This window comes from Stenotrophomonas sp. Steno-Z10-BAI (assembly GCF_056393115.1).
Window position 1 is genome coordinate 1 of sequence record NZ_JBWJOZ010000011.1, and the last position, 55,962, is coordinate 55,962.

General features: G+C 65.3%; 50 protein-coding genes, 2 tRNA genes and 3 pseudogenes (1 of these 55 only partly in view). 39 read left to right on the forward strand and 16 right to left on the reverse strand.

The features are described from left to right. The coding region (locus AC06E9_RS18795) for a hypothetical protein (protein ID WP_478056602.1) at positions 1 to 566 on the forward strand (566 nt) is incomplete at its 5' end. 208 nt (positions 567 to 774) lie between these two features. On the opposite strand, the gene AC06E9_RS18800 is transcribed toward AC06E9_RS18795, so the two are convergent. Next, positions 775 to 1,725 (reverse strand): hypothetical protein, encoded by a 951-nt coding sequence (locus AC06E9_RS18800; RefSeq protein WP_478056603.1) that lies wholly within the window; start codon positions 1,723 to 1,725, stop codon positions 775 to 777. 621 nt (positions 1,726 to 2,346) lie between these two features. Between AC06E9_RS18800 and AC06E9_RS18805 the strand changes: the two genes are divergently transcribed. From AC06E9_RS18805 to AC06E9_RS18820, 4 genes are all read left to right on the forward strand, one after another. Further along, positions 2,347 to 3,858: a site-specific DNA-methyltransferase gene (locus AC06E9_RS18805; RefSeq protein ID WP_478056604.1), complete on the forward strand. Its 1,512-nt coding sequence runs from the start codon at positions 2,347 to 2,349 to the stop codon at positions 3,856 to 3,858. Positions 3,859 to 3,860: 2 nt separating this feature from the next. Beyond that, positions 3,861 to 6,509 (forward strand): DEAD/DEAH box helicase, encoded by a 2,649-nt coding sequence (locus AC06E9_RS18810; protein WP_478056605.1) that lies wholly within the window; start codon positions 3,861 to 3,863, stop codon positions 6,507 to 6,509. Between the two features lie 127 nt (positions 6,510 to 6,636). Beyond that, complete coding sequence (locus AC06E9_RS18815; protein ID WP_478056606.1) at positions 6,637 to 7,722, forward strand: YcjF family protein; 1,086 nt, start codon at positions 6,637 to 6,639, stop codon at positions 7,720 to 7,722. 278 nt (positions 7,723 to 8,000) lie between these two features. After that, positions 8,001 to 8,912, forward strand: a complete 912-nt coding sequence (locus AC06E9_RS18820) for an SHOCT domain-containing protein (protein ID WP_478056608.1) — start codon at positions 8,001 to 8,003, stop codon at positions 8,910 to 8,912. Positions 8,913 to 9,268: 356 nt separating this feature from the next. Here AC06E9_RS18820 and AC06E9_RS18825 read toward each other — a convergent pair whose 3' ends face one another. The 3 genes from AC06E9_RS18825 to AC06E9_RS18835 all read right to left on the reverse strand — a co-directional run bounded on the left by AC06E9_RS18825 (position 9,269) and on the right by AC06E9_RS18835 (position 11,791). Further along, positions 9,269 to 10,069 (reverse strand): NYN domain-containing protein, encoded by an 801-nt coding sequence (locus tag AC06E9_RS18825; RefSeq protein ID WP_478056609.1) that lies wholly within the window; start codon positions 10,067 to 10,069, stop codon positions 9,269 to 9,271. Continuing rightward, positions 10,066 to 11,613, reverse strand: a complete 1,548-nt coding sequence (locus AC06E9_RS18830; protein WP_478056610.1) for a DUF6538 domain-containing protein — start codon at positions 11,611 to 11,613, stop codon at positions 10,066 to 10,068. Before AC06E9_RS18830 ends, AC06E9_RS18825 begins: the two co-directional genes overlap by 4 nt. 85 nt (positions 11,614 to 11,698) lie before the next feature. Then, positions 11,699 to 11,791, reverse strand: a tRNA-Ser gene (locus AC06E9_RS18835). 136 nt (positions 11,792 to 11,927) lie between these two features. Between AC06E9_RS18835 and dnaX the strand changes: the two genes are divergently transcribed. From dnaX to AC06E9_RS18855, 4 genes are all read left to right on the forward strand, one after another. Beyond that, positions 11,928 to 13,949, forward strand: a complete 2,022-nt coding sequence (gene dnaX / locus AC06E9_RS18840) for a DNA polymerase III subunit gamma/tau (RefSeq protein WP_478056611.1) — start codon at positions 11,928 to 11,930, stop codon at positions 13,947 to 13,949. Positions 13,950 to 13,955: 6 nt separating this feature from the next. Next, positions 13,956 to 14,276, forward strand: a complete 321-nt coding sequence (locus AC06E9_RS18845) for a YbaB/EbfC family nucleoid-associated protein (RefSeq protein ID WP_019185335.1) — start codon at positions 13,956 to 13,958, stop codon at positions 14,274 to 14,276. 98 nt (positions 14,277 to 14,374) lie between these two features. Then, positions 14,375 to 14,974, forward strand: coding sequence for a recombination mediator RecR (gene recR / locus AC06E9_RS18850; RefSeq protein ID WP_121043040.1), 600 nt, complete (start codon positions 14,375 to 14,377; stop codon positions 14,972 to 14,974). Positions 14,975 to 15,055: 81 nt separating this feature from the next. Beyond that, the gene (locus AC06E9_RS18855) at positions 15,056 to 15,415 is read left to right on the forward strand and encodes a histidine triad nucleotide-binding protein (RefSeq protein ID WP_152154349.1); all 360 of its coding nucleotides are present in this window, start codon (positions 15,056 to 15,058) and stop codon (positions 15,413 to 15,415) included. A gap of 56 nt (positions 15,416 to 15,471) precedes the next feature. Here AC06E9_RS18855 and AC06E9_RS18860 read toward each other — a convergent pair whose 3' ends face one another. From AC06E9_RS18860 to AC06E9_RS18875, 4 genes are read right to left on the reverse strand one after another with little or no spacing between them, the layout of a single operon-like run. After that, positions 15,472 to 15,996, reverse strand: a complete 525-nt coding sequence (locus tag AC06E9_RS18860; RefSeq protein WP_019185338.1) for a Slp family lipoprotein — start codon at positions 15,994 to 15,996, stop codon at positions 15,472 to 15,474. Further along, a complete protein-coding gene (locus tag AC06E9_RS18865; protein ID WP_478056612.1) occupies positions 15,993 to 17,945 on the reverse strand; it encodes a transglutaminase TgpA family protein in 1,953 nt (650 codons plus the stop codon). Before AC06E9_RS18865 ends, AC06E9_RS18860 begins: the two co-directional genes overlap by 4 nt. After that, complete coding sequence (locus tag AC06E9_RS18870; RefSeq protein WP_478056613.1) at positions 17,938 to 18,894, reverse strand: DUF58 domain-containing protein; 957 nt, start codon at positions 18,892 to 18,894, stop codon at positions 17,938 to 17,940. Before AC06E9_RS18870 ends, AC06E9_RS18865 begins: the two co-directional genes overlap by 8 nt. Before the next feature lies 1 nt (position 18,895). Further along, positions 18,896 to 19,849 (reverse strand): AAA family ATPase, encoded by a 954-nt coding sequence (locus tag AC06E9_RS18875; protein ID WP_121043048.1) that lies wholly within the window; start codon positions 19,847 to 19,849, stop codon positions 18,896 to 18,898. A 40-nt stretch (positions 19,850 to 19,889) separates the two neighbouring features. On the opposite strand from AC06E9_RS18875, the gene AC06E9_RS18880 reads away from it, so the two are divergent. Together AC06E9_RS18880 and AC06E9_RS18885 are read left to right on the forward strand one after the other, a co-directional pair. Then, complete coding sequence (locus AC06E9_RS18880) at positions 19,890 to 21,731, forward strand: glycosyltransferase family 39 protein (RefSeq protein ID WP_152154356.1); 1,842 nt, start codon at positions 19,890 to 19,892, stop codon at positions 21,729 to 21,731. A gap of 61 nt (positions 21,732 to 21,792) precedes the next feature. Next, positions 21,793 to 23,457, forward strand: a complete 1,665-nt coding sequence (locus AC06E9_RS18885; protein WP_461770560.1) for a hypothetical protein — start codon at positions 21,793 to 21,795, stop codon at positions 23,455 to 23,457. Positions 23,458 to 23,460: 3 nt separating this feature from the next. On the opposite strand, the gene AC06E9_RS18890 is transcribed toward AC06E9_RS18885, so the two are convergent. Then, positions 23,461 to 24,033 (reverse strand): Maf family protein, encoded by a 573-nt coding sequence (locus AC06E9_RS18890; RefSeq protein WP_478056614.1) that lies wholly within the window; start codon positions 24,031 to 24,033, stop codon positions 23,461 to 23,463. 114 nt (positions 24,034 to 24,147) lie between these two features. Between AC06E9_RS18890 and AC06E9_RS18895 the strand changes: the two genes are divergently transcribed. The 15 genes from AC06E9_RS18895 (at position 24,148) to AC06E9_RS18965 (ending at position 36,442) form a co-directional block, all read left to right on the forward strand. Continuing rightward, positions 24,148 to 24,657 (forward strand): YceD family protein, encoded by a 510-nt coding sequence (locus AC06E9_RS18895; protein WP_121043054.1) that lies wholly within the window; start codon positions 24,148 to 24,150, stop codon positions 24,655 to 24,657. Positions 24,658 to 24,765: 108 nt separating this feature from the next. After that, the gene (gene rpmF / locus AC06E9_RS18900) at positions 24,766 to 24,963 is read left to right on the forward strand and encodes a 50S ribosomal protein L32 (protein ID WP_017357626.1); all 198 of its coding nucleotides are present in this window, start codon (positions 24,766 to 24,768) and stop codon (positions 24,961 to 24,963) included. Between the two features lie 88 nt (positions 24,964 to 25,051). After that, positions 25,052 to 26,029 (forward strand): beta-ketoacyl-ACP synthase III, encoded by a 978-nt coding sequence (locus AC06E9_RS18905; RefSeq protein ID WP_152154360.1) that lies wholly within the window; start codon positions 25,052 to 25,054, stop codon positions 26,027 to 26,029. 75 nt (positions 26,030 to 26,104) lie between these two features. Next, complete coding sequence (locus AC06E9_RS18910; protein WP_282259819.1) at positions 26,105 to 26,887, forward strand: BUD32 family EKC/KEOPS complex subunit; 783 nt, start codon at positions 26,105 to 26,107, stop codon at positions 26,885 to 26,887. A gap of 88 nt (positions 26,888 to 26,975) precedes the next feature. Further along, a complete protein-coding gene (gene fabD / locus AC06E9_RS18915) occupies positions 26,976 to 27,920 on the forward strand; it encodes an ACP S-malonyltransferase (protein WP_121043059.1) in 945 nt (314 codons plus the stop codon). A gap of 74 nt (positions 27,921 to 27,994) precedes the next feature. Next, positions 27,995 to 28,738, forward strand: a complete 744-nt coding sequence (gene fabG, locus AC06E9_RS18920) for a 3-oxoacyl-ACP reductase FabG (protein WP_121043061.1) — start codon at positions 27,995 to 27,997, stop codon at positions 28,736 to 28,738. 153 nt (positions 28,739 to 28,891) lie between these two features. Then, on the forward strand, positions 28,892 to 29,131 hold the full coding sequence (acpP, locus tag AC06E9_RS18925) for an acyl carrier protein (RefSeq protein WP_017357544.1): 240 nt from the start codon (positions 28,892 to 28,894) through the stop codon (positions 29,129 to 29,131). Positions 29,132 to 29,267: 136 nt separating this feature from the next. After that, positions 29,268 to 30,530 (forward strand): beta-ketoacyl-ACP synthase II, encoded by a 1,263-nt coding sequence (fabF, locus tag AC06E9_RS18930; RefSeq protein WP_152154363.1) that lies wholly within the window; start codon positions 29,268 to 29,270, stop codon positions 30,528 to 30,530. Positions 30,531 to 30,625: 95 nt separating this feature from the next. Beyond that, positions 30,626 to 31,981: an aminodeoxychorismate synthase component I gene (locus AC06E9_RS18935; protein ID WP_478056615.1), complete on the forward strand. Its 1,356-nt coding sequence runs from the start codon at positions 30,626 to 30,628 to the stop codon at positions 31,979 to 31,981. A gap of 66 nt (positions 31,982 to 32,047) precedes the next feature. Continuing rightward, a complete protein-coding gene (gene mltG / locus AC06E9_RS18940; RefSeq protein ID WP_478056616.1) occupies positions 32,048 to 33,109 on the forward strand; it encodes an endolytic transglycosylase MltG in 1,062 nt (353 codons plus the stop codon). Then, on the forward strand, positions 33,106 to 33,774 hold the full coding sequence (tmk, locus tag AC06E9_RS18945; protein WP_461770555.1) for a dTMP kinase: 669 nt from the start codon (positions 33,106 to 33,108) through the stop codon (positions 33,772 to 33,774). The genes mltG and tmk overlap by 4 nt, the downstream gene beginning before the upstream one ends. Then, the gene (locus tag AC06E9_RS18950; protein WP_152154368.1) at positions 33,767 to 34,726 is read left to right on the forward strand and encodes a DNA polymerase III subunit delta'; all 960 of its coding nucleotides are present in this window, start codon (positions 33,767 to 33,769) and stop codon (positions 34,724 to 34,726) included. Before tmk ends, AC06E9_RS18950 begins: the two co-directional genes overlap by 8 nt. After that, a complete protein-coding gene (locus AC06E9_RS18955) occupies positions 34,723 to 35,076 on the forward strand; it encodes a PilZ domain-containing protein (RefSeq protein WP_152154369.1) in 354 nt (117 codons plus the stop codon). Before AC06E9_RS18950 ends, AC06E9_RS18955 begins: the two co-directional genes overlap by 4 nt. 65 nt (positions 35,077 to 35,141) lie before the next feature. Continuing rightward, a tRNA-Val gene (locus tag AC06E9_RS18960) sits at positions 35,142 to 35,216 on the forward strand. Between the two features lie 215 nt (positions 35,217 to 35,431). Next, complete coding sequence (locus tag AC06E9_RS18965; RefSeq protein ID WP_183073809.1) at positions 35,432 to 36,442, forward strand: tetratricopeptide repeat protein; 1,011 nt, start codon at positions 35,432 to 35,434, stop codon at positions 36,440 to 36,442. A 398-nt stretch (positions 36,443 to 36,840) separates the two neighbouring features. Here AC06E9_RS18965 and AC06E9_RS18970 read toward each other — a convergent pair. Beyond that, a pseudogene (locus AC06E9_RS18970) lies at positions 36,841 to 37,231 on the reverse strand (transposase); the annotation flags it as partial. Positions 37,232 to 37,413: 182 nt separating this feature from the next. On the opposite strand from AC06E9_RS18970, the gene AC06E9_RS18975 reads away from it, so the two are divergent. The 6 genes and pseudogenes from AC06E9_RS18975 to AC06E9_RS19000 all read left to right on the forward strand — a co-directional run bounded on the left by AC06E9_RS18975 (position 37,414) and on the right by AC06E9_RS19000 (position 43,505). Next, positions 37,414 to 38,325 (forward strand): CPBP family intramembrane glutamic endopeptidase, encoded by a 912-nt coding sequence (locus AC06E9_RS18975; protein WP_478056617.1) that lies wholly within the window; start codon positions 37,414 to 37,416, stop codon positions 38,323 to 38,325. Between the two features lie 495 nt (positions 38,326 to 38,820). Further along, positions 38,821 to 39,915: an alpha/beta hydrolase gene (locus tag AC06E9_RS18980; RefSeq protein ID WP_478056618.1), complete on the forward strand. Its 1,095-nt coding sequence runs from the start codon at positions 38,821 to 38,823 to the stop codon at positions 39,913 to 39,915. Positions 39,916 to 40,129: 214 nt separating this feature from the next. Beyond that, complete coding sequence (locus AC06E9_RS18985) at positions 40,130 to 41,188, forward strand: alpha/beta hydrolase (protein ID WP_346494115.1); 1,059 nt, start codon at positions 40,130 to 40,132, stop codon at positions 41,186 to 41,188. Continuing rightward, positions 41,185 to 41,880 (forward strand): annotated as a pseudogene (locus tag AC06E9_RS18990) ((R)-mandelonitrile lyase); the annotation flags it as partial. The gene AC06E9_RS18985 and the pseudogene AC06E9_RS18990, both read left to right, overlap by 4 nt. Positions 41,881 to 42,084: 204 nt before the next feature. Then, a pseudogene (locus AC06E9_RS18995) lies at positions 42,085 to 42,339 on the forward strand (carboxymuconolactone decarboxylase family protein); the annotation flags it as partial. 155 nt (positions 42,340 to 42,494) lie between these two features. Further along, positions 42,495 to 43,505, forward strand: coding sequence for an aldo/keto reductase (locus AC06E9_RS19000; protein ID WP_478056634.1), 1,011 nt, complete (start codon positions 42,495 to 42,497; stop codon positions 43,503 to 43,505). Between the two features lie 3 nt (positions 43,506 to 43,508). On the opposite strand, the gene AC06E9_RS19005 is transcribed toward AC06E9_RS19000, so the two are convergent. Further along, positions 43,509 to 44,402: a LysR family transcriptional regulator gene (locus AC06E9_RS19005; protein WP_462091072.1), complete on the reverse strand. Its 894-nt coding sequence runs from the start codon at positions 44,400 to 44,402 to the stop codon at positions 43,509 to 43,511. A 74-nt stretch (positions 44,403 to 44,476) separates the two neighbouring features. Here AC06E9_RS19005 and AC06E9_RS19010 point away from each other — a divergent pair, with 74 nt between their 5' ends. Together AC06E9_RS19010 and AC06E9_RS19015 are read left to right on the forward strand one after the other, a co-directional pair. Beyond that, positions 44,477 to 45,073 carry a flavodoxin gene (locus AC06E9_RS19010; protein ID WP_478056619.1) on the forward strand — a complete coding sequence of 199 codons (597 nt, stop codon included), beginning with the start codon at positions 44,477 to 44,479 and terminating at the stop codon, positions 45,071 to 45,073. A gap of 10 nt (positions 45,074 to 45,083) precedes the next feature. Continuing rightward, positions 45,084 to 46,076, forward strand: a complete 993-nt coding sequence (locus tag AC06E9_RS19015) for an aldo/keto reductase (protein WP_478056620.1) — start codon at positions 45,084 to 45,086, stop codon at positions 46,074 to 46,076. 20 nt (positions 46,077 to 46,096) lie between these two features. Here the strand turns inward: AC06E9_RS19015 and AC06E9_RS19020 are convergent, their stop codons facing one another. Then, on the reverse strand, positions 46,097 to 46,798 hold the full coding sequence (locus AC06E9_RS19020; RefSeq protein ID WP_478056621.1) for a LytR/AlgR family response regulator transcription factor: 702 nt from the start codon (positions 46,796 to 46,798) through the stop codon (positions 46,097 to 46,099). Next, the gene (locus tag AC06E9_RS19025; protein ID WP_478050441.1) at positions 46,786 to 48,495 is read right to left on the reverse strand and encodes a histidine kinase; all 1,710 of its coding nucleotides are present in this window, start codon (positions 48,493 to 48,495) and stop codon (positions 46,786 to 46,788) included. Before AC06E9_RS19025 ends, AC06E9_RS19020 begins: the two co-directional genes overlap by 13 nt. 159 nt (positions 48,496 to 48,654) lie before the next feature. Here AC06E9_RS19025 and AC06E9_RS19030 point away from each other — a divergent pair, with 159 nt between their 5' ends. From AC06E9_RS19030 to AC06E9_RS19050, 5 genes are all read left to right on the forward strand, one after another. Next, a complete protein-coding gene (locus tag AC06E9_RS19030) occupies positions 48,655 to 50,169 on the forward strand; it encodes an alpha/beta fold hydrolase (protein WP_478056622.1) in 1,515 nt (504 codons plus the stop codon). Positions 50,170 to 50,265: 96 nt separating this feature from the next. Further along, on the forward strand, positions 50,266 to 50,562 hold the full coding sequence (locus tag AC06E9_RS19035; RefSeq protein WP_226956720.1) for a hypothetical protein: 297 nt from the start codon (positions 50,266 to 50,268) through the stop codon (positions 50,560 to 50,562). Between the two features lie 122 nt (positions 50,563 to 50,684). Beyond that, a complete protein-coding gene (locus AC06E9_RS19040; protein WP_121043079.1) occupies positions 50,685 to 51,068 on the forward strand; it encodes a YbjQ family protein in 384 nt (127 codons plus the stop codon). A gap of 86 nt (positions 51,069 to 51,154) precedes the next feature. Continuing rightward, positions 51,155 to 52,033, forward strand: a complete 879-nt coding sequence (locus AC06E9_RS19045; protein ID WP_461770549.1) for an SDR family NAD(P)-dependent oxidoreductase — start codon at positions 51,155 to 51,157, stop codon at positions 52,031 to 52,033. A gap of 13 nt (positions 52,034 to 52,046) precedes the next feature. Continuing rightward, positions 52,047 to 53,429, forward strand: coding sequence for a TonB family protein (locus AC06E9_RS19050; protein ID WP_121043083.1), 1,383 nt, complete (start codon positions 52,047 to 52,049; stop codon positions 53,427 to 53,429). A gap of 36 nt (positions 53,430 to 53,465) precedes the next feature. On the opposite strand, the gene AC06E9_RS19055 is transcribed toward AC06E9_RS19050, so the two are convergent. The 3 genes from AC06E9_RS19055 to AC06E9_RS19065 form a co-directional block, all read right to left on the reverse strand. Next, positions 53,466 to 54,278, reverse strand: coding sequence for a sugar phosphate isomerase/epimerase family protein (locus tag AC06E9_RS19055; RefSeq protein ID WP_478056623.1), 813 nt, complete (start codon positions 54,276 to 54,278; stop codon positions 53,466 to 53,468). Positions 54,279 to 54,362: 84 nt separating this feature from the next. Beyond that, positions 54,363 to 55,733: a sensor histidine kinase gene (locus AC06E9_RS19060; RefSeq protein WP_478056624.1), complete on the reverse strand. Its 1,371-nt coding sequence runs from the start codon at positions 55,731 to 55,733 to the stop codon at positions 54,363 to 54,365. Then, positions 55,726 to 55,962, reverse strand: partial view of a response regulator transcription factor gene (locus AC06E9_RS19065; RefSeq protein WP_282259772.1) — the 3' end only. The gene runs 447 nt beyond the window's last position; only the last 237 of its 684 coding nucleotides appear in the window; its start codon lies beyond the right edge, outside the window; it ends in the stop codon at positions 55,726 to 55,728. Before AC06E9_RS19065 ends, AC06E9_RS19060 begins: the two co-directional genes overlap by 8 nt.

A 55,962-nucleotide genomic window follows, 5' to 3' on the forward strand; every position in this document is an offset into this window, starting at 1 on the left:
AATGCCTCCGTTGGATCCGCCACTACCAAGGCAAGTCTGAAGAGAAGAGAGTCCTGGATGAAGAAGGTGACAAGGCACTCGGTGGGCTACTCGGTGATCGCATTGCGCTTTTGAGCGCAGAGCAGCCGTTGTTCTTAACGGAACCCAAAGATGCACCCACCCTCTACTGGCTCTGGTGCGAACAGACGTCAGACGCGCACGTGCAAGAAGCACTACGCGCCCAGCTGATCACATCGCCCGACTTGGTTGACTCATTCTTGGCATGCTTCGTAGGAGAGGCTTGGGGTGTCGAGAGTGGGATTCCGAGGCCTGGAGACTTCGAACGACGGCAGTACGATTCCGTTTCCAACCTTGTGGGTGCGGAATACATCGCTGCCAACTTGAAGGAGCGATACGGTGCCGAGCTTGATGTGCCGCAGGAATACCCACCTGAAGGTATGGACCAAGCGCGCCGCATCGCTCATCAGTTCATGAATGTGCACATCCACGTCCTGCAGGAGGGCAACTCCTCAACCAGCAGTTCTTCCGCTCATGAGAGCGGTCAGCCCGACGAGGAGGAGTCTTAGGAACCGCTGCGATTGAGCGCTGGTCGGTCGGTCGACCCCGAACCTCTGCTCTGCCGGCCATTGCTGGGGAGGCTGCCTACGGCAGGAAATTGGAGCTTGCGCCGTGCCTAAGAGCGGAAGATGGCTCCAAGGGATGGCGTGATCGCGCTTGAGGGGTAGATCGAACCCCAGGCCGCCGGTCGCGCTCGCTCGATGCACGGATGGCTGCTTATCGAGCCTTTTCAATGAGCCATTCCACAAGGCCGAGTTTGACGATCAGCTCGGACAGACGCTCTCTGCCAATTACGTAGACGTTGGAGTCCTCACACACGAGTTCGTGGGGGGAGTTGTGAATGTAGAACATCTTGGCGTCTTCGCGATCTGCGGCTTGCGACACGTAACTATCGAGCTCGGCTTGGTTCGACTTAGCCTTGATCTGCGCAAACGCTACCTCCCCGGTAAGAGGAAGCTCCAAGTCTAGATCGATTGTCTTTTCAGTGCCGCCCCTTTGATTGTTCCGGCGCCAGCCGCTGGCTGTTGCAATCAAGTCGGCAAGGATCTCAAAGTCCTGCCACGTCAACTCGCCTATCAGCGGCTTCATTGAGTCAATCAATGCACGATGCGCGGCTTCAGCTACTTCCACAGACTTCGGGCGCTGACCATTGATTCGTTGCAAAAGTCTAACGTGGGCCGTAAGCAAGTGAGTTGTGTTTCGGGTGTGCGAAGCTGCATTGACGGCGCCAGGAAGTGTTCGCCGACTCAATACGGATCCGGTGCAGTCAACGTTGGACCATCGGCCACGCACTTTTCGATAGCTGTATGAGCCATCGCCTTCAGCCAATTGCTGTGGCTCGCCAGGTTCTAAGAAGCACCAGTAAAGGTCGCCGGCAAAGAAGGTGACCCATAGAGTCGTGCCATCGTCTTCAAAATAGGCTTTGAGCGAATTTGCCGCGTATGTCGCGAAACGGGAATCGCGCCCTGGCTTCATCCAGCCTTCGCGAACAGCTTGCCAATCCTTCTTTGCGATCAGCTGATGCTGTTCGGGGTCTGTGGAATCAAATCCGAAGCAGAGGATTTGTCGCTCCTTGATGCAGAGCCTCTCCCATCGCCCTCCATTGCCCAACTTGATGAAGCGAACGCTTGTGGGGGTGATTGGGAACTCTGAGGTAGGCATGGACACTGTTGACGGTCATCGACTGGACCCAGATTAGGTCCTATGCCTGACCTCCAACAAGAGCGACTGCCCCGGGGAGGCAAGAAATCTGTATCGCGGGCGCTGCTGGCGGGGGAGACCAAGTCCCACACGGCTTCGTGCGCCGACACGGCCTCCTTTCTGGGGGCCTGCGGGCCTACCGATCACGGCAAGCCGAGCAGGTGGCTCAACGCCGCTGGCAGGTGCGACAACTGCTGAAGGACGGGAGGTCCTCGGTGGAGGTGGCGAGGCGGTTGGGGGTTTCCATCGCCGCAGTCAGTCTCGATCGTCAGGCTTTGGGCTTGGGCAGCACCCCAGTCCGGTCCAGGCACCGCACCTTGCGTGGTCTGAATCTGGCGCAGGTTCAGGCCCGTTTAAAGGCCGTCAGTAGAGCCCAGTTGGCCCGGGAGCTCAGGGTCAGCAGCTCGGCGGTCTACCGCTTTTGCAAGAAGACGGGCCTCATCGCCTCCTAGTAGGGGGAGGGCCTCCTCGCCGTCCAATCCTCCGGTAGCCATGACGATCAGGCACTTACGGGCGGAGATGGTCGGAAGCGTTGGCCCAGACGCGCGGCTGAACGATAATTGGGGCCTGTTCGAGGGGATGTATTAGATGCCGCTGCTCAACTGGTCTGACCGTGATGAAGACCTGACCCGTTCCGCCCTGACGCCCTACCGCCTTCTGGAGCCGGTGGCCAGCTTGTCCTATGGGGAGGTGGACTCCCCCAACATGCTGATCGAGGGCGACAACTTGGATGCGTTGAAGGCCTTGTTGCCTTACTACGCGGGCCAAGTGAAATGCATTTTCATCGATCCACCCTACAACACGCGCAGCGCCTTTGATCACTACGACGACAACCTTGAGCACGCCAAATGGTTGTCGATGATGTATCCGCGTCTTGAGCTCCTCAAGGAACTCTTGAGTGAGGACGGATCCATTTGGATCACGCTGGACGATGCTGAGGCGCACTATCTGAAGGTCATCATGGACGAAATCTTCCTCCGGAAGAACTTCGTCTCGACCCTGATTTGGGAAAAAGCGGATTCGCCCCGCAACTCTGCTCGTCAGTTCTCCAGCGATCATGACTTCATTTTCGTCTACTCGAAAAACGAAGCGTGGCGCCCTCGCAAGCTGCCACGTGACGAAAAGTCCAACGCCATCTACACCAACCCCGACAACGATCCTCGGGGTCCGTGGCTACCCGGTGACCCCTATGCGAACAAGCCCTATTCGAAGGGCACCTACACATTGACCGGACCAACTGGGCGGACGTTCTCGCCGCCCCCGGGTCGCTTCTGGCGCATATCTGAAGAAAAGCTATGGGATTTGGATGAGGACGGCCGCATTTGGTGGGGCACCAAAAAAGACGCGCGTCCGAGCATCAAAAAGTTCCTGTCCGAAGTCGGAGACTTAGTGCCGCGCACGCTCTGGCGCAAAGAGGACGTGGGCAGCAATCGAACCTCAAAGAATGAACTCCGCAAGCTGTTCCCGGGAGATGTTGCGTTTGATACGCCCAAGCCGGAAGCGTTGCTGGAGCGCGTTATCCGTATCGCGACGGAAGAAGGCGACATTGTCCTCGACAGCTTCTTGGGATCAGGCACAACCGCAGCAGTGGCGCACAAGATGGGCCGTCGCTGGATTGGGGTTGAAGCGGGCGAGCATGCTCGGACCATGTGTCAGCCTCGACTCGCGAAGGTAATAGACGGCGAGCAGGGAGGCGTTTCGGAAGTGGTGGACTGGAAGGGCGGAGGCGGCTTCCGCTTCTATAAGCTAGGCGTGCCCGTGTTCGATGACGAGGGCCACATCCGCGGGGGCATCAAGTTCGAGCACTTGGCCGCCCACGTTTGGTTCGCCGAAACAGGCACCGCTCGCTCCACCCGTGCCCCCAAGCAGCCTTTCCTGGGCGAACACCACGGGATCGGCTACTACCTGCTGTTCAACGGCATCCTGGGCGATGAGAGCAAGACCGGTGGCAACGTGCTGACCAAGCGGGTGTTAAAAGGCCTGCAGTCCTTCGAGGTGCCCAAGGTGATCTACGGCGAATCCTGCGATTTGCCTAAGGAGAGGCTGGAGGAGCTCCAGATCACCTTCAAGCAGACCCCCTACGACATCAAGGCACGCTAAGCATGGCTCTTTCCCTCAAGGTGTATCAGCAGCGGGCCTTGTCCAGCCTGACCCAGTTCCTCGAAGATGCCCGGCTGACCGGCCCCGCATCCGCGTTTGAGAAGAACGTGGATCTTGGCCTGATGACCCACTACAAACCCATGCCGGGCATGGAAGCCTCGCCCTACGCCTGCTTGCGCATCCCCACGGGCGGCGGTAAGACCGTGATGGGCGCGCACATCATTCAGGCTGCAGGCGATGCTTACCTGGAGCGCGAGTTCCCCTTGGTCATGTGGATGGTGCCCACCACCCAAATCAAGAGCCAGACCCTGCAAGCGTTCAAGAACCCACGCCACCCCTACCGCCAGGAACTGGACGAGGCGTTTGGCGGAAAGGTGGCGGTGTTTGACGTCGAGGACTTCACCCATATCCGTCCCGCGGACCTGGGCACCAAGGTATGCGTGGTCATCTCGACCATGGCAGCACTGCGAGTGGAGAACCAGGAAGGCCGCAAGGTTTACGAGCACCACGAAGATCTCGAAGCCCATTTCGCCGGCAGCGTTTCGGACCTGCCCTACTTGGAGCAAAACAAGGCCGGTAAGGCGATTGCCTCGTTTGCCAACCTGCTCAAACTCCACGGACCGTTGGTCATCACCGACGAAGCCCACAACGCCAATACCCCATTGTCGTATCAAGTCTACGAGCGCTTGGGCGCCAAAGTGGTGGTGGAACTGACCGCCACCCCCGACGCCAGCAAGAGTAACGTGCTGGTCAGCGTCAGCGCGTTTGAGCTGAAAGTCGCCAACATGATCAAGTTCCCGGTCGTGCTGAAGGAGCACGTCGGGCAATGGGAGGTGGCTGTGGGCAGCGCCGTCGCCCGCCGAAACGAGCTGGGCAAGACCGCGCTTGGGGAGCCGGACTACATCCGTCCCATCCTGCTGATCCAGGCCGAGAATGCGAAGGGCACGGCCACGGTGGAAGAGGTCAAGAAGCACCTCATCGACAATGAAAAGGTGCCCGAGAAGGCCATCGCCATTGCGACCGGCGATCAGCGCGAAATCGACGGGGTGGACCTGTTCGCCAAGGACTGCCCCATCGAGGTCATCATCACCAAGCAAGCGCTCAAGGAAGGGTGGGATTGTTCTTTCGCCTACGTCTTCTGCTCGGTGGCCCAAGTCAAAAGCGACAAAGACATCCAGCAGTTGCTGGGCCGCGTGTTGCGCATGCCCTATGCCACCCGCCGCAAGCAGGAGGCCATGAACAAGGCTTACGCGCACGTTACTACCACGGCTTTCAACCTGGCGGCGGCAGAGCTGACCAAGTCGCTCATCGATATCGGGTTTAACCCGTTGGAGGCCGTCGGCGCAGTGCTGCCGGACCTCACCCCTGGGCCTGGTTTGCCGCTGCAAGGCGGCAACGTCAATCCGGCCCCCGTCACGCCGAAGACTACGATCGCGGTGAGCAAGCAGCCAGACCTCACCGGTATCCCTGCTCGGGACCAGGCCAACGTGGTGTTTACCCCAAGCGAAGAGGGGAAGGGCGGATCGGTCGAGATCACGGGCGAGGTTGACGATTCCACGGTGGAAGCGATCACCAAGGCTGTGCCAACCAAGGAGCGCGAGGAAGCGACGGCTACGATCCAGCGGCACCAGATCACGGCCAAGGCGGTCAAAGCGCCCAGCCAGAACGGCGTGGTGTTCAGTGTCCCCCGGCTCGGTGTCATGGAGCAGGGCGAGCTGGAGTTCCTGGAGAGCGGTGCCACGCCCCCGGGCTTCGCCTGGGATTTGCTGGCCTACCCGCCGGACCTCTCTAGCCTCAAGTTCAACGCCGACAGCCAGACATTCGAGGTGGATTTGGTTGATGCAAAGGTCAGCTACACGAAGATCGATGACGACGTAAACACCTATCTGCCGGGCTTTGCTAAGGATAGAACCCAAGCAGATTTGGTGGGTTGGCTGGATCAGAAGATCCGAGACCCTGGCGTGAAGCAGCCAGTTCTTCGCGAGTGGCTGCGCCGGTCCATCAGCGGGCTGTCCGAAGACCGTGGGTTCTCGCTGTCCCAGTTGCTCAACGGCCAGTTCGTGCTCCGGCGGAAGTTGGGCGAGCAGCTCCAGATCGCCAAGGCCGATGCCCTCAAGGATGGCTTCCAGCAGGCCTTGTTCGGTGCGAACGCCGAGATCGTGGTCAGCGACGAGCCGGATGCTATGTTCACCTACCCGGCGGACTTCAGTAGGTATCCGGGGCACTCGTATTACGAACAGCAAGGCGGAACTTATAGGTTTCGCAAGCATTACTACCCTTTCGTCGGCGATCTTCAGTGGAAGACCGCCAGCGGCAAGGTCGGTGAAGAGTTCTTGTGTGCCCAAGCCATCGACCAGCTGGATGAGGTGGAGTTCTGGGTCCGCAACCTGGTGGACAAGAGCCAGTTCTGGATGCCGACGTCCAAGCAGCGGACCTACCCGGACTTCGTTGCCAGGCTCAAGGACGGTCGCCTGCTGGTCGTTGAATACAAGGGCGGCGACCGATACACGGCGGACTCCGAAAAGGAGAAGCGCATGATCGGCGAGCTTTGGGCCACTAAGAGCGATGGCCGAGGGGTCTACCTCATGGCTCAGTTGAAGGATGAGAAGGGCAACAGCGTGACTGAGCAGCTCCGGGCCGCTATCGCGTAGCGTCTTATTCTTAGGAAATGAGACGACACCAGCTTATTGTTGTCGTCGAAGTGAAATCGCCATCGATAGTTATGTGGCGACGTCGTTGGATGTGTGGCCTAGTTCTTAAAATGGAAACAGGGGAAGTATGGACGGAAACTTCGCTTCAACAATCGCAGACGCGGTCGCAGATGCGGCCAAGCAGATGGGACATGTCAACATCCTGATCGCCGGCCGGTCTGGAGTCGGGAAGAGCACGCTGGTCAACGCCATCTTCCATGAAGATTTGGCTGAAACGGGGCAGGGGCGCCCTGTCACCAAAGAAACCAAAGAGATCACCAAGGAAGGCATGCCTGTATCGATTTTCGATACGCGCGGGCTGGAGATGGCAGACTACAAGAGCACCATTGGCGCGCTGACCGACTTCATCCAGGCACGAAAGAACGAGGTTGATCCGACCAAGCACATTCATGTCGCTTGGATTTGCGTGATCGAAGACGGTCGACGAGTGGAGCCAGCTGAAGTAGAGCTTCATGCTGCTCTCGCGAAGGTGGTTCCGGTCATTGGCGTCATCACCAAGCATCGGTCCGACCAAGGCTTTAAGAAGGACGTTGAAGGGCTGTTGCCGGAGTGCCGCAACATCGTGCAAGTGCGAGCGATCAGGGAAGAGCTCGATGACGACGTCGTTCTTTCGCCAAAGGGGCTTTCCACTTTGGTGGAGGTCACTATCGGCGCCATCCCTGAGGGTGCGAAGCGCGCTTTTGCTTCGGCTCAGAAGGCTGACTTGAATACAAAAAAGTCTGAAGCCCGCAAGATCATCATGGCGGCAGCCACTGCGTCTGGTGCCGCAGGGGTGAGCCCGATTCCTTTCTCGGACGCGATGATCATTGCCCCCGTGCAAATCGGCATGATCGCCAAGATCACATCGATCTTTGGCGTCAATCTGACTAACTCGATGCTCACATCGCTTGTCAGCTCGGCGGTGGGTGTGGCCGGTGCTAGCTTTCTTGGTCGCACCTTGGTGAGCAACCTGCTCAAGTTCGCTCCGGGCATAGGGACCGCTGCGGGAGCGGCTATCTCTGGAACGACGGCCGTCGCGCTGACGTCGGCGCTGGGCGAAGCTTACCTTGCCGCTATGGTCGCTATCTTCACGGACGACCCGGATGCGTCACCAACTGGCGAAGAGATTGGCGCCCGCTTTAAGAGCGCGATGAGAGACATGCTTAAGAAGTGATGCACATGCCCGGCCCATCATTTGATGAGCCGGGCTGCTTAACGAGGTCTGTCGGAAACCAATGGCTAGCCAGTGTTTCCAGATCGGACGCCATTTTTCTTTATATGCAGGCGCTGCAAGCGCGAGTTCACGCGCAGCAGTCCTTTGGGCCTCTAGCGTCCGCAGTGCAGATCGCTGGAGACCCTGCTTCAATCTGTCCTGAAGCAGATAGCTGCCAAGTGCTTAATGCAATAGCATTGGCTGGAAGTCCAACGTCAGATGCTCTAGGGGGAGCGCACATGGCGATTCGAACGTTTATATTTCTTCTCGGTGTCATCGTCCTGCCGTTCACCGCAACTGGCTCTCAGCTGTTCGCTGTGACTCCCAGTGGCACACCCGAGGCAGTGTTTTCAGGCAAGGCATCGGTGGCGGTGTCCCGCTTGTCCAGCAAATGCATAGATGTCCATTGGACGGTCGTGAGCAGCAGCGATACAGAAGTCGTTTGCGAGTCGCCGTTGAGCACGGGTCAGTCCATCATGGGTCAGATGCTGCTCGGGAACAGTTACTCCACGCCGCCTCGGCGCTTCTTCCGCTTCAACGTGAGTGAGCTGTCCGGGATCTCGCGTGTGCAGGTGTCGGGCTGGATGGAAACCCAGATGGCCTTCGGCCAAATGCAGCGCGCTCCTTTTTCAGGGGCGGACTTCCACAATAACATCATGAACTTCCTGATCAGTGCGGGAGGTGCGTTCCCCGCAGGGACGACCTTCCCTAACCACGCCGTGCTCGGAGTTCTTGGGAAAGTCGCTCCGCGCGGCAGGGCTGCTGTCTACGAGGTGGCTGAGGTGACGCCTGGTGGAGCTGCTGACCGAGCGGGCCTCAAGGCGGGAGACGTCATCACCTCCGTGGCCGGAAAGAAGTTCAAGACCGATGTGGACTTCCTAGATGGCTTGGCAAAGGCAGCCAAGGCGCCGACCTACCAACTCGATGTCACGCGCAACGACGCTGCAATGTCGCTCACCGTCGACCGGGAATACCGACCCACGGCCACTCAGGTTGCCAGCGTCGCGGAGGAGCCCGCCCCGGTGCCCGCTCCCGTAGCGCCAGCCCTTTCGGTTGCCGATGAGTTGGCCAAGCTTCTCAAGCTCAAGGAGCAGGGTATCCTGACGCAGGCCGAGTTCGATTCGCAAAAGAGCAAGCTGTTGAACCAATGAGCATTCCGTCCGCCCATTCCGTAGCCCGGCCGGACGGTCGTTTCGATTAGAAGAGCCATGACACGAAGCGATGGACCATTTTGACGGCGTAGTGTCGGACTACTTACGGGCTGATCGGGCGCTGTTCTTCAACGGCCAATGCTGTATCCAGCTCAACGAGGGAAAGAACCCAGACACCAGCGGGCCGCATTGGTATTGCGACGCCCTTGCAGTGAGCTTCAAAGAGCAAGCGGCCTAGCTCTGCGAGATCACGTATGCCGCCCGTGCGCCATCCCTGCTAGCGCGCCTGAGAGCCTGGAACGGACACTAAGGCACCTGAATTCAAGTTGCTGGCCATATTCGCGCTGGCGATGAGATCAGATCACCGCGGTTTCTGCCTCGCTTCCGGGCTTGCTGGCAAGGTGTACCGACCAGCGTCCCGTCGCCTCTTGTTCTGCGCTCAGCATGTCGTAGGTTCGGATCATGCTTAGAAGGCCCGAGTGCCCGTAGAGGTTGGGAGTAAACGACGGGTTGGTGCGTTTGAGGTACTGGCCCAGGGCCGGCAGATCGACCTTCCCATCTGCGGTCCCATCCGCCAACAGCTCGACCGCTTCGATAAGAAAGCGAGGGCGCCGCTTGGGCAGGGGCTTGGTGGGTTCCGCTTTGACGACAGGTTCTGACAACGCTTGGGGTTTGTTGACCGCGGTGGGCGCAGCCGTTTCTTCCTGGGCTTGGGCCGGCTCGCTGGGGACCCACTCGAAGAACTGGTCACATGCATTGCGCAAGGCGTCGGGCGTCTTGGGCTCTCCGACGATGCAAACCGTGGCGCCGCGCTCCCGCAACTTGCGGCAAAGGTGGGCGAAGTCCGAATCGCTCGTCACCAAGCAGAAGGTGTCGGCCCGTTGATCGAACATCGCCTCTAAGGCATCCAGGGCCAGCGCGATGTCTGAGGTGTTCTTTCCAGCCGCATATTGGTATTGCAGGCACGGCGTAAAGGCTTGCCGAACCAACACTTCTTGCCAGCGGCGGGCGAGGGTCTGATGGTTCCCATAACCCCGCCGAAGAACCACGCGACCAAACTGGGCCACCATGAGCAGGGCGTGGTCCACGATTTCTGGCGGGACGTTGTCGCAATCCACCAGGACGGCGACGCGGGATTCCAAAGGCACGATGCTCATGCGTTGCTCCTTGCTCGGCGGCTGTTCTTGGGGAGGCTGCCTTCGGGCAGCAGAGCCGGATCCACCAAGGGCCGCAGGGCCTCCAGGTTGAGTCCGTAGTTGAGAGACAGGAGGCCCGGCGAGTGGACGCCCAGTCCCTCCAGCTTTTCTTTAACGGTGAAGTCGCGGCTGTAAGTGGCGTGGTGCTCGTCGTCCAACTCATGGCCCACGATTTGCGCGCGCAGTTCGGAGACCACGCCTGCGCCTTGGAGTTCTTGGATCAGGGTCTTGCGGAGGGAGTGGAAGCCACGCCGGGCGTTTGGCCAGTTCTTGCCCACCTCGGCCAGATACCGGCTGAACGCTTTGGACACCCAATTGCCTTGGCCATTCTTGGCCTCGGCCTTGGCGCCGGGGAACAATCGGGCGTGGCCCTCGGCACGCAGGCCCTCGATCCATTTCAGCAGGCCGAGCGCCACCAGGTCGGGGTGGACCGGCACGGTGCGCAGGCTGACATCGGTCTTGACCCGCTGGTGCTCGCCCTCGTCGGAGATCTGGATGCAGGGCACTCCGCCGTCCTCAAGCACGTCGCCAATCAACAGTTGACCCACTTCGGATGCCCGAGCACCGGTGTAAAGGCCAATCAAGGATGCCCAGCGGGCCGGCAGAGGGAGGCTCTCAAAGGCCGCGGGGGCAAAGAGCACCTGGACTTGATGGCTGTCGTAGGCCTTGAAGCCAAATTTTCGCCGGGCCCGCTTTTCCCGAGTGGAGTAGCTCACATGGCCGTTGGCGGGATTGTCCCCTTTCGGGTAGTAGCCCGACGCCAATGCCCAGTCGAAGAACCCGCCTTTTCCGCCGATGTAGCTTTGCTTGTTGGTCAGCGTGGGGGTGGACGCCCCTCCGTCCCGCATGTGCTGATACCAGCGCGCCAGGTCGGAGCGGGTGATGGCATGAATCTTCGTTCTTTCGCCCAGGAAGCTCGTCAGCATTTCGACGGCCGTCTTCTTGATCGTCCAAGTCTTGGGCAGGGTGCTGCCCTTGATGCTGGCCAACCAGGCGTCCCTAGCCTTGCCCAAGGTGATCGTTTCGATCGCCGGCTTTGGCGCGGGGGACGGGGCGGGGGACGCTGCCGCCATTGGGCCGTAGAGCAGGCTGGGGCGCGGCAGTGCCCGGCGGTCCATGGCCGCGGTCAGTTCCATCATCTGTTGATAGAGCTGCACGTCCTCGGGGCTGTCGATCTGCCAGAGCTCGTTGATCGTGCCGTCCGGGGCCTGGGTCCGGTGAAGGGTCAGGTCACGGAGGTTGGTGCTCTCGGTGAGCCGCGCAATCAGCTCATCGGCCTCCTTCTTGCTCAACTTCTCCACGCGTCGTTCCCTCAACACGGCGAAGGCTTGAGCATAGCTGGCCGCGAGCATCAGGGCGCGCAGCCGGGCTTCTTTCATGTCGCATGTGCGCAGCGTGCGCTTGAACGTCAGGCGGCCAAGAGCCGGCTGAAGATCGACGGGAACCCGTTGCCGGAACGACCAGAGCCCAGAGCGGGCTCGAACCAAGTGATGGGGGATGCGCATGGGAGATGTGTCTCGCCTTGCATCGCCACAGACAGCCAAACCAGAGAAAGCAAAAACCCCTGCGTAAACAGGGGTTTGCTTAATCTGGCGGAGAGAGGGGGATTCGAACCCCCGAAGCGCGGTTTAGACGCTTACACACTTTCCAGGCGTGCTCCTTCAACCGCTCGGACACCTCTCCGGACCTGCTGCGATAACCCGCTGCAGGGGCGCAGATTCTAGCGGGGGAATTGGATTCGCACAAGCGGTTCGTCACGAAGGGCAGGGGGGCTGGACAGGCGTGGCACAATGGTCGTCCCGATGAAGACGGTGGCCTGATGTCCTATCTCGTCCTTGCCCGCAAGTGGCGTCCGAAGCGTTTTGCCGAGCTGGTGGGCCAGGAACACGTGGTCCGTGCGCTCAGCAATGCGCTGGACAGCGGCCGGGTGCACCATGCGTTCCTGTTTACCGGCACCCGCGGGGTCGGCAAGACCACCATTGCCCGTATTTTCGCCAAGTCGCTGAACTGCGAGCAGGGCACCAGCGCTGATCCATGCGGTCAGTGCCCGGCCTGCCTGGATATCGACTCCGGCCGCTACATCGATCTGCTCGAGATTGATGCCGCGTCCAATACCGGTGTGGATGATGTCCGCGAGGTGATCGAGAACGCCCAGTACATGCCCTCCCGCGGCAAGTACAAGGTCTACCTGATCGACGAAGTGCACATGCTGTCCAAGGCGGCGTTCAATGCGCTGCTCAAGACGCTGGAAGAGCCACCGGAGCATGTGAAGTTCCTGCTGGCCACCACCGATCCGCAGAAGCTGCCGGTAACGGTGCTCTCGCGCTGCCTGCAGTTCAACCTGAAGCGGTTGGACGAGGATCAGATCCAGGGCCAGATGACCAAGATCCTGGCGGCCGAGGAAATCGAGTCCGACCCGACCGCGATCGTGCAGTTGGCCAAGGCCGCCGATGGCAGCCTGCGTGACGGCCTGTCGCTGCTGGATCAGGCGATCGCCTATGCCGGCGGTGCGCTGCGCGAGGATGTGGTGCGCGCGATGCTGGGCACGGTCGACCGCACCCAGGTCGCCGCGATGCTGGATGCGCTCGCCGATGGCGATGGTCCGCGCCTGCTGCAGACCGTGGCGCTGCTGGCCGAGTTCTCGCCGGACTGGAGCGGGGTGCTCGACGCCCTGGCCGAGGCCCTGCACCGGATCCAGGTGCAGCAGCTGGTGCCGGGCGCCGCGACGGCGGGCGAGGGGATCGATGCCGAGGCCTTCGCCCAGCGCCTGCGCCCGGAAGTGGTGCAGCTCTGGTACCAGATGGCCCTGGGCGGCCGCCGTGACCTGCACCTGGCCCCGAGCCCGCGTGCCGGGTTCGAGATGGCCGTGCTGCGCATGCTGGCGTTCCGCCCGGCCGCCGCCGTACCGCCGGTGCCCCGCGATCCGGGCACCGGGACCGACGTGAACAGTGGTGGCCAGGCCAGCGGCCAAGGCACCGGCATGGCCGCTGCGGCAGCGAACGCGGCTGCTGCTTCGGCCGTTGCGTCGGCCAAGGCCAGCGCCCCCGTCGCTCAGCCGGCCCCCGTGGCGCCCGTGGTTGCTACGGTCTCCGCAGCGCCTGAGCCCGCACCGCCGGCACCGAAAAAATCCGCCCCGGCCTCGGCCCCGGCCCCGGCCGCCGCCGCCGAACCGGTGAAACCGGCCAAGCCCGCCGTCGTCGCTCCCGCGGCCGACGACGATCTGCCGCCGTGGCACCGTGAAAGCGACGCGGCTGATCGCGACGAAGCGCTGGCCGCTGAAATGGCCACCCCGGATGCGGCCATGGTCGCCCCGTGGGAAGCGCCGTCCGAGCGGACCGTGGCACCTCCTGCTCCCGCGCCTGTACGGGAAGCCGCCGCCCCGGTGGCCCGCCCGGAGGGCATCGCCATCGCACCCTCGGCGCCGGATACCGCCCCCTCGGAGGCACAGGGCGACCTGACCGCCGATGCTTGGCTCGAACTGGTGGCCGGCAGCCAGCTCAATGGCCCGTCCAAGCAGCTGGCCGCGCACTCGGCGTTCATCAGCTACCAGCACGGCGTCTTGAAACTGGCGATTTCGCCCGGATTTGAGTACTTGAGTTCGGACCGCTCGCAGGCGGCGCTGATCGCGGCGTTGACCGGCCCCTTGGGGCAGGCCCCGCGCCTGGTGATCGATACCGGTGCAGCCGGTGCCGAGACCCTGCATCAGCGCGCTGACCGCCAGCGTGGCGAACGCCAGACGGCGGCGGAAGCCGCTTTCATGGCCGACCCCTCGGTGCAGTTGCTGGTCCAGCAACACGGTGCCCGGGTCGTCGCCGATTCCATTCGTCCTTTTGAAGAGTAAAGACCCATGCGCGGCAATATCGCCCAACTGATGCAGCAGGCCCAGAAGATGCAGGAAAACCTGCAGAAGGCCCAGGAAGACCTCGCCAAGCTGGAAGTCACCGGCAGCGCCGGCGGCGGCATGGTCAGCGTGACCCTGACCGGCACCAAGGAATGCCGCAAGGTGCGCATCGATCCGTCGGTGCTGTCCGATGCGGAAATGACCGAAGATCTGGTGGCCGCCGCGTTCAACGATGCCTCCAACAAGATCGACGCCGAGTCGAAGAACCGCATGGGTTCGGCGACCGCCGGCATGCAGCTGCCCCCGGGCATGAAGCTGCCGTTCTGACCACCGCCTGCGCCGGGTGTCTGCCTGGCGCGACCGTGCTGACCGCGTCGCGAAGCCTCCGGGCTTCGCGCGCTTGTTTCTGAGATGAGCGATCCGCCATGAGCCTGCCCCTGCTCGAACAATTGATCGAGGCCTTCCGCGTGTTGCCGGGCGTGGGCCAGAAGACCGCCCAGCGCATGGCGTACCACGTGCTGGAGCGCGAGCGCGAGGGCGGTCAGAAGCTGGCCGAGGTGCTGGCCAAGGCGATCGAGCGGATCGGGCATTGCGAACAGTGCCGGGATTTCAGCGAGACCGATATCTGCGCGGTCTGCGCCAATGGCAGCCGCGAGCGCCAGCAGCTGTGTGCGGTGGAATCACCGGCTGATCGCCTGGCGATCGAAACGGCCACCGGCTACCGCGGGGTGTACTTCGTGCTGCAGGGGCGGCTGTCGCCGCTGGATGGCATCGGCCCGCGCGAGCTGGGCCTGGATCAGCTGGAGGCGCGCCTGAAGCAGGGTGAGGTCAACGAGTTGATCATCGCTACCAGTGCCACCGTGGAAGGCGAAGCGACCGCACATTACCTGGCGCAGATGGCGCGCAGCTGCAAGGTGCGGCCCAGCCGCCTCGCGCAGGGGCTGCCGCTGGGTGGCGAACTGGAATACGTGGATCGCGGCACGCTGTCGCACGCCTTCGGCACGCGTACCGAAGTGCAGGAATGACGCGGCGCACCGCGCGGCAATGATCGAAACCGGGGGCGCATCCACGCTACTCTCCAAGGCCCTGTTCCACGAGGTGCCCTCATGAGTCACGACACCCTGTTCGGCAAGATCATCCGCCGCGAAATTCCGGCCACCATCGTCTACGAAGACGAGGAGGTGCTCGGCTTCAAGGACATCGCCCCACAGGCGCCGGTGCACGTGTTGTTCATTCCCAAGCACGAGGCGATCCCGACCCTGGATGACGTGCGCCCGGAGCAGGCACACCTGATCGGCAAGCTGGCCATGGCCGCCGCGGAGTACGCGCGCCGCGAAGGTTTCGCGCAGGATGGCTACCGGATCGTCATGAACTGCCGTGAGCACGCCGGGCAGACGGTGTTCCATATCCACCTGCACCTGCTGGCCGGCGCGCAGTTGGGTCACTTCGGTACGCCCAACGGCTGAGCCGGCCAGGCACAGACAAAAACGCCGCCCGAGGGCGGCGTTTCTGCGTCAGCGTGTTACCACCAGCCCCAGCCGCGGTAGCCCCAACCCGGACCCCAGCCCGGGCCCCACGGGCCGTACGGGTAGGCGGGCACCACATCCACCTGGCGCTGTTCCGGCCACAGGTAGATGACGTCGGCATCCAGCTTCGGCAGGCGATAGTCGTACTCGCCGATCCGGGTGTTCTCGTAGCCGCCGATCTTGCCGATGAAGGTCACATCGCGGCCCGGCTCGAACACCGCTGGATCATAGAAGCCGGCGCGGCAGGCGATGAAGCGGCCGTCACTGGCGTCGGCCGAGGTGGTGCTCGGGCGGCCACTGCCGTTGAGCGGGCGCGAAATCATCTGGAAGCAGGTCTGGCCCTGGCCCGGATTGGTTTCGATGATGCGGCCACCCCAGCGCACCGGGGTGCCCACCTGCTGGGTGGGAACCGCGTCGCGCGGGCTGACCATACTGAACTGCCCCTGCAACGGCTTGGGCGCGGTGGCGCAGGCAGCCAATGCCAGAGAGGCAGCAAGGGGAAGCAGGATTTGAATCTTCATGGGGATGCTCCGGAGGTCGGGCGATGCCTGCGCAGGTCGCGCAATAATGAAGTGAGGTCGACGTCAGCGCCAGCGTAGCGCGCCTGGACGAAACGCGCGCTGAGCGACAGCAGCGCAGGATCGGGTCGCTGCCGGTCTACCCGGCGTGCCCACTCGCCAGCCGGTTCGGCGCTGGCGCGGGACAGTCCATAGCGCGCGTACCGGCGTCCCAGCACGTGCCACGCGCGCAGCAGCGGGTCGCGCTCGCGTTCGCCCCGGGCCAGCAGCCATGCCATCCAGCCTAGCGCGGCCAGTGCGAAGACGATGAAAATTCCCACCAGCTGGCTCGGATCCAGCCGCTCGAAACCAAACGGTTCAAGAAGCTGCTGCTGACGGTTGGCATCGAAGGACAGGACCAGGTCGTTCCAGCCCCGGCGCAGCCAGTCGCCCATCTGCCCGATCTGCAGCCATCGGCTGTCCAGCGTGGCGCCGGCGGCGCCGGCCCCCAGCCGGTCCTCAAGCGTGTCGTAAACGCGCTCCGGCGCAACGGCGGCGGTCGGATCGACCCGCACCCAGCCACGCCCCGGCAGCCACACTTCGGCCCAGGCATGTGCATCCATCCGGCGCAGCACCCAGTAGTCGCCATACGGGTTGCGGATGCCGCCCGCGAAGCCGGTCACCACCCGCGCCGGGATGCCTGCATTGCGCATCAATACGACGAACGAGGAGCTGAAGTGCTGGCAGAAGCCGGCCTGCTGATCGAACAGGAATTCGTCCGCGCCATCGCGACCGGGCTCGGGCGTATCCAGGGTGTAGACGAAACGCGCCCGCACCCAGTCGAGCGCGCGCTGCACGATCACCGCATCATTGCTGCCCGCGTCCTGTCGCCACTGCCGGGCCAGGGCTGCCGTGCGCGGATTCAAGCCGTCGGGCAACTGCAGCGCAAGGCGCCGCTCGTAAGGCGTCAGCGCGTCGGTATAGGCCACCGCCGGTGCCGAGGTCAGCCGCCAACGGGTCAGCGCGTTCAACGCCGCGTGGCTGCGCAGGCTGTGGTTGGCATCCAGGTCGCTGCCGGGCGGTGCCTGCAGCGGCAGATCCAGCGCGACCAGCTGGCGGCGATCGGTCGGCTCGTAATCGATCTGGTAGTCCCACTGCGTGCTGGCGTGGGTCACCGCGGCCGGCGCACGCGTGATCTGCCGCCGGTCCTGCTCCCAGCGCTTGCCATCGAAATGGGTCAGTACCGGCCCGCGCCAATAACGTTGCTGCGGCGCCGGGATCGCGCCGAAGAACTGCACGCGAAGCGCCGGGGTGTCATCGGCCATCAGGTCCAGCCACTCCCCGGGCTCCATCGTGTCGGACAGGCCGGGCTTGCCCACCGCGCGGTCCGGGATGCCCCAGAGCGGTTCGCTCAAGCGCGGGAACAGCCAGAAACCGGCCAAGGCCAGTGGCAGGCCGAGCAGGACCAGCCGGCCGATGCCGCGCAACTGGCGTTTGAGGGGCGCTGGCGGTGCCTGTCCCTCCAGGTGTGCCAGGCGTTGCAGGGCGAGCAGTGCGACCAGGCCGGCCAGCACGGCCAGCGTCATCGTCAACGGGCCTTGGTCGAGCAGGAACGCGGCGAACGGGCCGAACAGCCCGAAGCCGACAAGGCTGCGGCCATCGCGCAGGCTGCGCAGCTCGCTGGATTTCAGCGCGAGCATTGCGGCCAGCAGCGCGCAGCCGGTGTCGCGGCCAGGCCGTGGACCCATCTGCCAATAAATGGCGGCCAGCATGGCCAGCACCAGCAACAGGCGCAGGGCGCCCGGCAGCAGCCGCTGCCGCGAGGCCAGCGCGGTCAGCAGTGCGACACCGGCGATGACGGTGGCCAGCACGGTGGGCAGCTGCAGCAGCAGCGGCAACAGGCCCAGCGCCGCGCTGGCCAGCGTCCAGTAGCGCGCGCCGGGACTGAGCAGGGACACGGGCCGGTCAGTCATGGGGCAACAGCGCCAGCGCGCGCTGGCACAGGTGGTGATGGGCACTGCCGTTGCCGGGCCCGAGCACCGGTTGGCCGGGCAGCTTGAGCGTATAGCGGCGGCCTTCGCGCTCGGCCAGGTCGATCCAGCGCGCCATGCGTGCGATCCGTGCTTCGGTGCCCAGCGGTGCCAGGTGCCACCAGTCCAGCACGATCTCCACCCCGACCGGCTTTTCGTACTCGCGCACCAACAGGGTGTCGCGTCGCGCGGAGTGTTTCCACGCGATGCTGCGGATCGGGTCGCCAGCGCGATACGGGCGCAGCTGATGCAGCTCGTCGCCACTGGCATGCACGCGGGTATGCAGGGGGTCACCGCCGCTTTCCGGCAGGGCGGGTGCGTGCGTTTCCGGTGCGGCATAGACCAGCAACGGCGTTTCCGGCCAGACCCACGACCACGCGCGCACCAGACCGAGCGGTTGCGTGGTGGCGATGCGGATGCGGGCCAGGTCGAACCAGCCGCGCCGGTGGGTGGGCAGCTCGAGATCCACTTCGATCTGGTCGCTGTCGATCAGGTGCCCGAATGCGGCCACGCCCTCGTGCTCCACCTGCAGGCCGCGCCGGGCACGGGTATCGGCGCGCGACAGGCTGATGCGCAGCCGCAACGGCGCGCCCGCGGTGACCGGCTCGGCGGAGACCGCATCCACCTGCAACCCGGACAGCTGCAGGTGCGCGCTGATCGCACTGGCGATGCTGACCGTCGCCAGCAACAGGGCCAGCAGCAGCGCAGGATTGTTGTTGTAGTTCAGCGCGCCGAGCAGCATCGCCGACAGCAGCGCGGCGACGAACAGCCCGAACCGCGTCGGCAGCACATAGATGCGGCGCCGGTCGAACCGGCACGGCAGGTACTCTGGGCGGCGCGGTCGCGCCAGATGTTGCAGTTGCTGCCAGCGGGCTCCCCAGCCGCGGCGCATCTCAGTCGACCTGCACGGTCTGGAGGATGGCGCGGGCCAGTGCCGGCCCGTTGCCGGCTTCTGCCTCGGGCACCAGGCGATGCCCGGCCACTGCCACGAACAGGGTCTGCACGTCTTCGGGCACCACATGCGCGCGGCCGAGCAGCAGCGCATGCGCCCTGGCGGCGCGCAGCAATGCCAGGCCGGCACGCGGCGACAGGCCCACGCGCACCCCGGCGTGCTGGCGGCTGCGGGCGAGCAGGGCCTGCACATACGTGATCAACGCCTCGCTGGCATGCACCTGGCCCACCGCCTCGCGCAGCGTGCGTACGTCCACCTCGCTCAGGCGCGCGGTGGCCTGCGCGATCAGATGGCGGCGATCGGTGCCGCGCAGCAGCTCGCGTTCCGATTCCGGATTGGGGTAGCCCAGGGCCAACCGGAGCAGGAAGCGATCCAGCTGCGAGTCCGGCAACGGGAACGTACCGGAGAGGTCGACCGGGTTCTGGGTGGCGATGACGAAGAAGGGATCCGGCAGCGGATGGGTCACGCCATCCAGGGTGACCTGCTGCTCGGCCATCGCTTCCAGAAGCGCACTCTGGGTACGCGGCGGCGCGCGGTTGATCTCGTCGGCCAGCAACACATGCGTGAAGACCGGGCCGGGGTGGAACTGGAACTGGCGGCTGCCGGCGTCATACACCGAGACGCCAAGCACATCGGCCGGCAGCAGATCGGAGGTGAACTGCACCCGCTGGAAGCCCAGCCCGAGGCTGCACGCCATGGCGTGTGCGAGGGTGGTCTTGCCCAGCCCGGGCAGGTCCTCGATCAGCAGATGGCCGCCGGAGAGCAGCGCCACGAACGCCAGCCGCACCTCCTGTGCCTTGCCCAGCACCAGCCCGTTGACCTGATCCTGGGCGGCGCGAAGGGACTGACGCAGTACATCGGTTAGCATGGCTGGCACGGGGGGCGAATGATCCATGTCCGTCTCGATTCGATGATTCCACTGATTCTATAGAGCAATGCAGGGCGAACAACGCGCACGCACCATATTCCTGTTGTTGTGGACGCTGGTCACCGCCGTCAAGCTGGTGGTGGCCGCACGTCTGCCCTTGTTCGTGGACGAAGCTTTTTACTGGCAGGAAGGCCAGCACCTGGCGGCGGCCTATTCGGACCTGCCGGGCCTGACCGCCTGGCTGGCACGCCTGGGCGTGGAAGTGGGCGGCAATCATGTGCTCGCGCTGCGCCTGCCGTTCCTGGCGATCGGTGCGTGGCTGCCATGGCTGGTGTCACGCATCGCCACGCGCTGGTTCGGTGCGGTGGCCGGTTGGCAGGCCGGCAGTCTCACGTTGCTGATGCCGCTGTCGGCCACGCTGGGCATGCTGGCCGTGCCCGATGTGCCGATGGCGCTGGCTGCGGTGCTGTGCCTGGATGCCGGCGCGCGCCTGCTGCGCAGTGTCGATGCCGCGGCGGCAGTAAAACTGGCCGCCGGCCTGGCGATCGGCGCACTCAGCCATTACCGCTTCATCGGCGTGATCGTGGTCGGCTTCATCGCGCTGCTGGTGCTGCCGCAGGGCCGGCGCATGCTGCGCGATCCGCGCGTCTGGGTGGCCCTGGCGGTGGGTGTGCTGGCGTGGCTGCCGCTGCTGTCGTGGAATGCCGACAACCATGATGCGGGCCTGAAATTCCAGGTGATCGAGCGCCACCCGTGGGCGTTCGAATGGAGCGGGCTGTGGTTCCTGGTGATCCAGCCGATGCTGGTCACCCCGATCCTGTGCATCGCGATGTGGAAGGTGGCCCTGGCGGGCACCCGCTCCGGTGGCGGCGCACGCGCGCAATGGCGTTACTTCGGCCTGATCGGCGCGGTGTCGACGCTGTCCATCTTCGGCCTGGGCTTCTTCACCGATGTGGAGCGCATCAGTTTCCACTGGCCGCTGCCGGGTTATCTGGCGCTGCTGATCGCCGTGCCGGTGGTGCTCAACGGCTGGCCGCGCTGGTTGCGCCGTACCGGCTGGTGGTTGGCCGGCGCCGGGCTCGCGCTGGCCTTCGGCTATTACCTGACGGCGTCCATCCCGAGCGTGCGCGAGCAGTTGGCCGGCTACAAGTATTACCCGCGCAACTTTGCCGGCTGGGAACCGTTGGCAGGCGCCGTGCGCGACGAGCTGAAAAGCATGCCGCCCGGCACGCGCGTGCTGGCCGGCAACTTCAAGGTGGGGGCGGAGCTGGGTTTCCAGTTGCGCGATCCCTCGATCGAGGTGCTGCGCCACCCGCTGAACGACAAGCACGGCCGCAGTGCGCAGCTGGGGCTGTGGGGGCTGCTGCACGATGGCCAGCGCGACGCGCCGATGCTGCTGGTGCTGTCGCCCAGCGATCAGCGCTATCGCGATCTGCTGGCGCGCTACCACGCGGTCTGCGAACAGGTCGGCCCGCTGCCGCCACCGCGTGTGGTGAGCAACGATCATGGCTTCCAGCGCTTCCTGCTGTTCAAGCTGCCGGCCGAACGCGTGGAGGGGCCGTGCGTCACGCCGGCGATGGCCTGGCTGGATGCGCCACAGCCCGGTGCCGCGGTGGGGAGCCCCCTCGAGGTGCGTGGCTGGGCCTTCAAGGATGGCGTGGGCATCGCGCGTGTCGAGCTGCTGGTCGATGGCAGGCCGGTGGGCGATGCGGTCTACGGGCGGCCCTACGACATCACCGGCGCGTGGAAGATCTCCACCGATCCGCAGCACCCGAATGTGGCCTTCGATGCCACGCTGAAGACCGACCACCTCGCGCCCGGCCGTCATTGGCTCGGCATGACGCTGCACGGCAAGGACGGCAGCGTGGAGCAGTGGCAGGAACAGGCCTTTACCGTCCCCGCGCGCTGAACGTGCGTGCTCTTCCATGGATGACACCGTCATGCGCGATGCGCCGCAGGAATCTACCCCCTTGTCTGCTTCCCATCCGTACCCCGCGCCGGTGGCGCCTGCGCTGATCCGGACGTTGTGGTGCGCGGTGGCGGGCATCGTTTCGGTGGGTGTGGCCGCCATGCTGTGGCTGTCGCCACGCGTGCTGTACGCCGATCCGTGGCGCTTCACCCAGAAGCTGCTGGAGATGCCGTGGCCGGGCAACGTACTGGTGTCGGACAATGGCCACCGTGAAATCCTGCCGAACCTGGTGCGCTATGCCGAGCTGGAGTGGCTGCACGGCAATCAATGGCTGCAGATCGGTACCGGCGTTGCGTTGGCACTGGCGACAGCAGGGCTGCTGGCCCGGATCATCAGGGCCGATGCCTTGGCACCACCGGTGCGCGCCGCCGCCACCCTGGTCGCGGCGCTGTCGATCTTCTGGCTGGGCAGCCAGCGCGCGCTCACCCATGCCAACGAATCGGTCCACGCGTACCTGATCACCGCAGCGCTGATGGCCGGCGTCGCCCTGCTGCTGCGTGGCGATCGTCGCGGCGCGGTAGTGGCCGCCGTGTGTGGCGTCGCGGCGACGTTCTCCTTCGGCAGCGGCGTGGCCGTGTTCGTGGGGTTGGCGGCGGTGATGATGGTGCGGCGTGCGCCGTGGTCGCACTGGGTGCCATGGACCGCCGCCCTGCTCGTGGCGGTCGGGCTGCACCTGGGCATGGGGCGGACGGGAATGCCGACGCAGATGGCGCTTGCCCCGCTGCCGCAGCTGGACGTGCTGCTGCGCTGGCTGGCCTCGCCCTTCATCTATCTGGCCTGGCCGGCACTGGATCCGGCGGCGGCGCAGCAGTTGCCGTTCGCGCCCGTGCGCGGTGCGGTCCAGTCCGTGGCGAGCGCGTATGAGGCGCTGTTCGGACCGGTGCTGACCTCGCGCTGGCCGCATCTGCTGATCGGTGCGTCGGGGCTGACCGCGTTGTTCGGCATGACCTGGCGCACCTGGCAGCGCGGCCGCAGCGCCGGGGCCGGGGAATCGTTGGGGCTGGCGATGGCATGGTTCGGCCTGGCCGTGGGCGCGCTGGTCGCACTGAGCCGCTGGAGTTACTTCGCTGACTACCCCACGCAGGTGGCCGCAACGCGCTATGTGCCCTGGTCGTGGCTGTTCTGGTCCGGTCTGGTGTTGTGGACGATCGTGCGCGTCGGCCTGCGCCATCCCGGGCGGGTGGCGTGGGCAGCCCTGCTGCTGGCGCTGGTGGCCGTGCCGAGCACGGCGTGGATGGCCTATCTCGGCGCCGGCATGCAGCGGGTGGCCAACATGACCGCCACGGCGGCCGCGGCCGGTGTGGTCGATCCGGATCAGACCCATGGCGAAAGCGTGCCCGGCGAAGTGCTGGCGGCGCTACCCAGCCTGCGCGCGCACGGGGCCTCCGTGTTTGCCTGGCCGGAAGCCCGCTATCTGGAGGGTGCGCCAACGGCGGCACCCGGCGTGGTCGTTCCGGTCGGCGATGTCTCCCTCGTGGCGGTGCGCAACACCCTCGGGGGCTCGGCCTGGCGCATCCAGTTCAGCGCCCAGAGCAGGGCGCCGCGGCTGGTCCTGCAATGCGGTGGGCGTCCCGTGGGCCTGGCCATGCCGCTGGCGGGCCGCTGGGTTGGCTGGGCCACCGGCGAACTTGATGCCAGCTGCCTGGAGGCGCTGCAGCTGCGCTGAGGCTCAGGGCAGGGTGTGGCCGGCCTGGCGCAGCAGCTGGCTCAGCGCGATCAAGGGCAGCCCGATCAGTGCGGTCGGGTCGCGGTTCTCGATCGCCTCGAACAAGGTGATGCCCAGGCCTTCACATTTGAAGCTGCCGGCGCAGTCCAGCGGCTGCTCGGCGGCCACGTAGCGGGCGATCTCTTCAGCCCCCAGGGCACGGAAGTGGACCCGGGTCAGATCACAGGTCGCCAGGGCCTCGCCATCGCGCACCAGGCTCACGGCCGTGTGGAAGTCCACGACCTGCCCGGACATCGCGGCCAGCTGCGCATGCGCGCCCTCCACCGTGCCCGGCTTGCCCAGCGGGGCGCCGTTCAGTTCCGCTACCTGGTCCGAGCCGATCACCCACCGGCCCGGGTGCAGGCGGGCAACCGCCTCGGCCTTCGCGCGCGCCAGCCGCACCGCCAAGGCCCGTGGGGCCTCACTGGGGCCGGGGGTCTCATCCACCTCGGGGCGGGCGGTCTCCAGGGGTAGGCCGAGCCGCTCCAGCAGGTCACGGCGGTAGCGGGAAGTAGAGGCAAGCAGCAGCGGGGTCATGCGACAATACCGGGCACGGAAGGGCGGCAGTCTGGCCCCTCGGGGCGGGGATCGGCAACCTGACTGCGCAGGCATTTGACAGCGGCCCGGACGATCCTTAACATTCAGCGGCTTATGTCCGCAAACGTGCCCGAAATGCTGGATGCTTGGCGGATGGTCGCAGCACGCAGGTGCTTCGACGGCCAGGTGGATCTAGCGGAATTGACCCGCCTCCAGGGCCTTGTCGCCGATACCGAAGGAACGTGCACCTATGCACTGGAATTCGCGCACGACGACATCCTGCAGGTATCCTATGTTGAACTGTCCATCGACACCGCGCTGCCGCTGATCTGTCAGCGCAGCCTGCAGCGCTTCCTGTTGCCGGTTTCGATGGTGCAGCGGCTCGGCCTGATCCGCAGCGAAGAGGAAGAATCCTCGCTGCCGGAAGGCTGGGAACCGTGGCTGGTGCCCGAAGACGGCATGCTGCGACCGCTGGAGCTGGTCGAGGACGAACTCGTCCTGGCCGTGCCCGTCGTGCCGTTGTCTCCCGATGGCGAGGCAGTGGACAAGGACTGGGCACCGACCGAAGAAGAAATCAGCAAGGCCAATCCGTTCGCGGCGTTGGCGGCACTGAAAAAACAATAGCAGCCGGATTGTCGTCGGCGGCTGCGGCGAAAGCGAAAACTGTGCTGGGCGCTGGCGTCCTGCGCGACGATACGACGAAGCAAAACGAACCGAGTTTGGAGCAATCCCATGGCTGTGCAGAAATCCCGTGTCACCCCGTCCCGCCGCGGTATGCGCCGTGCGCATGACGCCCTGAGCGCCAAGCAGCTGTCCACCGATCCGACCACCGGTGAAGTGCATCTGCGTCACCACATCACCGCTGACGGTTTCTACCGTGGCAAGAAGGTGATCACGACCAAGTCGAACTCGGCCGTCGAAGAAGATTGATTTGTAAAGGCCGCTGCCCGGTCGGGCAGCGGCCTTTACCCCATTCTTCCCGATCGTCACGTTTGGCGATCGAGCTACAGGACATGCAATGAGCAAGCGGATCTACTCGAGGATCGCGGGCACCGGTAGTTATTTGCCCGAAAAAGTGTTGACCAACCAGGATCTGGAGAAAATGGTCGACACCAGCGATGAGTGGATTCAATCGCGCACTGGTATCCGCGAACGGCACATTGCGGCCGAAGGCGAGACCACCAGCGACCTCGGCTACCACGCCGCGGTACGTGCGCTTGAAGCGGCCGGTATCGACGCTTCGCAGCTGGACATGATCGTGGTGGGTACCACCACGCCTGATCTGATTTTCCCGTCCACCGCGTGCCTGATCCAGGCCAAGCTCGGTGCGAGCGGCTGCCCCGCCTTCGACGTCAACGCCGCCTGTTCGGGCTTCGTGTTCGCGTTGAGCGTGGCCGACAAATTCATTCGTTCCGGTGATGCACGCCATGTGCTGGTCATCGGTGCGGAAACGCTGACCCGTATCGTCGACTGGACCGAGCGCACCACCTGCGTGCTGTTCGGCGATGGCGCGGGCGCCGTCGTGCTCAAAGCCGACGAAGACACCGGCATCCTCAGCACCCACCTGCATTCGGATGGCAGCAAGAAAGAGCTGCTGTGGAACCCGGTGGGCGTCTCGGCCGGCTTCGGCGAGGGCGAGAATGCCCGCGGCGCGATCCTGATGAAGGGCAACGACGTGTTCAAGTACGCCGTCAAGGCGCTGGACTCGGTCGTCGATGAAACCCTGGAAGCCAACGCGCTGACCAAGGACGACCTGGACTGGCTGATCCCGCACCAAGCCAACCTGCGCATCATCGAAGCCACCGCCAAGCGCCTGGAGATGTCCATGGACCAGGTGGTGGTGACGGTCGACAAGCATGGCAACACCTCCTCGGCCTCCGTGCCGATGGCGCTGGACCACGCCGTCCGCTCCGGCCGCGTGGAGCGCGGCCAGCTGCTGCTGCTGGAAGCGTTCGGCGGGGGCTTCACGTGGGGTTCTGCTCTGCTGCGCTATTGATAGTGCCAGTTACGACAACGTGACGCTGTCGTTACGGCCCCATTACGGGGCCGTATGCATTTCAGGAGAACTGTCATGGTTGAGCCCATCGTCATTGACGGGCAGCGCGCCTGGCTGAAGCAGTACGGCGAAGGAAGCCGCGTGGTCGCGTTGGGCCTGCTGAACTTCATCGCCCGCCGCTTCCAGCTCGATGCCCTGCGCCCACCGCCGCACCGCGGTGGCGACGCCGCCCGCGAAACCGAAGCCCGCCGCCTTGCCGAACTGCAGGCGCAAGGGGTCAACGTCCCCAGTGTGATCGGCAGTGGCCATGCCGCCCTCGTGTTGGGCGACAACGGCTCCTCGTTCAACACCTGCCTGCGCGAAGCCGACGATGCCGGCCGTGACCGCCTCGTGTCCGCCGCGATGAATGCCATTGCCCAGGCGCACCGCAAGGGCGCGTACTTCGGCCAGCCGCTGCCGCGCAACCTCACCTGGGATGGCAAGGAGATCGGCTTCATCGATTTCGAGGAAGATCCCCTGGAAGTCATGGACCTCGCCCAGGCCCAGGCCCGCGACTGGCTGATGTTCGGTTACGGCGTGGCCAAATACTACGAGGACCGTCCGCAACAGCTGCAGACCCTCATGGCGCAGGCGATGGACGGTGCCGAAGCTCCGGTGCTGGCCCATGCTCACGACGTCACCGGCCGCCTGCAGGGGCTGGCCCGCGCCAGCATGAAGATGGGCCGCTCCGCCCGCGCACTGGCCCATTCCATCCTGATCGTCCACGGCGCCACCACCCTGGGCGTGCTGATGCTGGCCGTGATCTGCATCGATTTCTTCAGCGACGGCGATCTGGACATCCTCCAGCTGTTCACCTGAGCAAAGACCCCACATACGCGGCAGTACAGACGAAGGGCGACGTTCCCCTTTATCATTCGCCGTTCGATTTTTGCAGGCGGATGATCACGTGACCGGTACCAATCTCGCATTCGTGTTCCCGGGCCAGGGCTCGCAGTCGCTGGGCATGCTGGCCGAACTGGCCGAGCTGCACCCGCAGATCCGCGAGGCCTTCACCGAAGCCTCCGACGGCGCCGGTGTCGACCTGTGGGCGCTGTCGCAGGGCGGTCCCGAGGAAATGCTCAACCGCACCGAATACACCCAGCCGGCCCTGCTGGCCGCCAGCATCGGCGTGTGGCGCGCCTGGAACGCCGTTGGCGGCGCCCAGCCGGCCGTCCTGGCCGGCCACAGCCTCGGCGAGTACACCGCCCTGGTGGCCGCCGGCGCGCTGACCCTGCGGGACGGTGCCCACCTGGTGCGCCTGCGCGGCCAGCTGATGCAGGAAGCCGCCCCGACCGGCGTCGGCGCCATGGCCGCCGTGCTCGGCGCCGAAGATGCGCTGGTCGTGGAGGTCTGCGCGCAGGCCGCCGGCAGCCAGGTCGTCGTGCCGGCTAATTACAACTCGCCCGGTCAGATCGTCATCGGTGGCGATGCGGCTGCCGTGGATCGTGCGCTGGCGCTGCTGGCCGAGAAGGGCGTCCGCAAGGCCGTCAAGCTGGCTGTCAGCGTGCCCTCGCACACCCCGCTGATGCGCGAAGCTGCCAACCGCCTGGCCGAAACCATGGCCGGCCTGGACTGGCGCCCCCCGGCCCTGCCGGTGGTGCAGAACGTGGATGCCCGTGTGCATGACGGCGTGGACGCCATCCGCCAGGCGCTGGTGCAGCAGCTGTACCTGCCCGTGCAGTGGACCGGCTGCGTGCAGGCGCTGGCCGCCCGTGGCGTCACCCGCGTGGCCGAATGTGGCCCGGGCAAGGTGCTGAGCGGATTGATCAAGCGCATCGACAAATCGCTGGACGCGCGCACACTGTCCACGCCCGCCGATTTCGAGACGGCCCGCGAGACCTGGGCCGCCTGATGTCTTTCGATCGCGCCCGTGCTGGAATGGCTTCGCGCCAGGCCGGCCGGACCGGTCCCGTTTGAGGAAATGAGATGAGCAAGCCCCTTCAGGGTGAAATCGCACTGGTCACCGGCGCCAGCCGGGGTATCGGTGCCGCGATCGCCGACGCACTGGCCGCGCAGGGCGCGACCGTCATCGGCACCGCCACCACCGACGCCGGTGCCGCCGCCATCGGTGAACGCCTGGCCGCCGTGGGTGGCCACGGCCGCGCACTGAACGTCACCGACGCCGCTGCGCTGGAAGCCGTGCTGGACGGGATCGCCAAGGAATTCGGCGCCATCAGCATCCTGGTCAACAACGCCGGCATCACCCGCGACAACCTGTTGCTGCGGATGAAGGAAGAAGACTGGCAGGCGATCCTGGACACCAACCTGACCAGCGTCTTCCGCACCTCCAAGGCCGTCATCCGCGGCATGATGAAGGCGCGCAAGGGCCGCATCATCAACATCGCTTCGGTGATCGGCGTGACCGGCAATGCCGGCCAGGCCAACTACGCCGCGGCCAAGGCCGGCATCATCGCCTTCTCCAAGTCGCTGGCCAAGGAAATCGGCTCGCGCGGGATCACCGTCAACGTGGTCGCGCCGGGCTTCATCGATACCGACATGACCAAGGCCCTGCCGGAAGAGCAGCGCACCGGCCTGGTCAAGTCGATCGCCCTGGAGCGGCTCGGCGAGCCGTCCGATATCGCCAACGCGGTGGCGTTCCTGGCCGGTCCTTCGGCCAGCTACATCACCGGCGAAACCCTCCATGTGAACGGCGGCATGTACATGCCGTAAGCATGTGGCGCAAGGACTGCGCCGCAAGTGGTTGATCCGTTTGATGTTTTGCTGCAATGCAAGGTGTCGCTGGTTTCCACTACACTATCCCACGGTCATCCCTCACCGGATGGCGTCATTTTTGAACCACTACTCCATCTGGAGCGATATCCAATGAGCACCATCGAAGAACGCGTCAAGAAAATCGTCGTCGAACAGCTTGGCGTCAAGGAAGAGGAAGTCACCAACAGCGCATCGTTCGTCGATGACCTGGGCGCTGACTCGCTGGACACCGTTGAACTGGTGATGGCGCTGGAAGAAGAGTTCGAGTGCGAAATCCCGGACGAAGAAGCCGAAAAGATCAGCACCGTGCAGGCTGCGATCGACTACATCAACGCCCACGTCAAGGCTTGATGTCAGGCGGCTCGCGCGCGGCCGTGGCGATTGCTGCGACCGCGTGCGGCAAACCCATGGGGCCGCGCTTGCGGCCCTGTGCTTTTGAGCGTTATACCGCGTGATACCCGCAACACCCGGGTCAGGAGAATCTGCAATGAAGCGTCGCGTCGTCGTTACCGGCATGGGCATGGTCTCGCCATTGGGCAATGATATGGCCAGCAGTTGGAAGGGCATCACCGAAGGCCGTTCCGGCATCGGTCCGCTGACCAACGTTTCGCAGTCCTACCTGGACCGTTTCACCACCAAGATCGCAGGTGAGGTCAGGGACTTCGACATCACCGCCGACAACGAACAGTTCGGCAGATTCCGGGTCACTGGCAAGGATGCCAAGAAGATGGACCCGTTCATTCATTACGGCCTCGGTGCCGCCTTTATGGCCTTGAACGATTCGGGCCTGGAAATCACCGACGGCAATGCCGAGCGCATCGGCGCCATCGTGGGCGCGGGCATCGGCGGCCTGCTGGGCATCGAAGAGCAGACCATCGATTTCCACGAGGGCAAGAAGATCTCGCCCTTCTACGTGCCCAAGACCATCATCAACATGCTTCCGGGCCAGTTGAGCATCATCACCGGCCTGAAGGGGCCGTCGTTCTCGGCGGTCTCTGCCTGCGCGACCTCGAACCACTCGATCGGCACCGCCATGCGCATGATCCAGTACGGCGACGCGGACGTGATGGTGGTCGGCGGTGCCGAGCGCGGCTCCTCGCCGACCGCCCTGGGCGGCTTCTGCGCGATGAAGGCGATGAGCACCCGCAACGATGCGCCGGCGGAAGCCTCGCGCCCGTGGGACAAGGAACGCGACGGCTTCGTGCTCGGCGACGGTGCCGGCATCCTGATCCTGGAAGAGTACGAACACGCCAAGGCGCGTGGCGCGCGCATCTATGCGGAGCTTGCCGGTTTCGGCGCCAGCTCGGATGCGTACCACATGACCGCGCCGAGCGAGAACGGCGAAGGCGCCGCACGCTGCATGACCATGGCGTTGAAGGACGCCGGGGTGACCCCGGAGCAGGTCGGTTACCTCAACGCGCACGGCACCTCCACGCCGCTGGGCGACCTGGGCGAAACCATGGCCATGAAGACCGCCTTCGGCGACCACGCCTACAAGATGATGGTCAGCTCCACCAAGTCGATGACCGGCCATCTGCTCGGCGCGGCCGGCGGCGTGGAAGCGATCTTCTCGGTGCTGGCGCTGCGCGACAACATCATTCCGCCGACCATCAACCTGCATGAAGCGGGCGAAGGCTGCGACCTGGATTACGTGCCCAATACCGCACGCGAAGCCAAGGTCGATGTGGTGATGTCCAACGGCTTCGGCTTCGGCGGCACCAACGGCACGTTGGTGTTCAAGCGCGTCTGACCGCCCGTTCCGTGTACTCCCACCCGGGCCGCCATCATGGCGGCCTTGGTGTATCTGGCCCCCGCGCACGCTGCGCGCCCTTCCGGTGTCCTGTCATGTTCCAGACGCTTCCGCTGCCCGCCACCACCGACCTGCTGGCCCTGCAGCGCCTGGCCCCGCAGCGTTACCCGCTGCTGATGGAATCCACCGCCTCGGGCACCGCCCAGGGCCGCTGGGATCTGCTGCTGATGGGCAACGGGGAATCCCTTGCACTGCAGGCCGACGGCGTGGTGCGTGATGCCGAGGGTGTCGCGCATGACGGCCGCTTCCTTGACGTGCTGGATGCGCACTGGGCCGCACTGCGGCTGCCGCGCGAAGAAACCACGTTGCCGTTCCGCGGTGGCTGGGCACTGATGCTGGATTACGAGCTGGCTGGCCAGATCGAGGACGTGCTGGCCTTGCCTGCGCGCGCCGATGGGCTGCCCGCCGCGCTGGCGCTGCGCTGCCCGGCGGCGGTACTGCACGACCGCGTGCTGGGCCAGTTCCATGCCGTGTGCGAGACCGGCCAGGCCGCGCTGCTGCAGACCCTGCAGGATGACCTCGCCGCGGCCGCCACGCTGGCGCCGCTGCCGGCGTGGCAGCCACCGGTGGCGATCGGCGAGGACGCGCCACAGCGCTTCACCGGCGGCGTCGGCAAGGTGATCGATTACCTGCGCGCGGGCGACGTGTTCCAGGTGAACCTCTCGCGGCGCTGGAACGCGCAGTTCGCCGAGGCGCTCTCGCCGCAGGCGCTGTACGCGCAGCTGCGCGTGGCCAACCCCGCACCGTTCGCCGGGCTGTTCATGGCGCAGGGCAGGGCGGTGGTCAGCTCTTCGCCCGAGCGGCTGGTCTCGGTGCACGGCGATGACGTGCAGACCCGCCCGATTGCCGGCACCCGCCCGCGCTTCGCTGGCGATGACGATGCCGCGCGCATCCAGGAACTGGTCGGCCATCCCAAGGAGCGCGCCGAGCACGTGATGCTGATCGATCTGGAACGCAACGACCTCGGCCGCATCTGCGCGCCGGGCAGCGTGGAGGTGGATGAGCTGATGACCGTGGAGAGCTACGCCCACGTGCACCACATCGTCAGCAACGTGCGTGGCCGCCTGCGCGAGGGCGTCAGCCCCGGCCAGGTGATCGCCGCGACCTTCCCCGGCGGCACCATCACCGGCTGCCCCAAGGTGCGCTGCATGCAGATCATCGCCGAGCTGGAGCAGACCGCCCGCGGTGCGTACACCGGCGCGTTCGGCTGGCTGAACCGCGATGGCGACCTGGACCTGAACATCCTGATCCGCACCGCCGAAGTGGCCGGCGACACCGCCAGCTTCCGCACCGGCGCCGGGATCGTGGTCGATTCGGTGGCCGACAAGGAACTGGACGAAACCCGCGCCAAGGCCCGCGGCCTGCTGCGTGCGCTGGGCAGCGATGCCTGAGCCGTTTGGCGGTGTGCAGCACCCGCGCGGTATGCTGCGCGGCGAAGAAATGGATTCGAGGTGAGCATGGCGGGTGCGAAACGGGGATGTCTGGCCGTACTGGCCGTGTTGCTGGTGCTGGCCCTGCTGGTTGCGGCCGCAGGCGCTTGGTTCTGGCATCGCCAGGGCGCCTTTGCCGATGCACCGGTCACCCCCAGCGCGGAGAGCGTGGTGATCGCCTCCGGTGATGGCTTCAGCACCGTGCTCGGCAAGCTGCGCCAGGCCGGCGTGGATGAAGGCAGCGACACCCAGTGGCAACTGCTGGCGCGCCAGCTCGACGCCGCCGGCAAGCTCAAGGTGGGTGAATACGCGCTCGATCCCGCGCTGACCCCGCGCGAGCTGCTGACCCGCATGCGCCAGGGCCGCGTCCTGCAGCACCGCGTCACCATCGTGGAAGGCTGGAACATCCGTCAGCTGCGCGCCGCGCTCAAGCGCGCCGATCCGCTGGTGCACACCACCGACGAACTGGACGATGCCGCCCTGATGAGGGCGGTCGGCTTCCCGGGCGAGCATCCGGAAGGCCGCTTCCTGCCCGAGACCTACGTCTACCAGCGTGGCGACAGCGATATCGACGTGCTCAAGCGCGCGCATGCCGCGATGGAAAAAGAACTCACCGCCGCGTGGGACAGTCGCGTGGATGACCTGCCGCTCAACTCGCCGTATGAGCTGCTGATCCTCGCCTCGATCATCGAGAAGGAAACCGCACTGCCCAGCGAGCGCCCGCAGATCGCCGGGGTGTTCATGCGCCGCCTGAAGATCGGCATGCGCCTGCAGACCGACCCCACCGTGATCTACGGCATCGGCAGCAGCTACGACGGCAACATCCGCAAGCGCGACCTCACCACCGATACGCCGTACAACACGTACACGCGCGCCGGCCTGACCCCGACCCCGATCGCCATGCCCGGGCGTGATGCGCTGCATGCCGCCGCGCAGCCGGCCAAGGGCGATGCGCTGTACTTCGTGGCCGTGGGCGATGGCAGTGGCGCGCACATCTTCTCGGCCAACTACACCGACCACAACGCCGCCGTTGCCCGCTACCTGCAGCAACTGCGCAGCAAACGCACCAACGAGGCCGCACCCCAATGAGTCCCGCGCTGCACCGGCACCCGCATTTCGTCAGCCTGGAAGGGGGCGAGGGCGCCGGCAAGACCACCGCCATCAACGCGATCCGCGAGGCCCTGCAGGCGCGCGGCCATGAGGTGGTGCTGACCCGCGAGCCCGGCGGCACCGCGCTGGCCGAGCGCATCCGCGCGCTGGTGCTCAAGCCGGACACGGAGATCGCCGCCGAGCCGCTCTCGGCCGAGGCCGAGCTGCTGCTGGTGTTCGCCGCCCGCGCCCAGCACGTGCGCCAGGTGATCGCCCCGGCGCTGCAGCGCGGCGCCTATGTGCTGTGCGACCGCTTCACCGATTCCAGCTACGCCTACCAGGGCGGCGGCCGCGGCCTGGATGCGGCGTGGATCGCCGATCTGGAGCGCCGCGCCGTCGGCCTGCTGCCCGGCCTGACCCTGCTGCTGGATGTGGACGTGGCCGTCGGCCGTGCCCGCGCGAACGGCCGCGACCTGTGGCCGGACCGCATCGAAAGCGAGCACGATGATTTCTTCCAGCGGGTGCGCGCGGTGTTCCGCCAGCGTGCCAGCGAAGACCCCGCACGTTACCGCCTGATCGACGCCAGCCAGGACCAGGCCGGCGTCGCCGGCGCGGTGGTGGCGGCCGTGGAGGCATGGTTGGCACAGGAGCCGGATCGTGGCTGAACCCTTTTCCCCCTGGCAGCAGCGCGCCTATGACCAGACGGTGGCCGCGCTCGACGCCGGTCGCCTCGGCCATGGCCTGCTGTTCTGCGGCCCGGCCGGCCTGGGCAAACTGGGCGTCGCGCTGCGGCTGGCCGAGCACGTGCTGGGGCAAGGCGAGCCCGCCGCCGCCAAGCGCAGCGCCCAGCTGCTGGCCGCCGGCACCCACCCGGACCTGCAGCGGATCTCGTTCATCCCCAACAAATCCGGCGACAAGCTGCGCACCGAGATCGTGATCGAGCAGATCCGCGAGGTCTCGCAGAAGCTCTCGCTGACCCCGCAGTACGGCGTAGCCCAAGTGGTGATCGTCGACCCCGCCGACGCCATCAACCGCGCGGCCTGCAATGCCCTGCTCAAGACCCTGGAAGAGCCGCAGCCCGGCCGCTACCTGTGGCTGATCAGCGCCGACCCCGCGCGCCTGCCCGCCACCATCCGCAGCCGCTGCCAGCGTCTTGAGTTCAAGCTGCCGCCCCGCGAGGAAGCGCTCGCCTGGCTGCAGACCCTGGGCCACAGCGAAGCCAGCGCCCGCGAAGCACTGGACGCCGCCCGCGGCCACCCCGGCCTGGCCGACCAGTGGCTGCGCGAAGACGGCCTGGCCCTGCGCCGCCAGGTCGCCAGCGATCTGGAAGCCCTCGTTGCCGGCCGCTCCGGCGCGGTGGAACTGGCCCAGCGCTGGACCGCCGACGACAACGCCGCCCTGCGCCTGCGCCACGCCGCCGATCTCGCCCTGGCCCAGGCCACCGGCGGTGGCTTGACCGATCCCGATCGATTGCACAAGCTGGCCGCCTGGTTCGATGCGGCCAACCGCACCCGCGACCTGCTGCGCACCACGGTGCGCGCCGATCTTGCGGTGGTTGAGCTGCTGCTGGCCTGGGGAAAGGTCAACGAACGGCACGCCAAGGGGAATAGAGCATGAGCGCCACCAACGCCCGACAGGGCATCCTGTCCCTTGCCGTCAAGGACAAGGCCGCGCTGTACAGCGCCTACATGCCGTTCGTGAAGAACGGCGGCATCTTCGTGCCCACGCCCAAGCGCTACTTCCTGGGCGATGAAGTGTTCCTGCTGCTCACCCTGCCGGACTCCAGCGAGCGCCTGCCCGTCGCCGGCAAGGTGATCTGGGTGACCCCCGCCGGGGCCCAGGGCAACCGTGCCGCAGGCATCGGCGTACAGCTGGCCGATGGCGCGGAAGGGGAGGCCGTCCGCCACCGGATCGAGACCCTGCTGGCCGGCATCCTGACCGCGGACAAGCCCACGCACACGATGTGAAGAAATTTCGGCGAAACCGTTGACGTCAAAATTTGCCGCCCTATAATGAGCGGCTCAGCAGCATCGGGCGGTTAGCTCAGCGGTAGAGCATTGCCTTCACACGGCAAGGGTCACAAGTTCGAACCTTGTACCGCCCACCATGATTCAGTCGAAAAAGCCTCCGGAAACGGGGGCTTTTTTGTTGGCGTGCGGTTAGCCATTCTAGGCTTGAGCAGGGCGACTTGGCGGACGAAATGGGCGACCCCACTATCCTCCGCATGGGAGGGACAATTACGCCGCATCGAAATCTGATGGGGGCATTGAATAAATGCCTGGGCGCGTCGTCGCTCAATCGAATGACGAATGGAGAATGTTCATGGAAGGACCGATTGGAACCCTGGCTCGGGTAGTGATGTGGGTCGGCCTGGCTGCCTTTGTCTGCAGTGCGCAGGCGTCTGGCGCTGACAAGCCGCCTTCGTTTGAGGAAGTGCAGGCAGCGGCCAAGGCGGGTAGCGCTGAAGCCGAGAATGACCTGGGTTACAGGTATCTTCAGGGCGCTGGAGTCGCCAAAGACGAGGTGCAGGCGGCGATCTGGTATCGCAAAGCGGCAGAGCAGGGCTATGCGCCGGCCCAATCCGCGCTCGGTGGACTGTATCTACACGGAGTTGGCGTGCCGCCAGACGCGATGCAGGCCAGCGGCTGGATACGCAAGGCGGCGGAGCAGGGCGACGCACTGGCACAGTCCGATCTTGGAATGATGTATCTCAAGGGAATTGCCGTCCCACAGGATGATGTCCAGGCCATCCTCTGGCTCCGCAAGGCGGCTGAGCAGGGTTCACCCGCAGGGCAATACAACCTTGCCAGTCTGTATCAAAGAGGAGGTGCCGGCCTCGCTGAAGATGACGCTGAGGCCATACGCTGGTACGGCAAGGCAGCTGTGCAGGCCGCCTCGCAGCTGGGCGTCAGGCAGTCCCGCCAGAAGCTCTGCGAGTATCGCGGCGAAAACAGCGTGTGGTGTGCCGAGGTCGATACGCCCGGGGCTTTCGGTCCCGTGGACGACTTGGTGGCGGCGGCCGAGGGCGGCGACGCAAAAGCGCAGAGCGCACTCGGTGACATGTATCAGCGGGGCCTCGGTGTGCAGAAGGACGTGACTCAATCGGCCGACTGGTACCGCAAGGCGGCAGCGTCGGGGTACGCCCCGGCGCAGGCCATGCTGGGATACATGTACTACGAGGGGATCGGCGTGACCAAGGACATTGATGTGGGTCTATCCCTGTACTGCAAAGCTGCTGCACAGGGAAACTCACGGGCGAGGGCGAATCTCGAGATCATGCAGATTTACGGGCAATTCGATCTGAAGGAATGTTCCGTTCGTCTTGCGCGATGAGTATTGAATGCTCAAGCTTTCTAGAGTTGATGTGATGGTCGAAGTTTCTGGTGCCGAGCTGGGGTGGGGCAGTTATGTGCCTGGGAAGCCTTTTGGGGGCGCCGGCGAGGTAGGCCTCTTCGCGTAGTCACACGCGCTGCTGCTGGCTAGTGAATAGGTCGTGGGTTCCGACGCGCTGATTGGGTTGATGCGATTCGCGGCAGACTTCCCGCCGGCGTGGCGAGGGGGCTGAATCGCAAGCACTGCAGTAGGCGGTTGCCATCGGTGTCTGCTCCTGGCCGAAAGTGGACGTTCGGGGAGGACGGAGGCGCCGACCGCTGGTGATGTCCGCTTTCGACGGCGGTTTCAACTGGTCAATGCAACAGCTTGTTGATATCGCTTGATCGGTGTCTGGACGTCCCGCGCGACTGGATGAAGAGCGTGCGATAGATCGTCTCGTGTGAGACCCGGCAGCTCGGATCGGCCGGGTAAGTCCGCTTGAGCCAGCCAGCGATCTGTTCGGGCGACCACTGCTGCTGCAGCTTGTCCGCCACCCGTCTCGCCAGCGTGGGCTGCAGCGCCAGCTTACGAGCCTTGGGGCGGTGTGCCCGGTCCCAGGCCGCTCGGTCGGCATGGCTCGCCCGGTAGGGGGCGATGCCTCCGTTTCGCCTGATCTCCCGGCTGATCGTGGACGGAGCGCGGCCGGATCCCGCCAGTCTCGGCGAGAACCACTCGCACGGACGAGTGATGCCGATCGAACAGCCTCGCAATCTGGTGCAACGACTCGCCCTGCCGCCAGCGGTCCCACATCAGGGCCTTGTGGCTGTCGGAACCGCCACCCAAAGCGGACACCACGGGCGACGACTCAGCGCCATTTCGTCGGCGATCCGGCTGATTCATCGGCGGCTTCTGTGGCTTGGTCGCAAACGGGTAGCCACGCCCCCACGCGGATGGCAACTTGCAGCGCCGATCACGTCGACCTGGAGCCCCGCATGACCCCCGTTGTCCTGTATTCGCCCGATCCGGCCCGCGGCTGGCTGCCCTGGGCCTGGCTGACGCCGATCCTGATGATCCTGTTCAACGCGGTACCGGTGATCGCGCTGGACGGGTGGATGCAGTCGCAGCATTGGTCGACGCCGGGCGGCGATCCGATCGGCCTCGCTGGCTTGCATGCGCTGCTGTGGATCGGCTTCGCGCCGACGCTGGCGGCCGTGCTCGCCTGGGTACGCTTCGTCGAAGGGCGCTCGCTGGCGAGTATCGGGCTGACCGGTCCGGCGCCGCTGAAAACCTTCCTGCGCGGACTGGCCGTTGGATTCGGCATGATCGCGCTGGTCGTAGTCGCGATCTGGATGGCTGGCGGCATGCAGGCGGCGGGCTTGGGGCAGGCCTGGCGGTCGCCCGTCAGTCTGCTGCACATCGGTCTGCTGCTATTGAGTTTCATGTTCCAGGCGAGCGTGGAGGAAGTCATCTTCCGCGGCTGGATGCTGTCGGTGGTGGCGCGCAAGACCAATGTTGCGGTGGCAGTGCTGCTGGTGTCGCTCGTTTTCTGCTTCCTGCATTTCAGTCCGCACCAGCCGCCCCTGGTCATGCTCAGCACGTTCCTGTTCTCGCTGTTCGCCTGCGCCTGGGCGCTGCGGAGCGGCAATATCTGGGGCGTGATGGGCTGGCACGCGGGGTGGAACTGGTTGCTCGCAACCGGCTTCGAACTGCCCGTCACCGGCATGGATGCGCACTTGCCGGCGCTGCTGGTGGCGCTGCGCCCGCAAGGCCTTGACACCCTGACCGGTGGCGCGCAAGGGCCGGAAGGCAGTTACCTGTGCAGCGTCTTCTTCGTCGCCGCGATCGCGTGGATCCAGTGGCGAAAGACGCGCGGAGCTCAGAGCTTCTCGCCGACCAGCAGGTAACGCCACTGCCCGGGCGGCATCGCCCCGTCCGGGCCCTTGCCGATCGGATGCTGGTTCGCGGCGTACCGGCGACGACTTCCGCTCCAGATATTTGGCGAACCCGAGGCAGCTCAGGTTCGGGATGCGAGTGCCACTACCGGCTGGAACCGAGACTGCCTTTGCTGAAGTGTCAACAAAGGGTGATCTGGCTTCCTCGATAAAGCTCGACTAGGCCACCTTCGGCTTACGTTTCGCGACGACTGCTCCTGGCCGGAAGCCGACATGCGCCTCCTTTGCCGCGCTGACCAATCGCGAATGCCCGGCGCGCCCAGCTCGCTGCCCCGCTTACGAGGTCGCCTTGTTGAAGATATCGCTCCACGATGTGCATCTGCTGGCCACTGTCATGCCGTAGATATGGCATATATACCCCCCCTGCATGAGTGATATGCGTGTGCGCGCTTCTTCCAGCATGGCCCCGACGGTAGATTTCCCTGACAATCTGTCACGGAGTGACCCATGCAGACACGCACCCGCCTTCGCACTCTGGTGCCTGGCTTTCCCTCCACGCTGATCTGGATGGCGGTTTCCCTCTGTTCCACGGCCGCCATGGCCAACGAGCCACTGCAGATCGAGGCGCAGGGGAGTTTCCTCGCGGGTGGCATGGAAAAGACGGAACCTGGCACGTTCGATCCGTTGAAGCCGTCCAATCCGCAGGGCCAGAGCTACCACGGTGATCACGTCTATGCCTTCTACCAGACGCCGGTGAATGCGCGTTCGCTGCCGATTGTGATGTGGCACGGTGCGGGCCAGTCGTCCAAAAGTTGGGAAACGACGGCCGATGGGCGCGAGGGCTTCCAGAATCTGTTCCTGCGTCGTCGCTTCGCTACCTACCTGATCGATCAGCCACGGCGAGGCAAAGCCGGCCGAAGCATGGTCGAGTCCACGCTGAAGCCCGTGGCAGACGATCAGATGTGGTTCAACCAGTTCCGAATTGGCCTCTGGCCGACGTACTTCGGTGGCAGTCAATTTCCGACAGGGGAGGCGACGCTTGACCAGTTTTTCCGTTCGGTCACGCCGAACACGGGGCCGTTCGACTTCGGGCTGGTCTCCGACGGAGTAGCTGCCGTGCTGCAGAAGACCGGTCCTGCCATCCTGTTTACCCATTCGCAGGCGGGTGGCCCTGGCTGGATGACGGCGATAAAAAGCCCGAATGTGCGCGCCATCGTCGCCTTCGAGCCTGGCAGCAGTTTCGTATTTGCCAAAAACGACGCGCCGGCGCCGATTCCCAGTGCATTCGATACGGTCGCACCGGCGGTGGTTTCTCCCGAAGCGTTCAAGGCGCTGACGCGGATTCCCATTCTGGTGCTGTATGGCGACAACATCCCTGACAAGCCTGTTGACCTGCCCGCGCAGGACAGCTGGCGGGCACGCTTGGAAATGGCGCGCGCCTGGCGCGACGCCGTCAATCGGCAGGGTGGGGACGTGACCCTGATCCATTTGCCGGACATGGGAATCCGTGGCAACAGCCACTTCTTGTTCTCGGACCTCAACAACGTCCAGATCGCCGATCTGGTGAGCGGGTTTCTGGCGAAGAAGAATCTGGATCATTGAGCCGGATTGCCTCGTGCATTGATCGCGCCATGAAAGGCGTGTGGCGCCATGGCGGCTGCGTCGCCCGCCAGATTCATATCATTCATGCATGAGTGATATCCGGCTGATGCTCTTTTTCTATGAGTGCACGGCGGTTAGTTTTACGCCTGATCCCCGCCAACGTGGGCGCGCCACATGCACCGGCCGGGGTAACGTCCACACTGGGAGCAGTTGAATGAAGCACATCGTGCACGCCACGCTGTTGGCGATGTCCCTTGGCTTGGCGGCAGGCAACACGTCCGCCGCCGACTACAAGCTCAACCCCTTCAAATTGGCCTACGAAGGTGCGATCACACGGAATGTGCCCAGCGAGGTCAACGTCCACTCGGTGTCCTATCCGCTGAATGGAATCGAGATCGCGGCAAACTTCTACACGCCGGCCAACTTCGATGCCGCACGGAAATACCCGACCATCGTGGTTGCCCACCCCAATGGTGGGGTCAAGGAGCAGGTGGCCGGCCTGTACGCGCAGCGTTTGGCCGAGCAGGGCTACATCGCCATTACCGCCGATGCGGCCTATCAGGGCGCGAGTGGCGGCCAGCCGCGCAGCGTGGACATGCCTTCACACCGCATCGAAGACATCCACGGCATGGCGGACTTCATCAGTCGATTCCCCTGGGTCGACACTACGCGCCTGGGTCTGCTGGGCATCTGTGGCGGCGGCGGCTATTCGTTGGCGGCCGCGCAGACCGACAAGCGGTTCATGGCCGTAGCCACGATCAGCATGTTCAACTCCGGCCGGGTGCGCCGCAACGGCTATGCCGACTCGCAGCTGGACACGATCCAGCAGCGCCTGCAGCAGGCTTCCAATGCGCGAGCACAGGAAGCCGCCGGCGGCGAAGTGCTGTACTCCGGCGACGCCAACCTCACCGACGCGCAGATCGCCACGCTTCCCTTCGATCTGTATCGGCAAGGTTATGCGTACTACTGGAAGACGCACGCCCATCCCAACTCCACCTTCCGCTATGCGACCAGCAGCCTGCTGGACCTGATGCGTTGGGACGCCACCGACCAGATCGAGCTCATCAACCAGCCGCTTCTGATGATTGCCGGTAGCAAGGCTGACAGCCTGTACATGACCCAGGACGCTTTCGCCAAGGCGACCGGTACCGCCGACAAACAACTGGTGCTGCTGGACGGCGCTACGCATATCGAAACCTACTGGGTGCCGAAATACGTGGACGCCGCCGTCGCCTCGCTGACCACGTTCTACGGCCGGACGCTTGCGCCATGAGCGCGCCTCGTAAATCAACCGCGCAGACGGCGCTGCTGGGCGCGGCATTGAGCGTGGCGGCACCATTCGCTGGCGCCGTCGAAACACCTACGCAGCAGATCACCCGAGCGGGAACGCAGTCGTCCGTTGCCGGTCCGGCAGCGACCTTCGTCGGCAAGGTGCGGGTAGATCCGCTGTTCCCGGCGGACGAGCAGGTGCACGTCTCTTCCGCATACGTCAGCTTCGAACCGGGTGCGCGCTCGGCCTGGCACACGCACCCCTCCGGTCAGCGACTGGTGGTTACCTCCGGCGTTGGGCTGACCCAGGAATGGGGTAAGCCGGTGCAGCAGATACACGCCGGGGATGTGGTGGTGTGTCCTGCAGGGGTCAAGCATTGGCACGGCGCCGCGCCCCACAGCGCAATGACCCACCTTGCCGTGACCGGGGTAGCAGACGGCAAGTCGGTGGCGTGGCTGGAGAAGGTCAGTGATGACCAGTATCGCGAGGCATCAGCAGGCATCGTCGCTCCCGTTGCCGGGCCGCTTTCGCCCAGGCAGCAGGCGATCCCGCTGATTGCGGCCGCCGCCGCCAGCAGCGACATGCCGCAGCTCACTGCCGCGTTGCGCCGGGGACTGGATGCAGGGCTGACGCTGAGTGAGACCAAGGAAGTGCTCGTGCAGCTGTATGCCTATGCGGGTTTCCCGAAGAGCCTCAATGCCTTGGGCGAGCTGATGGAGGTGGTGCGCGTACGTCAAGCGCAGGGCGTCGCCACTGCACCCGGGCAGCCGCCCACCAGGAACGTTCCCGTGGGCGACGCGCTGCGCGCGGTGGGCACCGCCAACCAGACCCGGATCTCCGGCGCCCCGGTGACCGGGCCGCTCATGGACTTCGCCCCGATCATCAACCAGTACCTGCAGACGCACCTGTTCGGCGACATCTTCGAGCGCGACAACCTGGACTGGCAGAGCCGTGAACTGGCCACGGTTGGCGCGCTGGCAGTGATGCCCGGCGTGGAGGCGCAGTTGCGCTCGCACATGGCGGCCAGCCAGCGCGTGGGCCTCAGCCGCGCACAGTTGCAGCACCTGGCCCAACTGCTGGCCCACAGCGGCTACGCAGCCGCATCCGCTCGCGCAGTGCAGGCACTGGAACAGACCCCGGCACCCCGGCCCTGACAGCGCCCCACATGGAGACCCCAATGAACACCCTGCCCACCAATGCCCAACGCCGCTCCCTTCTGAAGGGCGCCGCTACGCTGGCGGCGCTGCCGCTGGCCGGCGCGCTGGCCACGTCCACGGCAAACGCCTCCCCCGCAGCTGCCGCGCAGAAAATGGACGGCCGCCGCACGCTCGGAACGCTGCAGGTTTCCAGCATCGGGCTGGGCGTGCAGAACATGAGCCGCACCTACCAGACCACCATCCCCTCGCGCACCGACATGCACCGCATCATCCGTGCCGCGTTCGATCGGGGGATGACGTTCTACGATGCGGCCGAGGCCTATGGCCCGCATGAAGTGGAACGAATCCTGGGAGAAGGCGTTGCCTCATTCCGCAACGACGTGGTGATCGCCACCAAGTTCGGCTGGAACATCGACCTGGAAACCGGTGCGCGTGGCCCGGGCCTGATCAGCAGGCCCGCACATATCAAGCGGGCGGTGGAGGGCATGCTCACGCGGCTACGTACCGACCGCATCGACCTGCTGTACCAGCATCGCGTGGACCCGCAGGTGCCGATCGAAGACGTGGCCGGTGCGATCCAGGACCTGATGACCGAGGGCAAGGTGCTGCATTGGGGCCTGTGCGAGATGGGCCTGAAGACGCTTCGCCGCGCGCACGCTGCGCTGCCGGTGACGGCTGTGCAGAGCGAGTACTCGATGCTCTGGCGTGGGCCGGAACAGGAGGTGCTTGCCACGTGCGCCGAGCTGGGCATCGGATTCGTGCCATGGAGCCCACTGGGCGTAGGCTTCCTGACCGGTGCGATCGACGCCAGAACACGGTTTGCCGAGGGCGACATTCGCGGCATCGAAACGCGCTTCACCCCGCCGAACATCGAACATAACCTGGCATTGGTGCGCTTGCTCAGGGACTGGGCCGAGCGAAAGCAGGCCACGCCTGCACGGATCGCGTTGGCCTGGCTGATGGCGCAGCAACCTTGGATCGTGCCGATTCCCGGCACCACGCAGATGGCACATCTGCTCGACAACCTGGGCGCAGGCGAGGTGGTCTTCAGCGCAGGTGAGCTGCGGGAGCTCAATGCTGCAGTTGCTGCGGTGGCAGTGCAGGGCGAGCGTCTTCCGCCAGCGGTACAGGCCTACAGTGGCGTGGAGGCGCCACTGCGTTAGCGCTCATTCCCGATAGCGCAACGCATCACGCAGCACGGTGAACGCCGGCGATGACTGCCTGCGACTGGGGTAGTACAGGTGGTAGCCGGGGAAGGAGGGGCACCAGTCCTGCAGCACGTGAACCAGGGTGCCTGCCTGCACATGGGCGCGCACCAGATCCTCGGGCATGTAGGCAAGCCCCAGTCCCTCCAGTGCGGCGCCCAGGCGCAGGGCGATGTTGTTGAACACCAGCTGGCCTTCCACCCGCACCTTCAGCTCCTGGCCCTTCTTTTCGAACTCCCACGCGAAAATGCCACCGTGGGTCGGCAGGCGGATGGTGATGCAATTGTGCTGGGTGAGGTCGTGCGGTGATTTCGGCTTCGGATGGTGCTGGAAATAGGCAGGCGATCCGACCACTGCCATGCGCAGGTCCGGCCCCACGCGCACGGCGATCATATCCTTGGCCACCTGCTCACCCATGCGGATACCGGCATCGAAGCCCTCGGCCACGATGTCGGTCAGTCCGTAGTCGACGATCACCTCGATGTTCAGGTCGGGATTGGCCGGCAGCAGTTTGCCCAGTACCGGCTGCATCACGGTGAGCGCGGCATGCTCACCCGCCGTGATGCGGAGGCGACCGGCGGGCTTGTCGCGGTAAGCGTTGAGCTGGGCGAGCTCCGTGTCGATTTCCTCGAAGCGCGGTGAAATCACCCGCAGCAGCTGCTCTCCGGCTTCGGTGGGCGAAACACTGCGCGTGGTCCGGGCAAGCAGGCGCACACCCAGGCGCTCTTCCAACTGACGCATCGATCGGCTCAGGGCCGGCTGGGACATGCCCAGCTGGGCGGCAGCACGGGTAAAGCTGCGCTCCCGCGCCACCAGGACGAACATGGCCAACTGGTCGTAATTGTCTACGCTCATTGATGCGCATCGGATATAAGCGATATCCGATTATGCCTCTGCAAGAATGTGTTTGGGGGGCGTAGATTGGCGCCATGACGATTCCAACCCCCAATCATGGTCGCCGGGCAGTCGTTGCGGCGCTGGCGTCGCTGCCGCTGGGATGCTCCGGTGCGGAGCGGCCGGAGAGCGGCGCTGCGGGTCGATCAGACGCACGGACACTGGTTGCCTGCTTCTCACGCTCGGGCAACACCCGGGTCGTTGCCGGCCTCATTCATCGCAGCATGCCCAGCGACCTGTTCGAGATACAGCCTGCCGTCGACTACCCGGCCGACTACCTGGAAACGGTGGCCCAGGCGCGGCAGGAGCGCGACGATGGGGTAGAGCCGGCACTGCGCACCCGCATTGCCAGCATGGATCGCTATGACACCGTCTACCTGGGCTTCCCCATCTGGGGCGAGACCGCGCCGCCGATCATTCGATCGTTGTTGTCGCAGCACGACATGAGGGGCAAGACGATCGTGCCGTTCATCACCCACGGCGGCTTCGGCGTGGGCAGCAGCCTGCGCGTGGTCGCCAGCCACGCACCCAACGCCCGCATCCTGAATGCATTCGTGATGCAGGCCGACCAGGAACGTAAAACCATGGAGAGCGTCAACGCCTGGTTGACCACTCCGCACACTGCCCGATGAGGAGTCGACCATGAAGACCCGTACCCTTGGACAAGGCCTTGAAGTTTCCGCCCTCGGCCTGGGCTGCATGGGCATGAGCGCGGCGTATGGCCCGGCCGCAGACAAGCTGGACATGATTGCGCTGATCCGCACTGCGGTGGAGCGTGGCATCACCCACTTCGACACCGCCGAAGCCTACGGCCCCTTTGCCAACGAAGAACTGGTGGGCGAGGCACTGGCGCCCGTTCGTGACCAGGTGGTGATCGCCACCAAGTTCGGCTTTGACATCGATCCGGTGACGGGTGCTCGCGGCACAGGTACCAACAGCCAGCCCGCACACATCCGCGCTGCCGTAGAGGCCAGTCTGAAGCGGCTTCGCACCGAGCGCATCGACCTTCTTTACCAGCATCGCGTTGACCCGGCGGTGCCGATCGAGGATGTTGCCGACACGGTGAAGGCGCTCATTGCAGAGGGCAAGGTTGCGCATTTCGGTTTGTCCGAAGCGGGTGTGCAGACAATCCGCAAGGCGCATGCGGTGCAGCCTCTGACGGCGGTGCAGAGCGAGTACTCGCTGTTCTGGCGTGAACCAGAGAAGGTGCTTCTTCCTTTGCTTGAAGAGCTGAGCATTGGCTTCGTACCCTTCAGTCCGCTGGGTGCAGGGTTTCTGACCGGGAAGATCGACGAGAACACGCAGTTCGATGCAGCGGATTTTCGCAATGCGGTGCCGCGCTTCTCCGCTGAAGCACGCCGGGCCAACATGGCCTTGGTTGACGTGGTCAAGGCGATGGCGGCAGAGAAGGGTGCCACGCCTGCCCAGGTGGCCTTGGCCTGGCTGCTGGCCCAGCGATCGTGGATCTCACCGATCCCCGGCACGACCAAGCTTCATCGATTGGATGAGAATCTGGGTGCGGTGGAACTGGCACTGGATGCGGCCGACCTGGCGCGTATCGATGAGGACGTGGCCCGGATCAGTATCAGCGGTGCGCGCTTGCCGGACGCTGCCTTGAAGATGACCGGCAAGTGAGAAGGCGCGGTGGAAAGCGCTTATATCGACCCAAGCTCCCCGCGCACGTCCTCAACAAACGCCCGCCCCACCGGCACCTCAGCCCCATCATTCAGCACCAGCCAGTAACGGCTCCCCGAAGCGGCATGCAACGTCCGCACATGCGTCAGATTGACCAGATACGACCGATGGCAACGCACAAAATCCGGCGGTAGCACGGCAGTAAGACTCGCCAGCGATTTGTCATGCAGCTCACTCCGCCCATCGCACATACGTACTTCGCTGTAGTCCCCATCAGCACGAATCCACAGCACATCGGCCAGCTCCACCATCGCGGTCCCCTGCGCATGCCAGATGCCCAGGTAACGCGCCGCGCCAGACCGATACCGACCCACATCCAGCAGCCGCTCCAGCGCCTGCCCCAGCCGTTCGCGTGAGAAAGGCTTCGGCACGAAATCCAGCACCCCATGCTCAAACGCCTGCAGCGCCCGCTCCCGATGCGCGGAGACCACCACGCAGTGGTATCGGCCAGCGACCACGCGCTTCAGCAGGTCGAAGCCATCCTCGCCCCCCAGATTCAAATCCAGCAGCAGGCCGTCATACACGCTGCGCTGCAGCCGGTCACCGGCGGCATCCAGGTCGGCCACGGCATCGAATCGGGCGCGGCTGCCGGCCAGTTCGGTGCACATCCGCAGCAGCCGCTGGCGGACCAGCAGTTCGTCCTCGACGATCAGGATGCGCATGTCAGCTCCATGCGGCCGTACCAGTCGTTGCCATCGGGGCCTTGTTCAAAGCGCCAGTTCTCGGGGCAGGTGGCGGCCAGGCTGGCCTCGATATAGCGCGTGCCCGTGCCTTGCCCGCGATGCGGGGCAGTGCCGCGTGCACTGCGCAGTTCCAGCATCCAACGGTCGTCCTCGCGTTGAACACGCAGGCGGAACGGATGCTCGGCACACGCGACCGCCCCCGCATGCGTGAGCGCATTCTCGACCTGCGCATGCAGCACGCCGGGCGGCAGCCACAGGCCGTTGTGTTCGCCCTCGACCTCAAAGCCGATGTGGCGATCCAGCGCGAGGCCGACGATGTCCAGGTGGTTGCGGCACAGCGCCAGCTCTTCTTCGATCGGCACGCTGGGGCGGGTGCTGCTTTCGCGCAGGCGATCAAACTGTTCGGCCAGCGATTCGACCAGGCGGCTGGCGCGCATCGGTGCCTGTTCGATCAGTTCCTGCAGGCCGGTGAGGGTGTTCATCAGCCAATGCGGCTGGATGCCCCGCTGCAGCAGCTGCAGCGAGAGACGGGCGCGCTCTCCGCGCAGCTGCGCGTTGTGGTGGTCCAGCATCCGCAGCTGGGCGGCGTGGCGGATCAGCAGGAAGCCCATCAGCACGGCCAGGAACAGGAAGTAGGGGCCGTCGAGGAAAATCCCGCCAGCGAGCGGCACGGCGAGTGCACCGGCCACCACCAAGGTCAGGATCGGCCAGCGCTCGTCGGGCTCGCCGCGGGCGCGCAGCAGCACGTAGGTGGAGGTCAGCAGGCTGAGCAGCAGCAGTGCGGCACCGCGGCCGTCGAAGCTGGGCACGAAGGCGGCCAGCGCCAGCAGGGTGGCGAGATAGGCGATGCGGGCTGTCTTCGGCACCGCGACGCCGAAACGACGCGCCAGGTAAGCCGGCAGCAGGATCGCCGCGGCGAGGTGCAGCAGAAGCAGCATGAGCAGTCGTGGGCCGTGCCACGGATAGGCATAGCCGACCAGCGGACGCCATGCTTCGACGATGGGCAACGCAAGGCCGACGACACCCAATGCGAGCAGCAGGCGCGCACCCGCTACCCGTGGCCGGCCGCGCTGTGCAGCGAGGAAGTAGAGGCAGGCGGCACCCAGCGCCCCCGTGGCAAGCGCGGCGATCAACCACGGTCCAAGGTTGAGGCTGTAGATCGAGGCGGCCGGCCCGACCGCAACGAAGGCATCCGCGCCCCGCAGTTTGAACCACTGATGATGGCTGGAGGCGAGCAGCACCAGCGTATCGGTGCTGCTGGGCGAGGAGGGCGGCAGCACACGGATGATGTCCACCTGTCCCGGCTGCTCTTCGTCCGCGTTGCGGCCGACGGTGCCATTGGCGGCCAAGGGCTGGCCGTTCCAGAAGGGCTGGCTGGCGGCGCGCACCGAGATGCGCAGTGCACGGTCGGCCGCATGGTGTGCTGGCTGCGCAGGCAGGCGCCAGCGCAGCCAGTACGGGCCGCGCCACTGCACCAGTTCGCGCTGGTTGGCCGGCTGCCACTCCAGCGTCGTTGGCGGAGCGGTGGGCAGTGCGCCATCAGCGCCCAGCGTGGCGGGTGCCATCTCCTGGGCCTCGTAGTAGTGCAGGCCCGGTGGGGGCGCGACCAACAGCAGCCACGCGGCGACCGCGATGAGCAGGACGGCGAGGGCGGTCAGGGTGCGTGGGATCTGCATGTGCCCATCGTATCGGTTGCACGGAGTCACTGGACCCCCGCCTGGAGCTGTTCGGCGGACGGGCCGTCCTCGGCTGCCGTGGGGAAAGTGATGCTCGCGGCGTGGTGCATGCGCCCTCACTCGGCGCTCGATTCCCTTACCTCCCACCCGGAGTCCGTCATGTCCAATGTCCCGATGTCCCTGTTCCGTTCTCCTGCTCCCGGCCTGTGCCTGCGGGTCACGCGGTGGGCAGCGCTCTGCCTGACCCTGGTCGGTGCGCCCGTGCTGGCAGTCGATGCGCCGGCGCCGTTGGTATTCACCCCGTATGCGTTCGAGACACAGAAGCACGGCACCATCGACGCCGAGGCAGGCTATCTGGAGGTGCCGCGTCGGCATGCCGATCCCAACGGACCGCGCATGCGCCTGCGGGTGGTGCGCCTTCCGGCGACCGGCGGCGATGGCAGTGCGGCCCCGGTGGTGTATCTGGCCGGCGGTCCAGGTGGCTCAGGGATCGGCACCGCGCGCGGACCGCGCTGGCCGGTGTTCTATCAGGTCCGGCGCGAAACCGACGTGCTGCTGCTTGATCAGCGCGGGGCGGGCGAGTCCGAGCCGCCGCCGCCGTGCCCGCACGAGCACACGTTCGACGATGCACAGCCGCTGCAGCGCGATGCCGCGCTCGCCGCGCTGCGTGACGTTGCCGCCCGCTGCGTGGCGTACTGGCGGGAGACGGGCGTGGACCTGGGGGCCTACACCACCGCGGAAAGTGCCGGCGATCTGGAGGACCTGCGGCGTGCGTTGAAGGTGCCGAAGATCAGCCTGTGGGGCATGAGCTATGGCACGCATCTGGCGCTGGCCACGGTGCGCCTGCACGGCGCCGGTCTGGACCGCGTGGTGCTGATGGGGACGGAAGGGCCCGATGACACCTTGAAGCTGCCGCTGTCGGCCGATGCGTTGCTGGCGGAGTTGAGCGTGCTGGCCAAGGGGGCGGGATTCGATGATCTGACCGGCTCGGCCACGCGCGTGCTGGCAGCACTGCGCGAGCAGCCGCGTCAGGGCCGCAGTGTCATGCACGGTGGCAAGCCGGTGATGATCGGCGCGTATGACGCGCAGTTGGCGATCAGCGCCTGTCTCGGGCGCCGCATGACCCAGCAATGGCTGCCGCTGATCCTGCGCGATGCCGAGAACGGCGACTACGATCTGCTGGCGGCGATGGTCCTGCTGCTGCGCAGTGAGTACGGCAGCTACGGCGCGATGTCGCTGGCGATGGATGTGGCCTCGGGCCAGACTGCGCAGCGCCGCGCACTGGCCGAGGCGCAATCACGCGAGAGCCTGTTTGGCGATGCGCTGAACTTCCCGTTCCCGGCGCTCGGGGATGGGCTGGGGCTGGTCGATCTTGGCGATGCTTTCAGGGGGCCACTGCGCAGCAACGTGCCGGTACTGTTCATCAGTGGCACGCTGGATGGGCGCACGCCGCCAGCCAACGCCGAGGCGCTGCGGCCGGGGTTCAGCGACAGCCGCACCTTGCGGGTGCGCGGGGCCAGCCACGACAACGAGCTGTGGCTCGGGACCCCTGCCATCGCCGCAGGCATCACGGACTTCCTGGCGGGTCGGCCGGTGGGTGATGCGGAGCTGGACGTGGGGGCGCCGGTGTTTGCCAGGAGCAAGAGCGATCTGGTGGATCCGCGGGGGCGCTGAGGGCTGCCGGAAGTGCGACTGTGTGCAGGCGCTGTGGACCGACCGAGGTGTATGGTTTCGGCTGGCCCGGCGCTTGCGCCAACACAGGAGGACGCGATGACCGACCCAACGGTGACTTCCGTGCACGGCACGCCCGATGATTATGGCGACACGCTGTACCGGGTGTATTTCGAAGTCGGGGAATCGGAGGACATCGCCCGCGATGCGATCACCACGTTCCTCGTTCAACGCGCCAGAGACAATCCTGCCTTCGACTTCGACGCCTCGCTCCTGCACGCGCGTCCGCACGGCTACGAAGTGGACCTGCCGATGCAGCTGATTCCCGAGGTGGTGCGGGCGCTGGCCGAGCAGAATGTGGCGGTGTACCAGGTGGTCCGGCTCGGCGGGGTATAGGGGCGCCGCTGGGGCATCACGTGGCATCACATCCGTGCTTGCCTTGGCGCTATCCTTCCGCCAGCGCCAGCCGCACCCTGCGTGCTGGCCGGATCGATACTCTCAACCTGGATAAGGCAGCAATGGCAGATCCTTACAACAGCGGTGGCCGCGCAGGCCCGGCAACCCGGCTCGACGATGCGATGGTGACCACGGCGATGGAGCTGCCCGGCTTCCGCGTGGTGCGCAGCCTGGGCGTGGTGCGCGGCATCACCGTGCGTTCGCGTTCCATCGTGGGCAACTTCCTCGGCGGGCTGCAGACCATCTTCGGCGGCAACATCACCATCTACACGCAGCTGTGCGAGCAGGCGCGCGAAGAGACCTACCGGGACATGTCCAACCATGCGCGGCTGCTGGGCGCCAACGCGATCATCGCGATGCGCTATGACGCTACCGATGTGATGACCGGCCTGACTGAAGTGCTTTGCTACGGCACGGCGGTGATCGTCGAGCCCACGCACGTCTGAGCATCGCGCGCGCGATACGCCCTGAGTATCGCAGCAAGCTCTCATCGGTATTGGCATCCGCGCTGACCAGGGCGGATGCTGTCCGCATGACGATCAACGACACACTTTCTTTCGTCGGGCAGGTGGCCCTGGTCACCGGTGCCGCGGGTGGGCTCGGCTTCGCTTACAGCCGATTGCTGGCGCAGCGCGGCGCACACGTGGTGATGCAGGACGTGGGCGCCACGCCGGACGGCACCGGCCGCGATCCGCAGCGGATCGATCACGCTGTAGCGCGTCTGCGTGCAGAGGGGCTCCCTGTCGAGGCCAGCCACCATGACATTGTTACCCGCACTGCGGCTGCCGCACGGGTCGCTGACATTCTGCAGCGACACGGCCGTCTGGATGTGATCCTGCACAATGCTGGCTGGGTCGAGTATCAGCAGATCGATGCGGTGGATGAGGATCGTTTCGACCACATGATGGCGGTCGCGGCCAAGGCGCCGCTGTGGCTGGCGCAGGCGGCATGGCCGGCCATGCAGGCGCAGGGCCATGGCCGCATCGTGCTGACCACCTCCGACCGCGCGCTGTATCCGCAGTACGTGCAGCACGGGCTGGCGGCGTACGCGGCGGCGAAGTCGGCCGCGGTTGGGATCGTCAACGTGCTGGCGGCCGAGGGTGCGGCGCATGGCATCGTGGTCAATGCGGTGTCGCCGGTCGCCAAGACCCGCATGTGGGGCATAGAGGGCGAGCCGGATGAGCTTCATCCAGAAAACGTAGCACCAGGCGTCGTGTTCCTGGCCTCGCGCGCCTGCAGCGAAGGCGGTTGGATCCTGCGTGCGAGCAACGGCCAGTTCCATGCCACGCGGCTGACCGAGGCCGAGGGTGTGCACTATCCGCGCGATCTGCGGGCGGTGCCGGCCGGCAGTGTGGAGGAGGTCGCCGCGCAGTGGCCGGCTATCGCGAAGGCGGCTGTAGAGCCACGCTGAAGGCTGCGCATGTATGGCGCGACCAACGGGGATCACCTCGATCGCCAGCGTGGTTGGGCTGCCGATGGAGATAGTCTCCGTCTACAATCCCCGCATTCACTACATCGAGGGAACGATGGACATCAGGAAATGGATCATAGGTCTTGGCTTTGCTCCATTGATAGCATCATGTTCATGGATGGGACCGTCTTCCCCTACGGTCGATAGAATCACTGAGGCGCGGCGTAACAGCCCTATCGAGGTGAAATTCAGGGGTGTTGGGCCAATCGGTAATGACCTGCTTGAGGTCGTGCAGGTCAGGCCCGTCAGTATCACGGAGGTGCCCTTCCCAGAACGCAAGCGGTATCGGGTTCAAGGCCGGACAGTACTGGCCTTGCGCGCTGGCGGCGCTGCATCTTATGAGTTTCTCCAGCAGCGTGCCGCAGAAGAGGAGGGCGCACGTACGACACTGGCGGAGCACTATCGTCAGTTGGAAGGAAAGATTGGATTACGCTTTGCCAAGGATCGGATGGAGTCTTGGAAGGCGGGTGAGCAGGAGACCTTCAAGGACGACTTCGTCATCGAATGGTGCAAAGGGGCCTGGCGTCATATCGACACTGATTGCGGTTCAAGGCCCGTCGAGGTCATTTCGATGGATCGCTTGCAAAGGATGCAGCGTTCATTCGAAGAGCGCCTTGCCTCCGAGGAAGTCCACAAGGAAATCGAGCAGCGGCGCCTTGAACAGTCTGAGATGGAGCGTCGGCTGCAGAACGCGGCTGAGCTTGACGCACGCAAGGTCGCTATCCGCGCGGACCTGGCTGAACTGCAGCGCTGCACAGGGCACGATGGTCGCGCGTACAGCATGGAGTGCTTCCGCCCGATTCAGTCCTCGCTGTCCAAGCATGTCTCCAACTGCTCCAGGTCTGCATCGTTCGCACGTTCGGATGATCCCGAGGACTTCCTATGCAGTGAAGTCAGCAGTAACTACACCTTGATCGATGACTTCAGAAGACGCGATGGAAGTGGTCGCCCTGGCGCCAAGCTCGAGTGTCTGGAGAAAGATTGCTTCGCTGAGATTTCCGATGACACCAAGATCGGAGACCAGAATGTGAGGGTATTTAGGGCCACCATCGGCATGAGTGGGCCGGTGCTGGTGGGCGTGGATGTCTCCGCTGAGGGCGTCGCAGGTGCGGTGCAGCTTATGCAGTCCAGCGGTTCAGTTGAGCTGGACAACTGGGTCACTGCGCGCGCTCAGAGGTGGCACTACCATCCCGCAACGGAGGGCCACGCAATGAGGGATGGGCAGGCAAAGGTCGTTGTTTCCTTTGAGGTAGTCGCCGAGGATCCCACCTACGGATCGCTGGCCCGCGTGACTTCAGTCAGCAGCTGGGCCGGCGCTGAGGATGGCCAGCAGTAACGCTCCGCCGACTGATGGGCTGCCACAAGGTAGCTATCAATCCGCCAGCACGGCCTCCAACGCGGCCATCGCCTCACGCGCCACGTCACGGGGATCGCGTGCCTTCAGCGCATCGTTGAACACCTCCAGCCCGATCGGCCCGCTGTATCCCATCGCGGCCAGCGCATCGATCAGCGTCTCCAGCGGCCAGAGGCCATCGCCCGGCAGGCAGCGGTGATGGCGCGCCTGCGTGGTGACCTGGCCGGGCAGTGGCTGGGTCAGCACATCCGACAGCTGCACCAGCGCGATGCGCTCCACCGGCACGTCGCGCAGATCGTCGGCGGTGCGCCCGGCGGCGAACAGGTGGAAGGCATCGACCACGCTGTCCAGGTTCGGCGCGCCGACCTGCTCGATCTGCTGCCACGCCGAGGGCAGGGTCGAATGCAGGCGACTCCACGCCATGCCTTCGTAGGCGATGCGCAGGCCACGTTCGGCGGCACGCGCGCACAGCCAGCGCAGATCATCGGTGACGCGGTCGGGCACGTAGTCGGTCGCTGTGCAGGCGGGCACCAGCACCGTGCGTGCGCCCATGTCGTGCGCCAGCGCGAGCAATGACAGTGCCTCTGCACACTTGCCCTCGCGGGTGGCAGCCGAAGCGCCGTCGAAATCCAGCAGCACCTGCACATCGGTGAGCTGAAGGCCGGTGCGCGCAAGGATGGCGTGGACCTCGGCTACCGACGAAGACGCTACATCCTCGCGCCACAGCTCGACCTGTGCGAACCCGGCGGCTGCGGCGGCATCGAGTTTCTCGGGGGTGCTGCCGCCGAGCAGGACGGTGTTGAGGAAGCGCGGGCCGGGCAATGAGGACATCGAGGGGTACACCTTGCAGCGAATCAAACGTCGCCGCCGATGCTAGTGGCTACCGCATCGCCGCGATGTGCAGGCGGCCGGATGTCAGCGAAGCCCCTCCGCCGCGCAGCGGATGCTCAGCCATGCGCCGCCGCCCGGCGCGTCCCCGGCGCGGACCCGGAACCCATGCAGGCCGGCGATGGCGGCCACGATCGACAGCCCCAGCCCGAAGCCCTCGGTCGTCTCGCCGCCGCTGCCGCCGCGGAAGAAGCGCTGGTAGATCAGGCTGCGATCCTGCGGCGGGATGCCGGGGCCGTTGTCGATCACATCGATGCGTGGTGCGCCGTGGTCGTCCGCCGCGCGCAGCACGATCCGGCCCTGCGCCGGGGTGAAGCGCAGCGCGTTGGAGAGCAGGTTGGCCAGCGCCTCGAACAGCAGTTCGCGGTCGCCCCACAGCGTGCCCACCTGCGGGTCGATCTCCAGCAGCAGCTGCTGGTCCTTCTCCTCGGCCAGTGGCAGGTAGAACGCGTGCAGTTCCTGCAGCAGCTCGCCCGCATCCAGTTCCACGAAGGCGGAGCGGCGCTGGTGGCTTTCCAGTTCCGATACGCGCAGCAGTGCGGAAAAACGCGCCATCAACATATCGGTTTCGGTCAGTGCCTTGTCCAGCTGCGCCGCGCGCGGGTCCTCTTCCTCCAGCCCGACGCGGGTGCGGTACAGATGCGCACGCAGACGGGTGAGCGGGGTGCGCAGATCGTGGGCAATGCTGTCGCATACCCCTTTGACCTCGGTCATCAGCTGCTCGATGCGTTCGAGCATGGCGTTGACGATGCTCGACAGGCGGTCGATCTCATCCGGGTGGCCGGAAACGGGCAGGCGCTGGCCGAGGTCGCCGGCGATGATGCGGTTGGTCGCGGCCTCGATCTGCTGGATCCGTTTGAGCGGGCGCCGGCGCAGGATGTGCCAGCCGGCCAGACCGGGAATGATGGTCAACGAGACGCCCCACAGCAGCGCATCGAGGATGATGCTGTTGACCGCGGTGAGCTTGCCGCTCTGGCGAACGAACACCAGCAGGCGGCCATCCTGGGTTTCCACGCCGAGCGCGCGCCCGGGCGCCTTGATCGGCCCACTGCGCAGGGACCAGCGTTCCACCGCCTGCGCGTGCCCGTCGATGCGCAGGCCATCGGGAATCGCCAGGAGTGGGCCAGCCAGTGGCTGCCCGCTGCGGCTGAAAATGCCGTAGGCATACGCCCCGTGCAGGTCGTAGCGCAGGCTGTCGCGCAGCGCATCGTCCAGCGCCTGGCCCTCGAACTTCTCGAACAGGTGCGCGCGCTGCTGCAGGCCGGATTCGGCGAGGTCGTTGAGGTAGTCCGAGACGCGCCAGTACATCACCCCCAGCAGTACGCTGGACCAGGCGACGAACAGCACGCAGTACAGCCCAAGCAGCCGGCTGCTGGAGGAACGCCAGTGATCAGACATGGTCGTCCAGGACATAGCCGGTGCCACGCACGGTGCGGATCGGCTGGGCACGCCCGGGCTGGTCGATGCGCTTGCGCAGGCGGCCGATGTGGACGTCGATCAGGTTGGTGCCGGGATCGAAGTGGTAGCCCCATACCTCCTGGAACAACATGGTGCGGGTGACCACCTGGCCGGCGTTGCGCACGAGGAATTCCAGCAGTTTGAACTCGGTCGGCAGCAGGGTGATCTC

Excerpts from the sequence above, each read along its gene's own strand:
- AC06E9_RS18805 (WP_478056604.1), top strand. The coding sequence starts at position 2,347 with ATGCCGCTGCTCAACTGGTCTGACCGTGATGAAGACCTGACCCGTTCC.
- AC06E9_RS18810 (WP_478056605.1), top strand. The coding sequence starts at position 3,861 with ATGGCTCTTTCCCTCAAGGTGTATCAGCAGCGGGCCTTGTCCAGCCTG.
- AC06E9_RS18815 (WP_478056606.1), top strand. The coding sequence starts at position 6,637 with ATGGACGGAAACTTCGCTTCAACAATCGCAGACGCGGTCGCAGATGCG.
- AC06E9_RS18820 (WP_478056608.1), top strand. The coding sequence starts at position 8,001 with ATGGCGATTCGAACGTTTATATTTCTTCTCGGTGTCATCGTCCTGCCG.
- AC06E9_RS18825 (WP_478056609.1), bottom strand. The coding sequence starts at position 10,069 with ATGAGCATCGTGCCTTTGGAATCCCGCGTCGCCGTCCTGGTGGATTGC.
- AC06E9_RS18830 (WP_478056610.1), bottom strand. The coding sequence starts at position 11,613 with ATGCGCATCCCCCATCACTTGGTTCGAGCCCGCTCTGGGCTCTGGTCG.
- dnaX (WP_478056611.1), top strand. The coding sequence starts at position 11,928 with ATGTCCTATCTCGTCCTTGCCCGCAAGTGGCGTCCGAAGCGTTTTGCC.
- AC06E9_RS18845 (WP_019185335.1), top strand. The coding sequence starts at position 13,956 with ATGCGCGGCAATATCGCCCAACTGATGCAGCAGGCCCAGAAGATGCAG.
- recR (WP_121043040.1), top strand. The coding sequence starts at position 14,375 with ATGAGCCTGCCCCTGCTCGAACAATTGATCGAGGCCTTCCGCGTGTTG.
- AC06E9_RS18855 (WP_152154349.1), top strand. The coding sequence starts at position 15,056 with ATGAGTCACGACACCCTGTTCGGCAAGATCATCCGCCGCGAAATTCCG.
- AC06E9_RS18860 (WP_019185338.1), bottom strand. The coding sequence starts at position 15,996 with ATGAAGATTCAAATCCTGCTTCCCCTTGCTGCCTCTCTGGCATTGGCT.
- AC06E9_RS18865 (WP_478056612.1), bottom strand. The coding sequence starts at position 17,945 with ATGACTGACCGGCCCGTGTCCCTGCTCAGTCCCGGCGCGCGCTACTGG.
- AC06E9_RS18870 (WP_478056613.1), bottom strand. The coding sequence starts at position 18,894 with ATGCGCCGCGGCTGGGGAGCCCGCTGGCAGCAACTGCAACATCTGGCG.
- AC06E9_RS18875 (WP_121043048.1), bottom strand. The coding sequence starts at position 19,849 with ATGGATCATTCGCCCCCCGTGCCAGCCATGCTAACCGATGTACTGCGT.
- AC06E9_RS18880 (WP_152154356.1), top strand. The coding sequence starts at position 19,890 with ATGCAGGGCGAACAACGCGCACGCACCATATTCCTGTTGTTGTGGACG.
- AC06E9_RS18890 (WP_478056614.1), bottom strand. The coding sequence starts at position 24,033 with ATGACCCCGCTGCTGCTTGCCTCTACTTCCCGCTACCGCCGTGACCTG.
- AC06E9_RS18895 (WP_121043054.1), top strand. The coding sequence starts at position 24,148 with ATGTCCGCAAACGTGCCCGAAATGCTGGATGCTTGGCGGATGGTCGCA.
- rpmF (WP_017357626.1), top strand. The coding sequence starts at position 24,766 with ATGGCTGTGCAGAAATCCCGTGTCACCCCGTCCCGCCGCGGTATGCGC.
- AC06E9_RS18905 (WP_152154360.1), top strand. The coding sequence starts at position 25,052 with ATGAGCAAGCGGATCTACTCGAGGATCGCGGGCACCGGTAGTTATTTG.
- AC06E9_RS18910 (WP_282259819.1), top strand. The coding sequence starts at position 26,105 with ATGGTTGAGCCCATCGTCATTGACGGGCAGCGCGCCTGGCTGAAGCAG.
- fabG (WP_121043061.1), top strand. The coding sequence starts at position 27,995 with ATGAGCAAGCCCCTTCAGGGTGAAATCGCACTGGTCACCGGCGCCAGC.
- acpP (WP_017357544.1), top strand. The coding sequence starts at position 28,892 with ATGAGCACCATCGAAGAACGCGTCAAGAAAATCGTCGTCGAACAGCTT.
- fabF (WP_152154363.1), top strand. The coding sequence starts at position 29,268 with ATGAAGCGTCGCGTCGTCGTTACCGGCATGGGCATGGTCTCGCCATTG.
- AC06E9_RS18935 (WP_478056615.1), top strand. The coding sequence starts at position 30,626 with ATGTTCCAGACGCTTCCGCTGCCCGCCACCACCGACCTGCTGGCCCTG.
- mltG (WP_478056616.1), top strand. The coding sequence starts at position 32,048 with ATGGCGGGTGCGAAACGGGGATGTCTGGCCGTACTGGCCGTGTTGCTG.
- tmk (WP_461770555.1), top strand. The coding sequence starts at position 33,106 with ATGAGTCCCGCGCTGCACCGGCACCCGCATTTCGTCAGCCTGGAAGGG.
- AC06E9_RS18955 (WP_152154369.1), top strand. The coding sequence starts at position 34,723 with ATGAGCGCCACCAACGCCCGACAGGGCATCCTGTCCCTTGCCGTCAAG.
- AC06E9_RS18965 (WP_183073809.1), top strand. The coding sequence starts at position 35,432 with ATGGAAGGACCGATTGGAACCCTGGCTCGGGTAGTGATGTGGGTCGGC.
- AC06E9_RS18975 (WP_478056617.1), top strand. The coding sequence starts at position 37,414 with ATGACCCCCGTTGTCCTGTATTCGCCCGATCCGGCCCGCGGCTGGCTG.
- AC06E9_RS18980 (WP_478056618.1), top strand. The coding sequence starts at position 38,821 with ATGCAGACACGCACCCGCCTTCGCACTCTGGTGCCTGGCTTTCCCTCC.
- AC06E9_RS18985 (WP_346494115.1), top strand. The coding sequence starts at position 40,130 with ATGAAGCACATCGTGCACGCCACGCTGTTGGCGATGTCCCTTGGCTTG.
- AC06E9_RS19000 (WP_478056634.1), top strand. The coding sequence starts at position 42,495 with ATGGACGGCCGCCGCACGCTCGGAACGCTGCAGGTTTCCAGCATCGGG.
- AC06E9_RS19005 (WP_462091072.1), bottom strand. The coding sequence starts at position 44,402 with ATGAGCGTAGACAATTACGACCAGTTGGCCATGTTCGTCCTGGTGGCG.
- AC06E9_RS19010 (WP_478056619.1), top strand. The coding sequence starts at position 44,477 with ATGACGATTCCAACCCCCAATCATGGTCGCCGGGCAGTCGTTGCGGCG.
- AC06E9_RS19015 (WP_478056620.1), top strand. The coding sequence starts at position 45,084 with ATGAAGACCCGTACCCTTGGACAAGGCCTTGAAGTTTCCGCCCTCGGC.
- AC06E9_RS19020 (WP_478056621.1), bottom strand. The coding sequence starts at position 46,798 with ATGCGCATCCTGATCGTCGAGGACGAACTGCTGGTCCGCCAGCGGCTG.
- AC06E9_RS19025 (WP_478050441.1), bottom strand. The coding sequence starts at position 48,495 with ATGCAGATCCCACGCACCCTGACCGCCCTCGCCGTCCTGCTCATCGCG.
- AC06E9_RS19030 (WP_478056622.1), top strand. The coding sequence starts at position 48,655 with ATGTCCAATGTCCCGATGTCCCTGTTCCGTTCTCCTGCTCCCGGCCTG.
- AC06E9_RS19035 (WP_226956720.1), top strand. The coding sequence starts at position 50,266 with ATGACCGACCCAACGGTGACTTCCGTGCACGGCACGCCCGATGATTAT.
- AC06E9_RS19040 (WP_121043079.1), top strand. The coding sequence starts at position 50,685 with ATGGCAGATCCTTACAACAGCGGTGGCCGCGCAGGCCCGGCAACCCGG.
- AC06E9_RS19045 (WP_461770549.1), top strand. The coding sequence starts at position 51,155 with ATGACGATCAACGACACACTTTCTTTCGTCGGGCAGGTGGCCCTGGTC.
- AC06E9_RS19050 (WP_121043083.1), top strand. The coding sequence starts at position 52,047 with ATGGCGCGACCAACGGGGATCACCTCGATCGCCAGCGTGGTTGGGCTG.
- AC06E9_RS19055 (WP_478056623.1), bottom strand. The coding sequence starts at position 54,278 with ATGTCCTCATTGCCCGGCCCGCGCTTCCTCAACACCGTCCTGCTCGGC.
- AC06E9_RS19060 (WP_478056624.1), bottom strand. The coding sequence starts at position 55,733 with ATGTCTGATCACTGGCGTTCCTCCAGCAGCCGGCTGCTTGGGCTGTAC.